Genomic DNA, 57671 nt, shown 5'->3' on the forward strand with positions numbered 1-57671 from the left:
ATATCGACCAGAATTTTGGGCTGGATGCTTTCCGTTTCCCGCAAGACCGATTCAAAAAATTCAAAAAAACCTTTATTATCCGTACTTTTCAGTTTATAAATTTCGGTACGGGAGAGATCAATAACACCGGTTTTGCCCTCCGGGAAAAAGTCTTCAAAATCTTTCAGCAACAGCAATATGCGCCGGCCTGCATGGACAGGAAAGTTCTGGTTGAGCTGAGACCATCTGGCATCGCCGGAATGGGCGAAAATGAAAACATCAAAGTTCTGTTTATCAATTTCCTGTGGAGTTATCTGCCGTGCATTAATAATTTCCATTTCCTGAACTTTCATACATTCAACCAAGGGTTCATTTGCCTGAACCGATCAGTTTACTCTTTATTGTACGTATATGTTCAGGATTTGTTCCACAGCAACCTCCTATTATTGATGCACCTGCGTCAAGGAGTTGAAAAACTCTGGAAGCCATCATTTGGGGTGATTCAGGATAGATGGTATTCCCTTCAGAAATAAGAGGAAGTCCTGCATTTGCCTGAACGATCAATGGTATTTCGGGCCAGGTTTCAGAAAATTCCTTCAGAATGGGGATCATGCCTTCCGATCCGTTTCCGCAGTTTGTTCCTAAAATGTCTATACCGGAATCTCTGAGCATCAATGCAATATCGGAAGGGCGGTACCCCATCATGGTCCGGTACAATCCATCCTTGTTTTTCTCAAAGGTGAAGGTGCAGACAATTTCACAGCTTGTATTTTCGCGGGCGGCACGAACAGCCATTATGGCTTCATCGGGATCGGACATGGTTTCGACAACAATTGCATCGGCGCCACCCTCTTCAAGCGCCATGGACTGTTCTCTGAATGCCTCATAGAGTTCATCGGGTGTAACATCCCCCGTAAGGAGCATTTTCCCTGTGGGGCCGATAGATCCCATGACAATAACCCGGCTTCCGGCTGCCGTGCGGGAAATTCTGGCGGCCTCTCTGTTGATGTCGTATGCTTTTTCGGATAATCCGTAATGTGCCAGTTTTATGCGGGAACCTCCAAAACTATTGGTTTCAATAATATCGGCACCGGCTTCCACATAAGCCGATGCAACCTTTAATACCAGATCCGGGTGAGAAAGGTTCCATTCCTCAGGGCAATCTCCCGGCTGCAGACCGAGCTGCTGCAAAAAAGTACCCCAGGCTCCGTCGCATACCGGAATTTTTCCTGAATGAATAAGTTCCTGAATTTTTCGCCTGCGTTCCATAAGGACATTCTGCTGTCTGCAAAACTAACCAATCAGAACAAATAACAAAGCCGTTATTCTAATTGATTTTTTCAGGTACCTTAGGCGAAATGGAGGTAAAAGGAGGAGGATTCAGCAGATCAAATGGTGGCCATGACTGAACAGAATCAATGGCCATATTCATGTGCCTTACAATTTCGCTGTGAAGGGTATTTCTTCTGGGAGAACTTGTATTAAGAATGACAATCCATACAATATTATCATTGCGCCGCATAACATGAGCCAATGTTCCGGTCATGGTTCCGGTTCTCCACCAGTTGTCCTCTTTATCCTTACCCATCCACCCCAGCAGGTCATCTTCGAAATAACCTGCGCTTGTCATAGCGGCTATTGATTCAGAACTAAGGATATCAGGTTTTTCAGGAAATCCGTCAATGCGAAGCATCAGCATGGCCAGCTCGGGAGAAGAGGCTATCCACCCGCCGGCAGGCCCAAGCAAAGGAATATCAATGCCACCGTTGGCACGTTCTACTTGCTCTTCGCTGCCATCAACGGCAGGAGAAAGCCTTGGTCCATATTGCTCGTAGTATTTTACCTCATTGGGATATCTCTGTGCAAAGAAGCTCTTCCCTATATGCATGTCGTATATACCAAGTGGGTAAAGAATCTGCGTCTGAACAAACTGTTCATAGGGCATTTGTGTAACCTTCTCGATCACCTCTCCCAAAATGATATACCCCAGGTTGGAATACGCATAACGATGCCCCGGGGACGAGGCAAGTGGATAATGCAGGGCAAAAACAATCAGATCAGACGATTTCAGGGGAAGATCCTTATGAAGAATTTTGGCAACAGCTACAGGATTAAAGGCCGGATCGCCATAACGCGTGCTAAAACCGGCAACATGGCGCAGGAGATGGTCAACGGTTATTTTTTCGTACCGTTTGTCTCTGTAAATTCGATAGATACTGTCATTCAGAATCCCGGAACTTCCAAAAACATGGTCATCGAGCCGCACCTTTCCCTGCTCAACCAGTTTCATGATTGCAACAGCTGTAATGAGTTTTGAAACACTGGCAATGCGAAAAAGATGAGCGGGGGAAACCGGCACCTGTTTTTCGGCATCAGCAAAACCCAGTCCTTTTGCATAAACAAGACGGCCTTTTACGGCAACGGCAACCGAAGCCCCCCTGACATTGTATTTGTGCATAATTTGCTGCACCGCTTCATCAATATAATGACAAGCAGGAAAGGAGGAATAGTCATTTGTAATTTTCCAGCTCACCGGTATACCCGCTGAAGAGGCACCTCCGGGTTCATTTCCGTCGGCAATGGCACTGCTGGAAAGACGAAAGTCGCCTGAACCTGCCAGCAACAAAAGTATAAGCAATATCCAAAAGCGTGCTACCCTACCCACAATGCATCAATTTAATCAAAATCATACAAAATTACTGCTGTCTGACTGGCCGCAAAAATAATCGAATTGATGAACAGTATGCAAAAAAATATCAACAGGTTACCCCTCAAGGATTTAGTTCTTGTGAAAAATGTATTTCTTTCTGTACGGAGGGAAGTTAATGGTAAAATAGAATTCATCGAGACTGGCCGCCATTTTTCCTTTGGTTGTCTCACTCAGGTAAGGGTTTTTGGACAAGCTTGCATAAAAAAACCTTCTGTTTTTATTGAAAAACCTGATGGTTTGAATCACTTCTTTACGGGAGGAATAGGTTCCTTTAAAATCCCTGGTTGGTTGCAGAATCGTATCATTTGTGGCAGAAGGGATTCGGTAGGGTACACCGAGAATACCGGCAAAATCAAAATCAAACGGAACTGCGACCGGCCTTTTACTGTACCCGGGTTCAAATATTTCAATATTATGAAGTATGGAAGCGGCCCAATCGTTGTTCATTATCATATACTGAAAAAAACAAAGCTTTTTATATTCTTCCTGATCGAGTTCAGCAAGATGTATTTCATTGGCGTTTCTGAATTTCCCCTGCATTCTTTTTTCAAACGAACCTTTTGTTTCGAGAAGGATAGCATATCTTACAAAAGCGGGAAATGAGCCTCCGAGATTGGAAAAAGTACAGCGGATGAGCCGCACATTAAAGGCATATCTTGAAATTTTCTGATACCATTTATATAACAAGTATTCTCCTATCACATACTGTTCAAACTGAACATTTTCGGGCCTGCACTGGACCACCATCTTAATGCTCCTTATACCTTCAAAGATGGTATTTTTTACACTGTCCGGTTCAAAATACAGTCGAAGGGAAGGAAAAGAACAGTTTTCGGGACGCTTGCGAAATTTGCCTCTGACACTAATCGATGCGCTCACCATGTGCACATTTCCGCATGCATCCAGGTATCTCAGCCTGGCCGGACGCCGGACAGGGTCTCCGTTACGATCATTCAGCACCGAATCATAATTGGCAAAAATGATAATGTTCAGGACCGAATCGGAATCAAAAATCCGGGGCAATGAACACGCTGAGGATATAAGTTCCTGGCCGCTTGACCCAAAAGGCAGGAGGAGAAACGTCATTAACAGCCCAAAAAAAGACTTTATCATAGGTCAAATATACAAACCCATATACAATTCAAAAACGCTTTTTGTTCAAACAATCATCAGTAAGCGAAATACGTCGCTATTTTAATCCTATATTCGTCAATTGAAAAACTCAATTAACGAATCGACTAACAAAATCTAATCCGATTTTACACGTCGGGATTACCTCGATAAGTCAACAGAAACAAGTTGTTTAAATGTTTTTTTGTTTCTATTGACTAATCTCAGTTAATGTTACCGGCAGGAAAAATATTGACATCCTTTGGATATGAGCACCAACCGGTTGATGGAAAGGATATTCTGCTTTCTTTGGATTCTTCTGAACAATGCGATGGTCTATTTCAAACGGTCTTTGAAAGGAAGAAATGTCATGAAATCGCAATGATGAACGATAGTGGCCTCCACACTTCTTTTAACAAGGTCTCCTTCTCCGGCATGGGCGGCTATAATATGTGTCACTTCGGCAGGTACACCGCAGGCTTCAGCTAATCCCACACCTGAGAATGGATGTCGGAGATACTTGCCATAGGCGCCCTGAACAATTTTTCCGTCCTTTTTTTCATATTCGAGAAGTTTGCCTACATCGGCCAGAATAGCTCCTGCAATAAGGGTATCCATATTAACGGGCAAATCCTTGCCGAAGAAACGGATGATTTCTTCGCCTGCCTTTTTTGCCAGGTGTACCACTGCCCTTTTGTGCGTCATGAACGATACACTGCAATCAGGCACCAGAAGAGTAAAAGGAATGGTTTCCAGGTCGTCGGGGGAAAGGGAGCTTCTGGAAAAAGCGAGAGCCCATGTCTCGGCTATTTTCTGCCGAAGTTCCCGATCGGATATCCATTCCAGTTCAGGCCAGAGATTATATACCACGGTTAAATCCATATTTCTAAAGATTATTGATGATAGCATCAGTCATTTGCACGGTAGAAGCGGCTCCCTGTGCAATCACGTCAGGCGAGCCTTTCATCATCAGCATATCGTAGGTGCGAACCTTCCCCTCGGCAATTACTTTGCTGACAGCATTCCGGATACGGAATGAAAGGTCTCTTTCATCCAGATGGTCCAGCATCAGGCATGCTGCTTCGATCATTGCAATCGGATTGACAATGGGGATCTTGTAGTTGGCATATTTGGGTGCCGAACCATGGGTAGGTTCAAAGACAGCCACTTCTGTTCCAAGATTTGCGCTGGCGGCGAATCCTAATCCCCCGATTAATCCGGCAAAACCATCCGAAACAATATCTCCGAACATATTTCCGGCAACAATAACCCCATAATCTTCGGGGTTTTTGGTCAGCCACATCATTTGTGCATCGATATTGGTATCCCACAACGCAATTTCAGGATATTCAGTTTTCTGGATTTGTTTGGCAATCCGCAGCATAAGTCCGGAGGTTTCCCTGATAACATTTGGTTTTTCACACACAGTAACCGAAGGATAATTGTACTTTCTTGCATGTTCGAATGCAGCCCGGACAATTCTTTCGGTTGCACGCCGGGTAAAGATTCTTACGGAGAGGGAAATTTCGTTTTTAGGCACATTCCCGAAATTCTCCCTGAATTTGGGATGCGTGCAGAGTGCCTGATATACCTGGTCGGGAGGATCGGTCCATTCAACACCCGAATAAAGACATTCCGTATTCTGCCTGAAAATGACGGCATTAACATAGGGTTCATAGACAGAGCCATCGGGGCGACGCCTCACAAAATTCAGGGGATTTCCTTTGTATGACCTGCAGGGGCGGATGCAGATATCGAGGTTAAATTTTTGCCTCAATCCGACAATGGGGCTCGAATAAACAAAGCCTTTATCGCGCAGTTCGGGTTTCAGCTCCGCAGCAGCCTCATCTTTGGGTTTTGAAGTAATGGCACCGAACAAAGCAATTTTATGTTCCCTGATCAGCTGAATTGTTCTATCAGGCAGAGGATTCCCCTCATTACACCAAAATTCCCAGCCGATGTCACCTGTTATGTATTCAGCATCAAATCCTGCGGCATCAAGAACACGGACAGCCTGTTCCATCACAATCTTTCCGATGCCATCACCCGGTAACAGAACGATTTTTTGTTTTGCCATATGCATCCGTTATTAAATGGTTCAGGTTATTACTGTAAAAATATATGAAAGCGTATTTGAGCAACAAAATTGATGGTTGTTATACAGCATAGAAATTCAATTTTCTGCTGAAGGTCGGAAGAATAATTGCTATAATTGCACCTTTGTTAGGAAGGAGGGATGAAAAATGTCAGATTTTGGAGCGATTCAACCGGAAGGCATCTGGAAATGGTTTTCGATACTCTGTAAAATACCAAGACCTTCAGGCCATGAAGCTGATGTTATTGCCATGATCCGGAATTACGCTGAAAAGAATGGATTCCCGTCAAGGACTGATCAGGCAGGAAATCTGGTAGTTTATAAAAAGGCTTCCGAGGGGTATTCGGTTTTTCCAACGGTAATCCTGCAGGCCCATGTTGATATGGTATGCGAAAAAAACAAGGGTACCGACCATGACTTTTACAAAGACCCGATTGAAACCTACATTGACGATGGATGGGTAAAAGCCAGAGGAACTACGCTGGGTGCCGACAACGGAATCGGTGTATCGGCTATGCTGGCCATTTTGGAAGACAGACAACTCCAGCATGGTCCGCTGGAATTGCTGTTTACAATTGACGAAGAACGGGGACTCACGGGTGCCAGAAATCTGGATGATACCCTGCTTTCGGGAAAGATACTCATTAATCTTGATTCGGAAGATGAAGGTGAATTGTTTATAGGATGTGCCGGCGGAATTGACACGATTGCAGAATTTGCCCCCTCATTCGATTCTGTTCCCGATGGATACTGTTGCTATACCATTTTTATTTCCGGACTGACGGGCGGCCATTCAGGGGATGAGATTGACAAGGGCCATGCCAATTCCATCAAACTGCTTGCCCGTCTGTTATGTGAGCTGGAACAAAGCCTGAATGCACGGATCAGCTCTTTTTCGGGTGGCCACCAGCATAATGCTATACCAAGGGAAGCTATGGCAAAAGTTTGCTTACCATCCGGTAAGAAAGACAAATTTGTGGAGGAAATTATAAAATGGAAAGATATATTCTTAAAGGAATTTAAGGATACTGATCCCAACCTGAACCTTTCATGGCAGGAAGAAGAGAATTGTCAGGTTGCCTTCGCAAAAGAATTTCAGGAGAAGCTGATTCATGCACTGAACGCATGTCCTCATGGAGTTCAGCGGATGAGCCGGAGCATGCCCGGGCTGGTGGAAACTTCAACCAATCTGGCGTCGGTTAAAGAAATCCGAAACAAGATTGTGGTAGCGACCAGTCAGCGAAGCTCGGTTGATTCAGCCAAATATAATATTGCAGGCCAGGTCAGAAGTGTTTTTTACCTGGCAGGAGCCAGAACAGAGCATTCGACAGGATATCCCGGATGGGAACCCAAACCGGATTCTCCGCTCGTTCAGCACGTATCATCAACGTATCGGAGCCTGTTCGGGAAGGAGCCTGTTGTAAGAGCTATTCATGCCGGTTTGGAATGCGGCCTTTTTCTCGAAAAATATCCCGGGCTGGATATGATATCCTTTGGCCCCACAATAAAAGGTGTGCATTCTCCCGACGAACGGGTCAACATAAACAGCGTAAAAAATTTCTGGGATTTGCTCCTGGAGATTCTGAAAACATTGCCAGTAAGATAGATTGTTCCGCGTGTGAGGGCGGAATGCAATTTCTGACTGAAACATTACATTTCAATCCATAGGAACAAAATCGGCTTTGGATACGCCGCAAACCGGGCAATGCCATGTGTCGGGTATTTCTTCGAACGGGGTACCGGGAAAAATTCCGCTATCCGGGTCTCCTTCCTCCGGATCATAAACATAGCCGCACACAGTACAACGATATTTTGTCATGGACTCCAGGTTAAAATCACCCTAAAAATGCAAAAAAATCTGAAATCATCTATTTCGGACTTCAGGCCGGGATTCAGCTCTATGAACCAAAACCTGATTCAATTTCAAAATAATCAGACAGATTGCCGGAGAAAAAACTTATTAATCGATTTTTGGCAGTCTTTATGAAACACCCATGATTTGTAAACACAAACTCCAATTAACAATATTCAAATCATGGGTGTTCCCCCGCTTTGGCGGGGCAGGCTATCCGACCTTTGAAAATCAATTTTGTTCGGATGAAATGTTAAGAAAAGATTATGTTATTTTTACCAAAATGTTTTAGATGTTTTGATTGCAATGACCGCATTTTTGCCCGAAAGTGTCCTGGAAGATTACCAAACCGTATCGCTTGAAGAGGTAATGAGGGCCTCCCTGGCAGAAAGGATGGAACGAAAGTATATTTTCCCGGCAAGACTTTTGCCTGAAATACTGTTTCTGTTAAAAGAAGATTTTGACCTTATGGTAGCCGGAAATCAGGCCGTTCAGTTATATGAATCGGTCTATTTTGATACCCCTGCCCTTTCCACTTACCTGGCCCATCACAATGGTGCCGGAGACAGATACAAAATCCGGCTTCGCAAATACCATTCCACGTCGGCCTGTTTTCTGGAAATAAAGCACAGAATTGTTACCGGGAAGGTAATAAAAAAGCGGGTCGAAATTCCTGACCTTGCGGCAGACCTTGCCTCGTATTCTGAATTTCTTTGCCATAATTCACCATACCATCCCGAAGAGCTTGAAGAAAAAATAAGGTCATACTATTACCGTATCACACTGGTTAACAAGGTACTGGAAGAGAGAGCTACGTTTGATTACGGGCTTTTTTTCACTAATGGAACCGAAAAAAAAGATTTTTCTCCTCTTGTAATCGCAGAATTCAAGTTCTCAAAGGAACTGCGCCGGCCAAGCTGTCAGAACCTCCTGCGGGGGTTTCATATACGAAGTACAAGTATTTCCAAATACTGTACAGGCATTGCCAGTTTATACCCTGATGTCAGAAAAAATCGTTTCAAGCAGAAGCTCAGAAAGATTAACCGTATAATTTTAACCCATTATGAGAATCCTGTCAGTTGAAATTTTTGGAATAGAACTGGTTGATTTGCCAGCTCTGCTTGAGCTTACGCTCAGGCTTTTACTGAACCTTGTGACGGTTGTCATCGTTGTCAGGTACATTTATTTCCCGGTCACCAGACGAAAAGATTACTTTTTTTCCTATCTGATTACGGCTGTTCTTGTATTTCTGATCTGTTTTCTTCTGGCCAACGTGAAACTGCAGATTGGTTTTGCCCTCGGATTGTTCGCGATTTTTGGCATTATCCGATACCGTACTACCACGGTACCCATAAAAGAAATGACCTATTTGTTTCTGGTCATCGGGGTCAGTGTAATCAATGCCCTGGCCAACAAGAAAGTAAGCTATGCCGAACTGTTTCTGACCAATTTAACCATCATTTTGATTGCCTTAATAGGAGAAAGGTTCTGGCTCAGAAAGAAAGAGGCCTTCAAGAACATTCTTTATGAAAAGCCTGATCTGATAAGGCCGGAAAAACGGCAGGAACTCTATGCGGATATTAAAAACCGCACCGGATTACCGATCATACGCATCGAAACCGGGGATGTGGATTATTTGCGCGATAGCGTTGAACTCCGCGTATGGTATGAAGATACGGAAGGGCTTGAAATGGATAAAACCGATTAAGCGGTCTCAGGAACCCACCTGAAATACAGTATCAAGCACAGTACCGTCAACCCATTTGACCACGGCCACCGGCCTGTCAGTCAATACAGGTTTTTGAGGTTTACCGCAGATTTTTTCAGCCTCCTCCTTAAGTTGTTCAATTGATTTTACGGGTAATCCGGCTTTCAGAGCATCGCGTTTAAGATCTTCGCGCAGAGGATTGACAGCAATGCCGCGTTCGGTAACAATGGCATCGATCAGTTCACCCGGGCCGCAGAGAGTTGTAACTTCATCCACAATGACAGGAATCCGGTCGCGGAAAAGTGGGACGGGAAGGATAACATTTTTTGAGAACAGACAATTTTGCCAGCCCCCTATTCCATGCAACAGGTAACCGTCGGAATGGGTAACCACATTGCCATTGAACTGCAGATCAACCTCCGTTGCACCCAGAATTACCACGTCAACCAATCCGGCAAAATTTCCCTTGCTGTGGTAGTTGTAGCTGGTAAACGGGCTGGTCCAGACATGCCTGGGATTCTGGGCCATGGACTTAACCCCGTCGAGGTCGAACGTCTGGCCATCGAGAATATAATCGACAAGGCCTTCCTGAAGCATTTCCACAAGGTATTTATTGCTTCCTCCCCGGGCAAAACGTGCCTTAATACCTTTTTCCCTCATGATTTTCCGGAAATATTCGCTGACAGCAAGAGCTGTTCCTCCGGCTCCTGCCTGAAAAGAAAATCCGGGATGAATGATTCCGGTGGCTTCACAAAAACGGGCCGTCAGTTCGGCGATATAAAGCCTGTCGGGACTCCTTGTAACCTGCGTTGTTCCGGAAACAATCTTCTCAGGAATCCCGATTCTGTCGGTGACAACAACATAATCGACATAGTTTCCCTGTATTTGCCATGGGATGCAGGGAAACTCCACCAGGTTGTCGGTTACCACAATTACCTTATCAGCATATTGTGAATCAGCGAGGGCAAATCCCAGCAGGCCGCAGGCAGAAGGGCCGTACAATCCGTTGGCGTTACCGAATGAATCAGCGGCAGGAGCTCCGATGACAGCAATATCGATATGCACTGCCCCGTCCTGAATTGCCTGATATCGGCCGCCATGGGACCGAAGAACACCAATTCCCTTCATCTTCCCTTCGGAGGTGAAACGTCCCAGAGGGCCATTCATACTGCCTTCGATATGATGGATGGTACCATCTTCCAGATAGGGAATCAGCGAACCGTGACAGGGGAATGAGGCTGAAGGAAACCAGCGAAGGTTCTTAACTCCCAGCTCCTTTGCTGCAGTGAAGACGGCATGAGCTATCAGGTCTCCGTCGCGGAAATGGTGATGCGTAGAAATCGTCATCCCGTCCTTAATACCGCTTTTCAACAGGGCTGATTTCAGATCAGCAACCAGCTTGTTCCCGTCTTCAGGATAATCAATATTGGTCGGAACCGGCGGGGCATATTTTCTGCCTTTGGGCCGGTGTTTGCCAACACCCTTGTAAGGGATCGTTTCTTCGCCATTAACCAGGAGGGGAACCTTTCTTCCGGCGGCATTTGTTACAAAATCTGTCATGGAATTACTTTTTTGAACGGTTGGTAAAGTATGGCAGTTGGTATCATTCCTTTCCGGAATGGGTTTCCACGTTATTGTTGTCAATCAAATGGAATTTCCGGGCCAGGTCAATGGTGCGGAGTGCGCGGTGAACCACCGGAGCATCGATCATTTTGCTACCCAGTGCCACCACTCCCAGTCCGCGTTCACGCGCCTGGTTATAGGCTTCAACAATCCGCAGGGCTTTTTCAATTTCATCCTGCCCGGGCAGGTATCCGCTACGGATGGTTTCAATCTGCCGGGGATGTATGCACCCCATTCCATCGAACCCCAATGCTTTCGATTTGCTCACATTCTCAACCAGTCCTTCCCTGTCGTCAATATCGGAAAAAACGGAATCGATGGCCTGGATACCGGCCGCTTTGCAGGCATTGACCAGTCGCTGACGCGCCCATACCGATTCGCTCCCCTCTTTGGTACGGACAACGCCCAGATCGGCGGTATAATCCTCAAGGCCTATTGCCATGGCAACCACCATACCGGAGGCAGAGGCTATGGAAAACGCGTTTTCTATACCAAGAGCTGTTTCAATGATGGGCATGAGGAAGGGTAATCTGCCGTCGGGTATCAATCCGGAGGCTTTAATAAATTCTTCCGTTTCCCTTACCTGATCGGCTGATTCTGTTTTGGGCAGCAGGATCAGATGAACATTATGGGGCAATATGGCTGCCAGGTCTTCACGTCCTGCCGGGTATTGATTAATGCGCACCATCCGCTCCGCACCAAAAAAGTCGACCTGACACAAGGCGTTTCGCACAAGAATGCGGGCTTCAAATTTCTTTTCGGGGGCAACGGAATCTTCCAGATCGAGAATCAAACCGTCAGGCTGGTGTATGCCGGCATTTATCATCAGTTTAGGAGTATTCCCCGGCACATAGAGGCGCGTCATCCGCATCCGGTCACGCATGGGGGGCTCCATGGCACTTTGTATTTTCGGGAGGATAAATTCCTTAGCACTTCCGGTGGCCATACGAATGGATGCTTCCGTCCTCGCCGCAATGACAAACGGCAACGCACCGCTGTCCTCAACAAGAATATTCCCCGAACGGATATCATAAAATGAAAGGATTTCCATGATCTGACCACGGATGGAATTTCCGTACATGGAAACAACTTTGCTGTTGATAGTCACCGAAAGAGGTTCATCTGAAGGGGTATAGGTAACCCGGCAGTCGGAACGAACCTCCGGCCCGGCATTACCAGCAGAGAATGATTGTTTTTCCATACTGAAAAAGAATTCGAACAAATGTAATGATTGTTGCCCAATGTAAGGATGCTGAAGAGCAAACCATAAAATATTCCGGATTTTTGTTGATTTTACATTTTCAGTACCTAAACCGGGTTAAAACGAATCAGCCGGCGGAAAGCGCATTCCAACCGGCTGATTTTTAATTCAATATTGCAATAAGATTCTGCCTATTGCTGAACTTTCACGTCCAGTGTAATCGAGCCGCTTGCTCCGGTAGTAATGGAAGCAACCTTGATAAGACCTTTCTTGCCGGAAGCAGTTTTGAACGCAATTACTTTACCCTGAGCAAGAGAAGTAACCTTGGATGAGGACGGATTGGCCAGTGCATTGATGGTGGCGGCAGTGGCTGCATCAAATTCGGCGGCTGTTAATGTTGTCAGGTCAAAACGGGTCTGATTCTTTGTCGTCCAGCTCTGGCACCATGTAAAATTGTTGGTTCCACCGTTCAGACTGGCATCATCAGGTGCGGCGAGGGTAGCCAGGTTAACATCTCCGTAATAATAGGCAAAATCGGCCTTGGCCTGATTGGATGTTGCCTGGTTAAGAGTCATTACTGTACCATCAACCGATGCAAAGAAACTGCCGGTACTACTTTCCTGAGCTCCAAGCGTTTTGCCGGTCCAGGTCTGGATCGCCGGGGCAGCAGGAATTTTAATGGTAAAACTGGCTGAATTGGTAATGTCATCTTTGTCGGTAGCCGTAACCTTCAGCTTCATTTCCTGGGTGATTCCCGTGACTTCATGCTGGAACTGATAATTGTTCTTGTCGGAGAAACTTGTTACAGCCTGACCATCCTGGGTTTCATTATCACCCATCACCTTAAAGAATTTAACTTCCTTAAGGCCGGCATCCGACGTCACAGTCCCGGCAACCGTATAACTGGTCTGGCCGGCACTGAGAGTAACCTCGGTCTGGTTATTCAGAAATGTGATCACAGGCCCTGTTCCCGTTGTATCGTTAGAACAGGAAGTAAAAGCAAAAGCGGCCATGCCTGCAAAGGCGGCAAAAAGAACTAAACTGTTTTTTCTCATAGGTATAAAATTTAGTTTAACAATGTCAGTCACATGCATTATGTTAACATAAAACGTTTACGAAAGTTCAGACTGAAGGTTGCAAAAAGTATACCAGAATACTTTCCGGCTATTTGCTGCAGAATTCGATGAGAACGCCTCCGGCAGAGCGAGGGTGAAGGAAACCGATATTCAGGTTTTCGGCTCCCTTTCGGGCAACTTTATCGATAAGTTCCGTACCGGAGGAAGCGGCCTCGGCAAGTGCTTCGCTGGCATTTTCAACTGCCAGGGCAATATGATGGAGGCCGGGGCCTTTCCGCGCAATAAATTTTGCGATGGGGCCCTCCGGGTCAGTGGATTCAAGCAGTTCGATTTTTGTATCGCCCAGGCGAAAAAAAGCTGTTTTAACTTTCTGGTCAGGAACTTCTTCCATTGCATAACACTCCAGGCCCAGAACCTGTTCATAGAATTTTCTGGCGGTTTCAATGCTTTCCACAGCTATACCGATGTGTTCGATATGAGTAGGTTTCATTTTTCGGAATTTTGAAATGCAAAAGTAGTGAAAAATAGCAGATCGTAATCTAAGACAGCCCTAGGATTAATGGTTAAACCCACATTGCGCAATTTAACCCACATTGCGCAATAAAAACTGCGCAATGTGCCCTAGGGGCCGCTTCCACTGCGTTCCAGCGGGGTTAACCCGGATGCCATCCCATAAGGCTAACCCACTGAGCATTAGCTCGCTTTGACTCCTAATGCTCAATCCGGGTTGAAAACTGCGCAATGTGCCACAAGGGCCGCCTTCACTGCGTTTCGGCGGGGTTAACCCGGATGCCTGAGCGAAAAGTCAACCCACTGAGCATTAGCTCGTTTAAACTCCTAATGCTCCATCCGGGTTAAAAGGAAGGAGGCGAAGCGTTCTTCAGAGCTCTGTAAAATTCAGAATGAATACGGGTCCGGTATCCCATGTCAATGAGTTTTCCATTGTCCATCGACGGATAAACACGGTTAGAAAGGAAAATATAGAGCATTCCGTTATCAGGTTCAACCCAGGTGTAAGTTCCGGTAAAACCGCTATGGCCAAAACTGCGGGGAGATGCTTCCGGGCAGGCCGGGCCACCATTTCCGTTCGGACGGATCAGTGGCTTGTCAAATCCCAGCCCCCGCCGGTTACCTGTTTTACAGAACACGCAGGAAGTGAACAAATCAACGGTTGTTGAATCCATGTAACGGATGCCGCCATAGGTTCCTCTGTTCAGGTACATCTGCATCAGCTTGGCCAGGTCATTGGAATTTCCAAAAAGACCGGCATGCCCGGCCACTCCTCCCAGCATGGCCGATGCCATATCATGAACATATCCGTGAACAAGCTGCCTTCGCCAGAATATGTCATTTTCGGTAGGAACTATCTGATCAGGTGGAAATTTTGTCAGAGGGTTGAATAATAATTTTGATGCTCCCAATGACCGGTAGAAATTCTCACGGACAATATTCTGTAATGGCTTTCCTGTAACCGATTCAACCATCCTGCCAAGAAGGATGAAACCGAGGTCACTGTAAACATAGGTTTTCTTTTTGCTTACGGGAGATTCATAGATGCGCCTGAAAATCGTATCTCTCCAGGAATTGTTGAGCCACAGATGGTCCGCAACCCTGATACCGTAGACACCGGAAGAATCGTGCCGGTAAATGCCTGGTTTATAACCAACATGCGAAAAGAGATAAACGTTTTTCTCAATCCGGAAAGGATAGTCTTCCGACCATGTTTTAGAAAACAGGGGTTTATGGGGTATCAAAGGCTGTAATGTAAAAGTATAGAAAGGAATCCATGCTTCCAGCCCTGCCTGGTGGGCGAGGATATCTTCAAGAACAAGCTTTTCCTTGTTGGTTCCCCTGACATCGGGAAGATAGTTTCCAAGGTACCTCTTAAGGCTGATGATGTTTCGGTCGGCAAGTTGCATTACAACCGGCAGGGTGGCAGAGATTTTTGTTACCGATGCCAGATCATACAAATCCTCATTGCTGACCTGCTTCACAGAATCATAAGTCTGAAAGCCGAAGGATTTCCGGTAGAAAACTTTCCCTTTTACGGCACAAAATATCTGACATCCGGGGGCTGCCTGCTGACGGATCATATCGTTTGCAAGGCTGTCGATACGTGCGAGGCTGTCGCGGGAAATCCCGATCTCTTCAGGGATTATATAGGAAAACCTTACCGGTTCGGGAGTATCAAGTCCGCAACCATACCTGAAAGAATCATTGATTGTAACAGGCAGCCGGCCGTTTATCCTTACCCCTCCAAAAATTGCCTGGGCCGACAGGTCCTGAATAAGAGGATCATCGTCGAATGCAAGCAGAACCGATTTTGCCCTGTCGATATTCCGGAACAACCTCAGGGCGTATGGATTTGCCGTAAACGAAACGAGACAGGGCTTCCGGATGAACAATGAATCGGCAAAACGGATCAGGAAACTGCTGAACCCAAAGTTGCGGGCCGGCCGGATATCGGTATTTGAAAAAGAAAGAACAACAAGGTTGCAGGGATTTAACTTCGCAAACAAAGAATCCATGCCGTGAACAGAATCATCTGGAGCAACCGAAATAAAATCGACCGGAGCATACAAGGCAAGTGTTTTCTGGAAGATTGATGTATCCTTTGCCCCAATATTAACGGCAGCTATCCGCAATGTATCCAGCACTCTGATAGGGAGAAGGGAATCTGCGTTTTTCAGCAGCACCATACCTTCGCGGATGAGTCGGCGGCAGAGGACTTCATAGAGTGGTTTGTTCAGGTCAGCAGTTAGATGCAATGTATCAACGGGGCGGAAGGTCTGCAGTCCAGCCCAGGCTTTTGCCATCAGAACGCGACGGCAGTGCTCGTTGATCTCCTTCTCTGTAATGAGGCTATCGGCTACAGCTTTCATTATGGCATTCAAAGCAACCTGCACATCCGAAGGCATTAGAAGGATATCGTTCCCTGCCATCAGAGCTTTCACTTCCAGTTCGCCCGGAGCATATTTATCTGCCACCCCTTTCATATTAAGGGCATCGGTAAAAACAAGGCCTTTGAATCCCAGTTCTTCCCGCAGAAGGTTGCCTGTTATCAAGGGAGATACACTGGCAGGTTTGCCTTTTGCTGTATCAAGGGCAGGCACGGAAAGATGGGCCGTCATGATACCTGATATTCCCGCCTGAATAAGATACCTGAAAGGGAACAGTTCTATACTATCGAGTCGCTGACGAGAACAGGAAATCACGGGAAGAGTCAGATGCGAATCAAGGAAGGTATCGCCGTGGCCCGGGAAGTGTTTTCCCACGGCCAGAATGCCTTCGGTCTGCATACCATAGGCATAGGCAATGCCTTTCATTGTTACCTTAAACGGATCTTCTCCGAAAGAGCGTATGCTGATAACAGAATTATCGGGATTGACATTGACATCAACCACAGGAGAAAAACTGATATGCACACCCAGGCGCCTGAGCTGGGAAGCAATCTGACGACCCATTTCATAAACCAAATGATCGTTTTCGACGGCACCCAGCATCAATTGGTAAGGGTATCGGACTGTGCCATCGAGGCGCATGGCCAGACCCCATTCGGCATCCATGGCAATAAGAAGAGGCACTGAAGCTGCTGCCTGGAACCTGTTAGTAAAAATTGCCTGTTTTTCAGGATTTCCCTGGAAAAATACTATGCCGCCCGGTTTGAATTTTCTGATAAGCTGTTCCACTCTGTCAGCCTCCGTTGAATCCCTGGCAGGATAAGCCGCAATCATGAACAACTGGGCAATTTTTTCCTCCAGCGACATGCGCAACATAAGGGAATCAACCCACGCCGATTTCGTTTCAAGAAAAGGAGGATCGTGCCGCTGGTACGGCATAAGAATATCGGAATTCCCGGTTCTGCCAAATGTTTTGAGGAAGAACAGAAACAAAATGAATACACTAACCAGAGAGCGCGCTGACGAATTCATACTTCTTTGCTCATTCCACAAATATAACAGAATGATTGAAAAATGGTTGATTGCAGAAAGAAGAACCTGCATTTTCTCCGCCAAACAACCTGCTTCCTGAACAAAGAAGTTTAAAATCCGTTAATAAGGACTTTCATCATATGCAGAAATGAAATTTCAATGTACTTTTAAAGCCAATAATTTCTAAACTTTGTTTTTATGAAACGTTTCTTGTTGTTTTTACTCCTGCTTCCGGGAGTTTTTATTTTTTCACTGCAGGCCCAGGATGAAGCAAGGTTACTTCGTTTTCCGGCCATTCATGGTGATCAGGTTGTTTTTTCAGCCGGAGGTGACCTCTATACGGTAGCCCGCACGGGTGGAATAGCCCGCAAGCTGACCAGCTACGTCGGGTATGAAATGTTTCCCCGCTTTTCCCCTGACGGAAAAACGATAGCTTTTACCGGTCAATACGACGGGAATACGGAAGTATTCGTCATACCATCCGTGGGAGGCATTCCGAAACGTCTCACCTTCACAGCAACGCTGGACCGCGATGATGTTTCCGACCGTATGGGCCCGAACAATATTGTTTTCGGGTGGACACCAGACGGAAAATATATAACCTACCGCTCCCGGAAACAATCCTTCAATTCTTTCCGAGGAGCTTTGTTCAATGTACCTGTCAACGGGGGATTATCGGAAGAATTGCCCCTGGTTAACGGCGGATTCTGCTCATGGTCTCCGGATGGCAAAAAACTTGCCCTGAACCGCGTATTCAGGGAATTTCGCACCTGGAAATATTACCAGGGAGGTATGGCCGATGATATCTGGATTTATGATACCGAAACCCACCAGATAGAAAATATCACCAACAATCCGCATCAGGACATCATTCCCATGTGGGCCGGACGGGAAATATTCTTCCTATCCGACAGGGACCGGACGATGAACCTTTTTGTATATAATCTTGACACAAAACAAACAACGAAAGTCACCAACTTTACCGACTATGATATTAAGTTTCCGAGCTTAGGAGGCAATTACATCGTATTTGAAAAGGGAGGCTATCTTTACACATTTGACATTAAAACCCGGAATACGGAAAAAATTCCGGTGATAATCGCCGATGATGACCTGTTTGCGAGAAATGAAATCAAAGACGCATCGCAGAGCATCCGTACAGCGGACCTCTCACCGGACGGTGAAAGGGTTCTTTTCGGAGCACGGGGAGAAGTATTCTCCGTACCTGCTAAAAAAGGAATTACCCGCAACCTTACGCAAACCCCCGGAGTGCATGAACGAAATCCAAACTGGTCGCCTGACGGGAAATATATTGCATGGATATCGGATGAAAGCGGAGAATTTGAGATTTACATCCGAAGGTCAGATGGTACGGAAAAACCGGTACAGCTCACCAAAGGCGCAGATACCTATTATTTTAACATTTCCTGGTCGCCCGACAGCAAAAAGATACTGTTCAACGACCGCAAACTCCGGCTTCGTTATGTGAATATTGATTCCCGTGAGGTAGTGCCTGTGCGGCAGGCTGTATACGGAACCATCTATCAGTTTGCCTGGTCGCCTGACAGCCGTTATATTACCTATACCGAGCAAACAGAAAATGACAACACGGTTATCCGGATATTCGATACGCAAACCAGCAAAACCTATGATGTTACTGATAACTGGTTCAGTTCTTCCTCGCCTGAATTTTCGAACGACGGAAAATATCTTGTGTTTACCTCAGCCCGCGACTTCAATCCAATCTATAGCCAGACCGAATGGAATCATGCCTATACCGACATGACCAGAGTGTATCTTGTGCTGCTATCGCGTGATACGCCCAATCCATTTGCCCCGAAGAATGACGAAGTAAAAATTCAGGAAACTCAGCCCTCAGCAGTTGCCAAAGAACCTGAAAAAGGGAAAGACAAAGGAAAAGGCAAAACCGAAGAAACCAGGGCTGGCGAAACAAAACCAGCTGTAACAGTCAAGATTGACTTTGACGGCATCGAAAAGCGCATCCTTTCCTTGCCGGTTGATCCCAGCAACTATGGCAATGTATCCTGTGTCGACGGAATTGTATATTATAATGAATATGGGGAAGGAAGAAGGCAGGACGGAATGAAACTGAAGATGTACGACCTGAAGGAGCAAAAAGAAACCGAACTTGGCAATTACCGTTACACAATTTCTTCTAACAATAAGAAAATGCTTGTAGCCCAGGGTAACAAATATGCAGTTATCGACCTTCCCAAAGGACCTATTACGTTAAAAGAAACCGTTGATTTGTCCAACATGAAGGTAATGACCGACTATGCCCGGGAATGGAAGCAGATCTTTGACGAAAGCTGGCGGCAGATGCGGGATTTCTTTTACGTAGAAAATATGCACGGGGTTGACTGGCCAAAAATGCATGATAAATATGCGGTTCTGGTTCCTTATGTGCGCCACAGGGCTGACCTTACTTACATCATCGGGGAAATGATCGGTGAACTGACAGTAGGACATTCCTATGTCAACAGCGGGGAAATGCCTAAACCTCCCCGCATTAAGACGGGTCTGCTGGGAGCAAAAATCAGCAAGGATGCTTCCGGTTATTTCCGGGTTGACCATATTCTGGAGGGAGCTAACTGGAGCAAAGAACTGCGCTCACCGCTTACAGAACCGGGAAATGAAGTAAAGGAAAATGAATTTATTCTTGCCGTTGATGGAAATGACGTCAGGAATGCAAATGACCTGTACTCCTTCCTTGTCGGCAAATCAGGCACAGTTGTTGAACTAACGGTGAACAGCAAACCTTCTGCCGAAGGAAGCAGAAAAGTTCTTGTGACACCCATCGATGATGAAGCCTCATTGTACTATTACAACTGGGTTCAGAGGAATATCAGGCTGGTGAATGAAAAAACCAACGGACAGGTGGGATATCTGCACATTCCCGATATGGGAGTTGAAGGACTGAATGAATTTGCCAAATATTTTTATCCCCAGCTTGCCAAAAAGGGTCTGATTATTGATGACCGCGGAAACGGCGGAGGAAATGTATCCCCCATGATCATAGACCGTCTGAGCCGGCAGGTTACCCGCTCGAATATGACACGCAATGTCACCGTACCTCGCTATACACCGGGAGAAGCCTTTCTGGGCCCCAAAGTCCTTCTGATCGATAATTATTCCGCTTCTGACGGCGATTTGTTCCCATATGCCTTCAGGAAACATAACCTGGGTACAATCATCGGTAAACGCACCTGGGGCGGCGTGGTCGGGATTACCGGACCTCTTCCGTTTATCGACGGAGCCGACCTGCGTATTCCGCAATTTGCCTCCTATTCAGCCGAAAAAAGCGAATGGATTATTGAAGGACATGGAGTTGATCCCGATATTGAAGTGGACAATGATCCCTATAAAGAATACATGGGCGAAGACGCCCAGTTGAACAAAGCCATCGAGGTAATTCTTGAACAGATAAAGAACTATAAGGGAATTCCCCCCATACCTCCGGCACCTGACAAAAGCAAATAGAGAATAGCGTTTGCAGAACTTAGGAAGGAATCAAAATCAGCCGGTTGACCAGTGCGTCAGCCGGCTGATTTATTTATTCCGGATTGCACATCAGGAGTGTAAACGAACCAATGTGCAGTGGACTGGCCTTTAGCGCAGTCCTCCGGCTTAACTTTCTGTAACCGACTTATGTTGTACAACATAATTCTTTGCTCTGGATTTTAACCTATTTAATTTAATTTTGAATAATTCTTTTTTAAGAATTTTTCTTATGAATATTCCGGATGTTTTAAAGAAAGCTGGCCTTAAATGCACTACACAGCGGCGCATTGTTCTGGAAGCCCTGATTCACCTGAACAATCACCCGACAGCTGATGAATTGACCGGATATATTCATAAAACCCACCCTGAGATTGCACAAGGCACAATTTATCATATTCTTGGGGTATTTCTGGAAAAAGGCCTGGCCAGAAACGTGATGAGTGATGGGTTACCGTTGCGTTACGAGTTTGCGGTGGAAAAGCATCATCATCTTCATTTTGTTGATTCGGGAGAAATAAAAGATTATCCTGATCCTGAACTGGACCGGATACTGCTGAGCTATTTCAGGGACAAGGGAATTTCTGATTTCCGGATCGATGACATCGAAGTGCACATTAAAGGGAGGAAAAAGAACAGCGATACTATCAGAAACAAAGAAAAAAATAAGTAAATTTTATTGTTTAATTTAAAACCAATGCATTATGGAAAACACAGAAGTTCGTGAATTTACGCCCATGCCCAGAATAGGCGATCCGGCACCTGAATTCAAGGCAGTGACCACACAGGGTGAGATTCATTTCCCCAATGATTATAAAGGGAAATGGGTCATTCTTTTCAGTCATCCTGCTGATTTTACACCGGTATGTACATCGGAATTTATCACCTTCGCTTCCATGGAAGAGGAGTTTAAAAAACTGAATTGCTCTCTGGTGGGGTTATCCGTTGACGGTTTATACAGCCACATTGCCTGGCTGAGGACCATCAAGGAAAAAATTGAGTACAAGGGAATGAAGAATGTGGAAGTGAATTTTCCACTGATTGAGGATATTACAATGGAAGTAGCGAAGAAATACGGAATGATTCAACCGGGGGAAAGCAATACAAAAGCAGTGCGGGCAGTATTTTTTGTCGATCCGAAAGGGATTATCCGTACCATTATATACTATCCTCTGTCCCTGGGCCGAAACTTTGATGAACTGAAACGGGTACTGATTGCTCTGCAGACAGCCGACAAATTTGGAATAGCTACACCCGCCGACTGGAGACCGGGAGACGACGTGATAGTTCCTCCTGCCGGCTCATGTGGTACAGCCAAGGAACGTATGGAAGCAAAATCAGAGGACATGAAATGCTATGACTGGTTCTTCTGCACCAAGAAGTTACCGAAAGAAAAAGTGTTTGAATCCTTGGGTAAATAAGAGTTTCCTTGTAAGATCTTATCAAACAAAAGAAAAAAGTTTTTTGCATGGTGGAATCCCGGTGTTTTCCCTCACCGGGATTTTTTTTAAAGTGCCTGAAAAGAGACTTCTCTTAATATTTATCCAACGCAACTTTCTCCCAAGACATACAGGCATCAAGCCATTAAATGCATAAATATACATTCTAAATAAACCTCTTGACTTTGAAATAATGATTTCATTCATTATTTTTGTTCGTTAAAGTGCATATTTATACAATTTAACACATTAAATAAAGGAGGGAATTATGTTTTACTGGCTAAAAAACATTGATTCCATCGGAACTGTCAACAGGGGAGTTCCGGGGGAATCGAGTCTGTGTACTCTATGTCTGGCTTCTTGCAAAGGAACCTGTGAAACGTGGACTTCATCCCTTGTCGGGAGGAAGCTTTTATATCCGCGCAATTTCGGCGACAGCACAGCAGGAGGAAATCATATTACCTCTCTGGGCATTGGTTATCATGCCATTCGTATTCAGGGATATGCATACGGAGCGAGGGGGATTGCCGATAAGAATCCTGATAAGTGTTTGTTTACACACGCCAGTGTGGAAACGAGTTTCGGGAATACAGTTATAACCAAATGCAAAATGCCGGTAATGACAGGAGCTCTTGGTTCCACCTTTGTAGCGGCCAAATACTGGAATTCCTTTGCTGTAGGTGCGGCACTATGCGGTATTCCCATTGTGGTTGGTGAGAATGTAGTAGGGGTTGATAAGGCATCAGAAATTGAAAACGGAAAAATTAAGAAGGCTCCGGAACTCGACAGAAGGATTGAAACCTACCTGAAATATTATGATGGTTACGGAGCCATTATTGTGCAGATGAACGTTGAAGACACACGGAACGGTGTTGCTGAGTATGTTATCAACAAATACGGTGATAAAGTAATCATTGAGCTGAAGTGGGGTCAGGGGGCAAAAGACATTGGAGGTGAAATTCAGGTTGACAGCATTGAATATGCCAAATTTCTGAAGGACCGGGGCTATCTGGTTGATCCCGATCCGTATGACCCTTCGGTTCAGGCGGCATTTGAAGCCAGGGCCATTACTTCGTTTGCCCGTCATAGCCGGTTGGGAGGCACAGATTTATCGACACCGGAAGAGGTACATGCTTCATTCATGAAGTCGGTTGACTATCTGCGGAAACTGGGTTACAAACGAATTACCCTGAAAACAGGAGCCTACGGAATGGAAGCCCTTGCCATGGCCATCCGTTTTTCGTCGGATGCCGGTCTGGATTTACTTACAGTTGACGGGGCCGGAGGTGGAACTGGTATGAGTCCATGGAATATGATGCAGCACTGGGGAATCCCTTCTCTCCCGCTTCATGCCAAGACATATGAATATTGCAAGGTTTTGGCCGACAGGGGGAAGAAGGTTCCGGACATTTCTCTGGCCGGAGGCTTTGCAAGAGAAGATCACATTTTCAAAGCGCTCGCCCTTGGTGCTCCCTTCACAAAACTGGTTTGTATGGGAAGGGCTCCCATGATCTGCGGGTTTGTAGGTAGTAATATCGAAGGGGTCTTTAAGCCCGACAAAAGAGCAGAACTGAGCGGCCACTGGACGGAATTACCACCTTCGGTTACTGCAATCGGAAAATATCCTGAAGAAATATTTGCCGGATGGGAAGAAGTAAAGAAAATTGTAGGAAACGAAGAAATGAAGGTCATCCCGTATGGTGCCATAGCTATGTATACCTACATGGACAAACTTAAATGCGGTTTGCAACAATTCATGGCCGGCGCCAGAAAGTTCAGAATTTCCGAAATTGCGCGCGATGACCTGATTGCCTCCAACAGGGAAACGGCCGAAGTAACCGGTATACCATTTATGACAGATGCGCTTGACGAACAAGCCAGGCGTATTCTTACTCATTAAACCTTCTGTTTTTTCATAGATCCAGTCTGCAGCAAAAGCGTAGAAATCAGTTTAGGATTTTTACGCTTTTTTTTTCTGTTTTCAATTCCACCATGCTCCTCTTTTCTGATAGAGTGATATGAAGCATTCGATGGAGCGGTCATAGGTCTTTTCAGCATCGGAAGGAAAATAACAGGCCGGCAGTTCGCCGTTCAGCCGGTGGTTTCTCAGGCACTCGCAGCAGATACCTTTGGAAGAGCAGGGATAGGTGCAATTGCACCATGATGCATTTCTGTTTTTGTTGCATTCCATATTCTATATGTTATTTTGTCAAATGGAGTTTGCGTTTTAGTTCATCGAGCATTGCTTCCTTCGGCATTAAAATGGAAATGGTTTTGGCCCTGAAATAGGGCCCGGATACCAGCAAATACCCATTAAATTTCGTTCCCCTCGTACCCCATGAGTTTTTTGTAATGTACCACACCCGGCCTGTCGAATCTTCAGCCATTCCGATTATGTGCATGGCATGGTCGTCGGTAGTTGCATACCTGTCAAATTCCTTCTGACGGAATAACTGATTTACAAAAGGTTCCTGAGAAGGAAGGGAAATTTTATCGCAGGACTCATCCTGAGCACCGGCACTTTGCCCGGCATACGCCGGAACCGGTTCTCCGGAAAGATAGGCCATCCCATTTTTCCAATCAAACCCGGGTTCTGAGATATCAGCTGCCCATGCGATCGTATAACCATATGACAGAGCATGGCGGACTGTCTGCTCCAGTTCATCCAGAGGCACATTCCAGGCACTGGCCCAGTTCCAGTTGTCGGGTACTTCAATAGGAAATTCGGAATACCAGGGATGATGAAGAAAAGAAGTTAATTCAATGTAGTGCGAAGGCTCTATTCCGAGGCTGTCTCTGAACGCAAACGGAGTAAAGTAATGCCTCTTCCAGGAAAAATGATCAGGAACCTCCCCCAGCCAGTCATCAAGAAGTGCGCTGAACCTGCCTTTCCATGCAGTATCGGTAAAGGCAACCTGATCATTTACCAACGTTTCCATAAAGCTTTTAACCGTTTTATCCAGCAGGGTATGGTCCTGAAGGGAACCCCCTGTCCTGCCGGCAGGATAGGCCTGTTCGGGAACAACTCCGACCGCAGGAACGGCATCCATAACATCGTTCAGAACACCTCCACCTGACAGACTTATTGTTCCATGCATCCTGAAGTACTTTTCTGCTTTTTTTTCATACACATTCCGCACAAAGTACATTTCGGAGAGGTCGAAGGTGTCCTTCAGCTTTCTTAACAATTCCGATTCAAGAAAAGAGACAACGGAAAAACTCCAGCAGGTATTGGTTTTATACTGGTCTTTTACCGGTGTGGACGGATTAAGACAAACAACCCGGAATGGTCCAAAATGATCTGGCTTCTGGGGAAATGCACTAACGGCCGCATGCAGAATAAAGACGAGCCATAGAATTTCTTTTCTCATACAGAATACTCAATAAAAAATCCATATACCCGGCATGAATCAGCAAAATACAAACATGCACTTTCATTTTCCGAGGATTCTGAATTCGGTACGTCGGTTAAGGGCTCTTCCCTCTTCGGTGTCGTTTCCTGCCACCGGCTGTTTTTCTCCATATCCTCTGGCAACAATGCGGGAAGGATCCATTCCGTTCTTAATCAGATAATCGGCAACCACCTTTGCCCGGTTAAGGGAAAGTTTAAGGTTGTATTCCGGAGAACCGGTATTATCGGTATGGCCACTCACCTCGATCCGCACCTCAGGATTTTCACGCATAAAGGAAAGGAGTTTGTTGAGTTCGGCGAAGGATTCCGGCTGAAGTTCCGCCGAATTCCATGCGAAGAATATGTTTTTCAGAACCGCTTTTTCACCCGGTTTGACAGGATGCAGGGCTATTCTCATCAGGAAAGGTTTTGCTTCGGTGAACGTATCGGCCAGGGCAAAATGATCGGAATAAAAAAGGTAGCCCTGTTTTGAAACATTCAGCATATAGTTAAAGCCAGGAGGCAAGGCGACAAGGAAAGTTCCCGTAACCGGATCTGATTTTGCCGTAACCAAAGAAAGCGAAGTTTTCAGGTTGATCAGCTCAAAGCTGGCCTCCAGTGGTGCACCGGTTACTGCATCCGTAACCACCCCTTTTATGTAAGAGACCGGGACAGGCCGTGCCTGAGGATACAGGTCAAAGTAATAAATATCCTGTCCCCGGGCCGTTTCGCGGTTGGTGGCGAAATAGGCTCTGTTACCTGAAGCATTGACGATCAGTCCAATTTCGTCGCGGCAGGTATTGATGGGATATCCGAGATTCACCGGTGCAGACCAGGTACTATCCTTTCTGCGGCGTGTCATATAAATATCAAATCCTCCCATACCAATATGTCCGTTGGAAGAGAAATACAAAGTAGTATTGTCGGCATGAATAAAAGGCGATTGTTCATCCTTCGGGGTATTGATGCTGTCGCCCATGTTCACGGGATTTTGCCAGGAACCATCTTCATTTTTTGTACTGAACCAGATGTCGAGCCCGCCTTTACTGCCCGGCCGGTTGGATGCAAAGAACAGGGTTTTCCCGTCGGGCGAAATGGATGGTTGTTTTTCACTGGCTGAGGTGTTAACGGGACTTCCGAGATTTTCCGGCTCGGTCCATTTTTCACCCTGATGGTAGGATACATAAATATCGCACTGGCCTTTTCCATCGGGCCTGTTGCAAGCTGTAAAATACATGGTGCGGCCATCAGGGGTAAGCGTCTGGGCACCTTCATTATCAAGGGTATTCAGGGGAGGCCCCATATCAACACCCTTGCTCCAGAAACCGTTTCTGAAGTAGCTCACATAAAAATCCTCCTGCCTGCTTCGCTGTTTTCCCTGTATTCTCATATTCACCGGAAGCAGAACCGTATAAACAAGAATCTGCTCATCAACGGAAAGGCTTGGCCAGTATTCATCGTATGCCGTATTAATACTGTCACCCAGGTTGACCGGCACAAACGGTACCGGATTTTCCACGGCCTGCAGGGCAAAATCGCAGGAACGCAGATAAAACTTCGCCTGCTGAACCAGCGATTCATTCTGTCCTTTGTACTGAAGAAAACGGAGAAAAGCACTTTTCGCCTCCTGGTATCCGCCTTCAGAAAAATGCGCCTTGCCCAGATTGTACCAGGCGGCCGGAAACAGATCGGGTTTTTCTTCCAGAATGTGTTTCAGGGTACTGATGATACCCTGATTATTGTTCATCTCGGCATAAATATCAGCCATCAGAAACCAGGCTTCGGCAAACGACCTGTCAATATCAACCGCCTGCTTAATATAATCGAGAGCAACGGAATAGTTTCGTGACTGATACTCCTGAAGAGCTATATTGAAAGCATGAACGGCTTTTTTTGACGTTGTAGTGTACTGGTTCTGAGAGAATGCTGAAGATACTGACAGGCAGATGATGACTGCAAGGAATGTGGTTATACGGAAACATCTGAAAAAATACTGCATAGGAGCATTTCTATCAGGGAATGTGCATAAACTTATGGGCCTGGAGGGAAATATTCCACTCAGGGTGAGATTTGGCATACGCAACAATTTCCGGTATATTTTTCTCATATCTACTCCATTCCGGCTGAAGATAAAGATAGCAGTTTTTTTTGACCCTGCGGGCATTTTTTTCGGCCCAGGCAAAATCGGCGGTATCCCTGATTATTACTTTCAGTTCGCTGGCTTTTTCATAGATTTCTTCCAGAGGAGGCATATTTTCCTTGGGAGAAAGGCAAATCCAGTCCCAATGCCCTGTTAAAGGATAGGCACCCGATGTTTCAAGGAACAGGGAGATACCTCTCGCCCTGAGTGCAGTTGTAAGAGGTTCCATGTTATACATAAGAGGCTCGCCTCCTGTTACTACAACTGCCCTGGCAGGACAGGCCACAGCCTTTTCCACAATATTTTCTATGGGAACCAGAGGATGCAGGGCCGGATTCCATGAAAATTTGGTGTCACACCATTCGCATCCCACATCACAACCGCCAATACGGATAAAATAGGCCGGCTTTCCTGTATGGAAACCTTCGCCCTGGATGGTATAGAATTCCTCTACCAAAGGAAGTTTCCATCCGTTCTCCGGCTGAAAAAGCGCATCATGTTTGCCCCTGATCATAAAAAAAAATTCAGGCAAAAGTACAGTGTTTTATTGAATCCAAATTCGTCAATTGAAAAACTCAATTAACGAATCGACGAACAAAATCTCATCAGATTTTATACGGCGGGATTACCTCGATAAGTCAATAGAAACAATGTTTTTTGTGTTTCTATTGACTAATCTCCTCTAAAAGTAATTTTGCTATAGCCTGGTTGAATTTGTTAATTCATGGTACTTCGGTTGAACCAACCGATACTTATTGCCTGAAGAATATTTTGCCCATTAACTGCTTAATGAAGCCTGCCAGGGGTTTTTGCCGGACAGTTTGAAAATACGGAATAATCAGAATTTCCAAATTACTCTGCCTTATTTTTCCAGTTTTAACAGGTGCATCATTTTATGGAACACATCGGTGTTGTCATAGATTCCTGTAAAGAGGGATGCACCGGGCCCGAAAGCATAAACCGGCACCATGATTCCGGTATGATCATGAGCGGAAAAGCGGATGCTGACAGTATGATTTTTAAGATCTCCGGCAGGCAGGCTCACTCCGCCAGTTTCATGGTCTGCCAGTACAATAACTGTTGTGTTTTTGCTGTTAGCGGCAAACTTCAACCCCTCTCCCACTGCCTTATCGAAATCCAGCACTTCTTTCACCAGCCATAAGGAATCATTTGAATGGCATGCCCAGTCAATCTGAGATCCTTCGACCATCAGAAAAAAACCTTTCTTATTGTTGGAAAGGATATTGAGTGCAAGCCGAACTGATTCAGCGAGGGCCTCCCCTCTTCCGTTCAAGGCGCCGGGCATATGGCCGGAAGCTCTGAACCAGGCCAGTTTCCCGGGAAGGGATGATGGAATCTGCCAAACCGAATCAGGAACGGTATATCCTCTGGATGTGAGATCAGCTATCAGATTCCTTCCATCGGATCGAGTTTCGAAATATTTTCTTCCGCCTCCAATGAGAACATCAACATCGGTCTTGACGATATCAGCTGCGATGGCCTCATTGTTCTCCCTGCCTGTCTGGTGTGCAATAAAAGCTGCCGGGGTAGCGTGTGTAACTGCACAGGTAACTACCAGACCCGTTGAGAGGTCTGCATCTTCAGCAAACTCGAGAATGGTTTTAAGGGGATTCCCGGTAGAATCCACTGCCAGATATGAGTTCCTGGTTTTGTGTCCTGTTGAAAATGCTGTTGCTCCTGCGGCTGAATCGGTAATGTAATTATCCAGCGACTGGGTCTTCATCAGACCAACATGTGAACACCGCTCTATATTCAGTGCGTCGGCCACAGAACCGCTTGCTGCGCAGAGCTGCGCCAGGCCCATTCCGTCACCAATGAATAGTATGACATTTTGCCTTTCTTCCTCCCTTGCCGGTTTGTTACACGAAAACACGATCAGCCCTGCAAAGGCAAACACCAAAATCCGAAATAAAGTTTTCATAGAATGAAATTTTTGAATTATTTATTTGCATTACTGTAATGAACGTTTTCATCAGCTACGGGGACGTTTCAGAATGTACCTGACAATCCACCAGATAATCCGAGCAATCCACACAAGGGCATACAGAAAACCTGTGACGGCCAGTACCCATAACTGTGCGGTAAAGAGCTCCTTCCATGGTGTATGGAATCTGAGAATTCCCCATACATTAAAAAGATTTGCCAGTGCATAACAAATCAATACTATCCGCAGTTCGTTAATTTTCTGACGGGCCGTAATCACTGTATCTTTCATGGCAATGTTAATCAGTTAGTATTAAATGCATCTTATCTTACTTTTAAATTTCTGCAGTCTTTTTTATGGCTTCCACTTCCAGTTCGGAAGGCCAGTAAATAGTTTTTCCGGTGAGGGTAGCCTCATCACCCAGGAGGGTTGCCACTCCGGCCAGGTAGCCCTGTTCGGCCAGACCGGGGACGATTTTATTTTGTCTTACCGCTTCGGCAAAAGCAACAAGCTGCATATCAGAGCCGTCACTATAAAGAATTTTATTGATAAAATAAGTTCCTTTGTCTTCTGATGGATTTTCAGGTACCCAACTGGGACCTCCAACCGGAACCACCTCAAATAAATCTTTTTCGATTGAGTTGATGAGTTGAACGATTCCCGGGGCTGGGGGCGGGTTCTCAAGGAAATATTTCCCGGCTTCCATCTCTACGGTTCCCAGGGGTCCCATAACCTGCACCTCGAGACCATATTTTTTGTTACTGATCACAGAATCGTATATAAACTGCACGCCACCGGGATAGGTATATATAACAGCAACATTATCAAACACTTCTCTGCCATCCTTCCAGTAATTTATACTGCCTGTTCCGGTAACCGAAACGGGATGTGCATCCAGCACCCAATTGGCTACCTGAAGGTGATGGCTGGCCAGCTCTGTCATGAGCCCGCAGGAGTATTCCCTGTATAGCCGCCAGTTTGTCCTTCGTTCAGTGGATGGAGGAATTACCTCTCTCCTCCAGTCATTATTCCTGTGCCACCATGCCCTGATCTGGGTAACCGGCCCGATGTGTCCGTCCCTGATCCATTGAACACCCCTGACAAACCGGATATCGAAAACCCGCTGATGTCCTATCTGAAGGATTTTGCCTGTCTGGTAATGCACTTTGAGCATGGAAGCACATTCATCCGTTGTCTTTGCCATGCTTTTTTCAGAAAAAACATGCTTTCCGGCCTTCATGGCATCAATTGCAATCGCGGCATGAAGATGCAAGGGAACAGCAATGATAACCCCTTCAACATCCTTTCGCTCCAGCAACCTTCTGTAATCTGAGTAGGGCGATGCTTTGCCTCCGGTAAGGGCAACCGCCTGATCAAGGTGGGGTTTAAAGTCGTCACATACCGCCACAATTGCGGTATCGGGAACGTTCTGAAGCATTTGCATAAGATACTGGCCCCGTGAACCGGTGCCGATAACACCCAGTCGGACAACCGGTTGCGAAGGGGATTTATTAACAGAAGATGCATATAGCTTCGCCATTGAAGGAAATGTTGACAGCAATGCTGTTCCGCCTGCCATCAGCGAAAATGTCTTCAGAAATTCCCTTCGTCCGGATTCTGGTAAATCTCTGCTCATTGATCTGAATTTTTAAAAGAATATTTGGTAATCTTTCCTGCCTTATCCGGCATAAGCCGATACACCAGAGAACAATCAAAAGCCTTCATGATGGATTGATAGTCATCAGGATCAGCAAGAAACAGAGCTGTGGACAATGCTTCTGCTTCCAGACCTGATTTTGCCACCACAGCAACCACACCGGTGGTATTTACTGCCTTTCCTGTCCGGGGGTCGATAATATGGACCTTCTGCTCAGGGGGTGATTCCGCAAATTTCGGAACATTACCTGATACTGAAACAAATGCATCTGAAAGAGATATTTCGCATTCTGCATCATTTCCCGGCACATTCAGACGAATCTTCCAGGCATTTCCTGAAGGATGAAGCCCCATACCCAGCAAGGAACTTTCGCCGAAGCTTAAAAAAGCATTTGCAATGCCTTCTTCCGACAGAATGCTCCGGATACGGTCCAGGGCATAACCTTTTCCGAAAGCCCCCGTGTCAATCTGAACATCGGGCGAAAGAAAGCGGATGGTATTCTTTTCTTCGTTCAAAATGACGGAGGTTATTGCTGATACCTGCTGACGCCCAGAAGCATAATCATCAGGATAGGCATATTCCTTCAGCCTTTGTTTGGTTCTGAGCATTGATATATCGAATAGTCCGCTGGTAAATTGAACATACCGGATGCACCGGTGCAGCAGATGAATCAGTTCGCTTCCTGTTTCCACTTCATGATGATAAGCAAAACGGTTCACTCTGGCAATGATGCTATCGCTGAGGTATGGATTAAGCAGATTTTCCAGCCGGTTAAGTTCACTCCGTATTTTTAAGGCCACATTATCTCCCTGTTTTCCGGCAATTCCCGGAATGACAAGATCGAGACGGGATGCCATAGCCCCGATGGTAGTATGAAAGACTGCTGCCAAGCCTTACTTTTTCTATGGAAAAGACAAAGATATTGTTTCGCACCAAAAACCATTAAGCACACGGAATTTTTTGATTTTTTTTGGGAGTTTTGGGCAGTTACAGTATTTTAGTGAAAATTATGGATACTATGGAAGAAACGATTAAGGTTGGACTGGCCTCCTATGGCATGTCGGGTGAAGTATTTCATGCTCCGCTGCTGCATGTGCATGAAGGGTTTGAACTAAGGGCAGTTTGCGAAAGAAGCCGTAAGAAAGCAGCAGAGAAATATCCGTATATTCATTCCTATTCTACCTATGAAGACCTTCTCAACGACAGGGAAATCGAACTGGTTGTTGTCAACACGCCTGATTACCTGCATTTCGAAATGGCAAAAGCTGCCCTGGAGGCCGGCAAGCATGTGGTTGTAGAAAAGCCATTTACGATAACTTCGGGAGAAGCCGATAAATTGATCAGAATTTCAAGAGAGAGAGGGAAACTCCTCAGTGTATTTCATAACCGCCGCTGGGACAACGGGTCTCTGACCGTGCGGCAGGTTCTTGCTGAAAAGCTCCTGGGCAGGCTGGTTCTTTTTGAATCCCATTTTGACCGGTTCAGAAATTATCTGCAGGACTCGTGGAAAGAAAAAGCTGGCATTGGTACCGGCACAGTCTATAATCTGGGATCACACCTGATCTATGAAGCGCTTGATTTTTTCGGGGAACCAAAGACTGTATTTGCTGATATCAGGGCAGAGAGGACCGGAAGTTGCGTTGATGACACGTTCGACATTTTTCTGGGGTATCCTGAGCTTAAGGTACTGCTTCGCAGCAGTTATCTGGTAAAGGAACCCGGACCACGGTACATACTGCATGGAACAGAAGGTTCCTATCTGAAGTGGGGCCAGGATCCGCAGGAAGAGGCCATGAAAGCGGGAAAATGGCCCGGCACTCCCGGTTGGGGTACTGAACCGCCTGAATTTTGGGGAACTCTAAATACCACCATTAACGGAACGCATTTCCGGGGCAAAATTGAAACCCTTCCAGGCAATTATCTTGCCTTTTACGATAACATTTTCAATGCCATTAGAAAGGGAGAAGAACTGATCATAACTCCGGAAAAGGCAGCAAAAGTAATCCGGATTATTGAAATGGCGTATCAGAGCAACAAGGAGCAAAAAGTAATAGCTTATTCATGAACAAAGTCTTGTGGTAAATGTTTATCAGAAAAACCAGACTATGAACCGGAGGAAATTCATCCGCAATTCAGCGTTGTCAGCAGGTGTTATTTCTCTTCCGTCATTTACTGCCTCCACCCTTCCGTCCCTGTTTGGGAAAAAAGCTTCTGATGAGATAATTTTAGGAAATACAGGCCTTAAAGTTACCCGCATGGCAATGGGAACAGGCACATCGGGCTGGAACAAGCAGTCAAATCAAACCCGTACGCTTGGTATTCAGGGACTGGCCTCTCTGCTTCACTATGCCTATGATCAGGGCATTCGTTTCTGGGATTCTGCTGATCAATACGGAACCCATCCCCATCTCAGAGAAGCTTTAAAATACGTGCCGCGCGAAAAGATTGTCATCCTCACAAAAACCCATGCTTCAACGCGGGAGGAAATGAAGGCTGATCTTGACAGATTTCGTTCCGAAATCGGCACAGATTATATTGACATCGTTCTTCTTCACTGCATGCTTGATGGAAACTGGCCGGAAAAGAAAAAAGGTGCAATGGAATATCTTTCAGAAGCAAGGGAAAAAGGAATCATTAAGGCCCACGGTGTATCCTGTCATACCCTGAAGGCTCTGAAGGCCGCTGCCGAAAGCGACTGGGTTCAGGTTGACCTGGCCAGAATCAATCCCACCGGAGACAATATGGATGCTGATGTTCCAACCGTAATTCCTCTTCTCAAAAAGATGAAATCAGACGGCAAAGGAATCATCGGAATGAAGATTTTTGGCGGAGGTACCCTCACAAACCGCGTGGATGAATGCCTTCGGTTTATCCTGAATCAGAACTATGTTGACAGCTTTACTATTGGAATTGAAAGCAAGGAACAGCTGCAGGAGATTCTGAGAAAAATACCGGAACTCAGCTGAATTCTGCGTGAGCCTCCGGTATATTTCAGCAACCTTCCTGTAAAAAATCTTTTTATCCCGGAGTATGCATCAAAACTACAAACCCCAGTATGCCGGCCTTATGTGCAGGCATTCGGATTGATCCGGCTGAAACAATGTGAAAGCGGCCATTTGGGCACATGCAGGTTTATTTGCCCGGTTGTTCCCGGGAAAAACCTGAAAACAGCTTGTCGGCTTTTTCCCGAGAAAGCCATTTTCCGGAACAAATGACGATCATATGGTTAAAAACCATTTCCTGGCCCGGTTTCAGAGTAAAAATCTGTTTTTCTTCCTTTGGATTAAACACCTGCTGTCCGAGGTTATTGACTGCGAAAAGACCATAGCCTCTGGCATGAAAGTGCGCCGGATACCCCGGATTGGAAGGATGGTCAAACAAGGTGACGGAGACTTTTCTGCCCTGGTTTTCCCCGCACAAGGTAACCCAATTATTGCGTGTGCCCCATACTGCATCACCTTCTTTCCCTGAACTGCCGATATAATTTCCCGTAACTCCCGAATTGTCGGCTACAGGAACAGAAGTAATCTTTCCATGCGAATCAGTCAGCACAACAGGTTCAGTGGAAGGCATTTCCAGAAAACGGGCTACTCTTAAACCCAGCATTCCTTCTTTGTTGTCAGTAAATACCACCGTTTCATTCAGTGCACGCAAACGGGTATTGCGTTTAATGATGCGCACTGAATCGCCGGCATCGAATACATACCGGGTTGATTCGTACAGAAGGTCCTTGCCTGTTTCTGTGCGCCACACTGCACTGTATGAAAGTGAGGAAGGTTTTCCGTTGCCTGAGGAAACAGCTGGTATTCCCTGAACTACAATTCGCCCGTACTTCGGTTTTTCTTTCGGTGGTATGGCGTACGAATTATTCCAGAAATCAAATCCATTGACATCTCCATAGTTAAACCAAACCCCTACATGGTGCGGATGATCGGTTCGTTCGCCGGCCACCTTTTCAAGCGGAAACGCCCGTGTTATTCTTTGCCCCGACGCATCCAGCACCGGATAAAGAAACGGTTTCTCGAGCGTGTCAGAGTACCAGAAAGCAGAAAAAAGGTTTTGTCCGCAATAAATTAAAATCTTTGCCTGTGTGGTATCATTGACAAAAGAATACCCCCGATCCTTTAACTTTCCTCCAGAGTTCTGGCATGCTGTCATGACCGGAAAAACCATGGTTACGATTAACAAAACTGTTAAAAAGAATATATTGTTTTTCATATGGGTTAATGTTACACACCATCGTTAGGTGTATCATCTGATGGCTGAATGTTTGGCATTACAGTATAAATTGACAAGGTAAAATCACCGGAAATCAGATCACATGGTGAATACCCTGCCACCGGCCAGCACTTCCTGCCGTTCCTCGTCGAAGGTGACTTTTTCTCCGGTATGAAGGGCAGCCGTAACCATGATATTGGCAATTGAATGGTTGTAGGCGGCTACCACATCTCCGTTGCACTTCCTGCGGCTTCGCAGGCATTCCATCCAGTTGCGCATATGAGCATTTGTCATCGGATCAGCGCCGGTATTGGCACCGGTGACCACTTTCATCTGCGGCAGAGATTGTTCTTTCAGCAGATTGGCTTTCATGCCCATAGCCCTGGCTTCACTTTCCTGCAGTCCGCCGTCGGACGTAATTTTGTTCAGATCAAGGTTCAGCATTCCTCCATTGGAGAAATACAGTTCCTTGGTGCCGCCATAGGAATTGGTAAAACGGGAGGAGTATACCACCTGGAATCCGCGGGAAGGATCATCCAGTGGGCCATAATCGAATACGGCCGTCATGGTATCGGCATTGGCTCTGCCATCTTTCCAGAGGTAAACTCCGCCGTTTGCTGCCACCGAGCGGGGATGGGGAAGGCCGGTAAACCAGTGCACCGTATCAATCTGGTGCGACATCCACTGGCCGGGAATCCCTGATGAATAGGGCCAGAACAGCCGGTACTCAAGATAGTACCTTGGATTCCATGGAACATAAGGACGATTGATGAGAAAACGTTTCCAGTCGGTGTCTTCTTCCTTAATGGAGGCTACCAGGTCGGGTCTTCTCCACCGCCCCGGCTGATTGACATTCCAGGTCATTTCCACCATGACGATATCACCAAACTTACCTGATTGAATAAATTCGGCTGCAGCAATATAATTGTCAGCCGATCTTCTCTGGGAACCAATCTGGAAGACCCTGTCCGATTCCTGCACGACCTTCAGGGCATTTCTGTTATCTTCCATCGTTTCGGCAAAGGGTTTTTCCACATAAACATCCCTTCCTGCCTGAACTGCCTCGATGGTATGCATGGCATGCTGGAAATCGGCCGTACTGATAATAACAGCATCCACATCCTTTCTTTCGTATAACTCCTCATTGTTGCGGGCCAGGGCTACTTTAATCCCCTGTCTGCCAAAGTAGGCCTGCGCTTCTTCTCTCCGGCGACTCCATATGTCAGAAACCGCTACAATCTCCATATTCAGGTCTTTGGCCGAAGCAAGAAAGGCCGGTATTAGGGATGATCTTGCACGATCAGAGAAGCCAACAATACCAACACGGATACGGTCGTTTGCACCTGTAATGCGCTGGTAGGCGCTGGCAGGAAGACTGATGCCCCCCAGGGCGACCCCGGCTGTTCCGGCCGCCATAACTTTTACAAACTTCCTTCTGTCTGTTTTCATATTGTATTTGATTAGCAGGTTATTACTTGATAGAACCCAAAATATAGATTTTTCAGTTACAGTTGTTTTATCTTGATGCTGCGGAAGGAGACCTCATCCCCATGATCCTGGAGTAAAATATGCCCCTCGGGTGCTTCGCCGAAGTTTTTCCAGACCTTGTACTTGCTTTCGCTAACCAGTTTTCTGAATTCAGCTGAACCGCGCTCATATTCAAGAACTTTAAAGCCGTTCAGCCAGTGCTCAACGTGGTTTCCTCTGGAAACAATGCGTGCCTGGTTCCATTCACCAGGCGCATTGACCCGTTTGTTAGTGGCCTTGATCAGATCATAAAGGGAGGCAAGAGTTCTGCTTCCTTCATGGTTTCCCAGTTTGGCGTCAGGATGGTTTTCATCATCCAGAATCTGGTATTCCAGCCCAATAGCAGAACCTTTGTTGTGTTCCGATTCGGTAACAAAGTATTTTATGCCGCTGTTGGCTCCCCTGGTAATTTTGAATTCCAGGGTCAGATCAAAGTCAGAATATTTGTCCACGGTAACAATATCGCCTCCATTGGCAGATTCAGCGCCCCCGGAAGGAAGAACTGTCAGCATGCCATCAGCAATTTTCCATCCTTTTTCAGGGAACTTATCCTTATATGCTCCCCTCCATCCATTGGACGTCTTTCCGTCGAAAAGAAGTTTCCAGCCATGATTTTTTTCCCAATCGCTCAGCGTATTGGGAATCATGTTCACCTGGCGGATGCCTGGGTCTCCATGAAATCCGTAGAAATCAAGACTGTCGGTACGTATTCTGATGTTCCTGAAACGAACCTGAAGCCCAACCTTTGACGCATCATCTCCCACCGAATGTACCTGCAGAGCAATCAATCCTTTGGGAGTGAGGTTATCCAGCAACCAGGAAGCAGGGACGTCGTTGATCCATGTGCGGATGGTATCACCTATGGCTTCAATCCTGAATTTATTCCATTCTCCCTGCCGGAATGCGTTACGGGCAGGTTCATTGTCGGCAAGAGTATACAACCAGCCTCTGCGGGATTCATCATATATTCCGCCGGTCCATGCCCTGGGAGAAGGGTCAATCTCCACCTGGTAACCATGTACCCGGCCGTTCATAACGAGAGGAGAACTGATGCTCCGGATTTGCACGCCGGAATTAAGCTGTGAATCAACTTTGAACTCAAGTTCAAGAATAAAGTTGTCAAATTCCTTTTCGGTACAAAGAAAACTGTTGGGACTTTTCAGCACGGTGGTTCCCACAATCTCACCGTTTTCAACTTTATATTCAGCGGTTCCGTTTTTCTGAACCCATCCGCTGAGGTCTTTTCCGTTAAAAAGCTGATACCAGCCAGTTTTTTCAACCGAAGGAGCAGACGAACAGGAAGCGGCCAGGACAAAGACAACCATTCCGGTTGCTACGACTGTTAATTTCTTGATATTTATAAAGTGCTTCATAGAAAATTATTAAGATGTTGTTTGCTTCGCAATATATTTTTTGAGCCATTCAAGGAATTCGACGCCAAATTCGGGATGTTTTACACCGTAAATAACATTTGTTTTCAGGAAGTCAATTTTACTGCCAATATCATATCGCTGTCCGGCAAAACGGAGTCCGTAGGCAGGCCTGGTCCGAACCATAAGGCGAAGGGCATCGGTGAGCTGAATTTCATTGTTTACGCCCGGAGGAATGGTGTCAAGGTAATCAAAAATATCAGGTGTAAGAATGTAGCGGCTGGCAATGGCCAGGTTGGAGGGTGCCTTATCGGCCGGTGGTTTTTCGACAAAGTCGTTGATGAGATAAACATCCCGGTCAATTTCGGTTCCGCTGATAACTCCGTACCGGCTCACAACAGCAGGATCGACCTCTTCCAGAGCAACGACCGGATGTTGGTATTTGTCATAAAGTGCTCCAAGCTGGCGGGTTACAGGGCCCTGATCAGAATCAATCAGCGTATCGCCGAGAAGTACGGCAAACGGCTGGCCATTAACGTGATCGCGGGCATACCGGATCGCATCACCAAGTCCGTTAAGTTCTTTCTGCCACACAAAATGGATATTGGCCATCGAGGTAATTGCGCGGATGGTAGCAAGCTCATCCGTTTTTCCTTTTTCCATGAGCTGGTTTTCGAGTTCGAAACTCCGGTCAAAATGCTCTTCAATGGCTCGCTTTCCTTTACCGATGATCATGAGGATATCGGTAATACCGGATGTAACAGCTTCTTCAACCACATACTGGATTACCGGTGTATCGACCACCGGAAGCATTTCTTTTGGCTGTGATTTTGTAGCCGGAAGAAACCGGGTACCGAAACCGGCCGCGGGTATTACTGCTTTGGTTATCATATTATTACATTTTCCGTGTACGTACACGGAATCAATTGCAATATATAAAAAACTTCAGATATTATAAACAATGGCGGGTTTTATTACCTGTATTCTGTGCGGTGCCATTGTTTCGACGAGCTGATGGAACATGGAATCTCCCTCGTAGGTACCAATGACAGCGCCTCCTGAACCGGTAAATTTGGCGGTAGCCCCCACGGAACGGGCCAGTTCAACCATGAGAATATTGCCTTTGCTGATAGGCATCACCTTTCTTCGAAGGTCGAAATTTTCATTCAGAAGCTGACCGAGGCGGCTTTTCTGGCCGCGCAGGAGGAATTCATAAGCTTTTTCGGTTAGCTCGCTCCACTGCCTGATGGCATCCAATACCTGAGGATCGCCGGCATGGTATCTTTCCCGGAAGGTATTGTGCACCACTTCAGAACCTTCTGAAAGGTCGGTGCGATAAGCAATATAGAGATCGGGAAGAAGGGCGGGGTCGAAAGGTTCATATTTTCCGTACCCCTGTTGATCCATGTATTTTTTGTTGAAATCCATATACACAGGGCATTCATAGGCCTGAGCCACACGATCCTGAAGTCCTGCTGCTATTTTCAGTTCATCGTTTTCCACACTGAGCACGAGGTTGGCCAGAATGGGCTTTGGGATAGATACCTCGTAAAAACTCATCAGGGCTTTCATACAGGCTGTAATAATAGCACTTGACCCGGCCAGGCCCAGACCGTATGGAATGTCGGACTGATAGCGGACAGTAAAATTCTTTTCCGGCAGTTGAATGCCTTTTGTCAGGCAATAATTGTAGAACACTTTAATGGTGGCTTTGATAAGTCGAATGCCCCCGTAATAACCATATGCCTTTACGTCATCGTTCAGTTTCTGGATGTTGCTGTACACGAGTGAATCGTACACAGAAGGCACAATCTCTATCTCAGGCGATTCGTAGAGCAATACTTCTGCCCTGAAGTTACTGAAAACAAAAGCGATCGTTTTACCAAAGTAACCGTCGGAGGGATTTCCGATGAGAGCAGCACGCGGATAGCTTGTGGTCTTAATGATCATGACAACGGAATAAGATACTGATATTTTTTCAGGCCTGTTTTATGCAGAAAATATTGAAAACTGACCCTGAGTACGCCCAGACCATAGACAACACTTCTGCGGAAATTAATGGATGAAGCTTCCTTAAAATATTTTGTAGGACATGTAATTTCAGCAATTTCAAAACCTGCCATAAAAATCTGGGCTATCATCTGGTTATCGAACACAAAATCATCTGAATTGGCATTATAGTTGACCTTTTCGAGCACACGGCGCGAAAAGGCCCTGTAGCCGGTATGGTATTCGGAAAGCTTCTGATTCAAAAGGACATTCTGCGCCAACGTAAGAATACGGTTAGCAACGTATTTGTAAAGAGGCATTCCGCCCCTGAGGGCACCTCGGCCCAGAATGCGCGAACCGAAGACGACATCGTATACTTCGTTGGCAATCAGATAGCACATTGACTGAATCAGGCGGGGTGTGTACTGGTAATCGGGGTGCAGCATAACAACGATATCGGAATTCAGCTCAAGAGCCTTGTTGTAACAGGTTTTCTGATTTCCGCCGTACCCTTTGTTTTTTTCGTGGCGAATGATATGACGGATTCCAAGGCGTTCCGCTTCCTGTATTGTATTGTCGGTACTATGGTCATCAACCAGAATAACATGATCCACTATATCAAACGGAATCTCCCTGTAGGTTTGTTCCAGGGTTTTTTCTGCATTATAAGCCGGTAAAACTACGGTAATGACTTTGTTGTTTATCATGAAGCATTTAATTAATCCGTTGAATTTTGGGAAACAACCTGCATAAAAACAAACCCGTTTTTTTCGTACAATACGCGCAACAAAGGGTATAATTTAAGGTATTTTTCCTTTTTGCTGATTTTGGTAACGGCATAAACCGGAATTCCTGCTTTCCCTTTGTACAATTCCTCCCCGAGTGTGGTAAAATTGCTTTCTTCCGGCATTCTTGCGGCATAGAACAAATTGGCATAGCTTTTAAAGCCCAGGGTCATAACAAGGCATTTTTCCTTCTGTTTGCTTTTATAAAAATCAATAGCCGCTCTCTGGGAAAAAGCTTCAATGCGGGAAGTGAAGAAGGTCATTGAAAACCAGGTAAAAGCCAACGTGCCCGCAAGAAGGAGCAATGTTCCCCGCAGGTATTGACGTGTTTTGAGGTGCAGCGAAGCCCATGCTGCACAAACAAGCAAAACTGCACCTCCTGCCCATTCGATTCCGGAAAACGTGACATCAGCCTGAAGATTTCCCGCTGCAAAAGGATCTTTTATCCACCCTGTTGCCAGGAGCCGGGAACGGTTTTGTATCACCAGCATGGCAAGTGCCGGAATCATGGCAAGAATGAGTGACTGTATCCAGAGCCATGTGTGCTGCCAGTGAGGATAATTTCTTCTGTTTTCAATGAGGGTATTGACATAATAAGCTGCCAGGAAGGTAAGCGGAAAATAGCAAAGGGAGGAATAATGCACGATTTTTGTTTTTACGATGCTAAAAAGAACCAATACAATCCAGAATAAAATCTGCAACCATAAAACAGATTGTTTCTGAAGGGAATTGTCGGTTTCCTGTTTTCCGAACAGCACGGGAACGGCAAGAACCGATGCCGGAAAAACTCCGAAAAGAAGCACTACCACGTGGTAAAGGAAAAAACCTCCATGTCCGGCATCCTGTGTCGAAAACAATCTGATCTGATAGCGGATAAATTCCAGAACAAGATTCATATTTCCGTTCACAATCTGCAGGAGAAACCAGAATCCTCCCGTTAAGGCTACAAGAATGAAGTAAAGAACCACATGCCAGACGGAGGCATTAAGGCGGAACTTATTAAAAGCCAACCACATGATAAAGGTCAGCATCAGAATCAGAACCGCCACCGGGCCTTTGGTAAGAATAGCGAGGCCTATGGATAAAGCGGAGAAAATCAACATGGGGATACCCTTTTCTTCCTTTCTGCGCTCAAGGAAGAAGATAAGAAACAGAATGCCTGCGAAAATGAACAAATTGAACCAGGGGTCGATAATACCTGACCTGAAATAAAAAAAAGGCAGCATAGAACCAAGGTACAGAGCGATCCAGAGGATGGCAAAGCGGGTTGAAAAAATCCGTCGGCCGGCAAACCAGAGGAGAAAGATGGTGCAAACTCCTGCTACGGCATTGGGAAAGCGGGCGGCAAATTCATTTATCCCGAACAGATGCATAGATAACACCTGCATCCAGATAAACAAAGGGGGTTTTTCCCAGAAAGGCTGATAATTGATGCGTACTGTCAGATAATCGCCCGAAACAATCATTTCACGGGCTGATTCGGCAAAATTCACTTCATCCCAGTCGAACAGGTTTACCCGCCCAAGAAACGGGAGAAACAAAGTGAGGGCGAAAAGAGAGATCAGAACAGGATACAGGGCGTTCCTGCCCTTAAAAAAGTCAGTCAGCATGCTTGAGCAAGTTTCGAAGGTTATTGTCGAACCAGGGTTTTTCAATCCGTTTTAAAATCATCAACGAAAAAACAACGGAAATGATTCCAAGGAAAGAACCGGCCAGAATATCGATCAGGAAATGCTGCGACAGATATACTCTGGAGTAAGCCACCGCAAAAGCCATTAAGAGAAAGAAAATCTCCCAATGCCAGCGCCTTGTGATGTGTGCCAGAGCGAAAAACAGAGCAAAAGCGCTGGCACTATGGCCGGAAGGAAACGAATGACTCCGGAGCATTTTAACCCCGTGAACGATATGGAGGTTGTAAATACCATCAAAAAAGGCAACCGGACGCATGGCCCCGGGGAAAGCAAAGTTTTTAAGAATCTGTGCGAGCAATCCTGAAATTATGAATGACAGCAGGATCAGAAAAAACCATCGCAACCTGATGAAACTAACCAGGAAGGAAAGCATGACAATGAACAATCCATTACCCAACAGGGTTAAATACTTAAAAAGCTCATCAGTTAACTGGACATGAAAGGAGGTGGCATAAATATGCGACTGTGCTTTACCGTATATGAGCAAAAAAGAAAGTGCCACCAATGCAATGAATAGCCAGCCTATGAGGAAAAGTTTCCGGGCAAACAGCAATTTCAGCATACGGATGGTTTATGTGAACAGCACAAAAATAGTATATTCCGCGCAAAACAGGAGGTGTCTCAACCTCCTGTGAAATTTTATTTTGGCACAAAACCTATTTGTTCATTGAATAGCCGGCAGTTATTTTCCAGCAGAAAAAACGTATTCAATCGTTTCGTGGAATTTTTCTCCCGGATTCAGTACAACGGACGGAAAGTTTTTCTGATTGGGCGAATCGGGGAAATGGTGAGGTTCAAGAGCAAGTCCATTCCGAAAGGCATAGATTCCACCGGACTTTCCTTTAGCAGTTCCGTCCATAAAATTTCCGCTATAGAACTGAATACCGGGTTGGGTTGTCCAGATTTCAAGAATCCTGCCCGTTACCGGCGAATGAAGGCGTGCGGCCAGGCCAAATGATCCGGGAGCTTTCGACAGAACCCAGTTATGGTCATATCCCTTTCCGTAAAGCAATTGCTGATGCGATTCGTTTATGCGGGCACCAATAGTTTGTGGTTTTCTGAAATCGAATGGGGTATTGTCAACCGGCATCAACTCACCGGTAGGGATCAGCGTTGAATCAACGGGAGTAATGGCATCGGCAACCAATGTCAGATCATGGCCGAGAATGTCTCCTGTTCCTTCTCCATTCAGATTAAAATAGGCATGGTTTGTGAGATTGATAATGGTTTTTTTGTCCGTTTCGGCCTGCATATCAAGCACCAAGCGGTTGTCGTCCGTAAGTGTATAAAAAACATTCACCGTAAGATTGCCAGGATAGCCTTCCTCCCCGTCTTTTGAAAGGTAAGAAAAGAAAACAGTGTCCCCGTTCTGCCGGCTATCCCATACATGTTTGTCAAATCCCTTCAGGCCTCCGTGCAGGGTATTTGGACCATTATTGAGGTAAAGGTTATAGGTAACTCCATCGAGGGCAAATTTCCCTTTGGCAATTCTGTTGGCATAGCGTCCCACAATGCAACCAAGGTACATGTTATCATTGAGGTATTCGTCGAATGTATGGTAGCCCAGCGTTATATCAGCACGATTTCCGGCTGAATCAGGCGTAATAACCGACAATATCCTGGCGCCGTAATTGGTGAGCCATACTTCCGTTCCCTTGCTGTTTTTCAGGGTATACAGCTTAATCTCCTTACCGTCAACCAAACGGTGAAATGTTGCTGTATCAAGTGCCGGCAAAGTTGCATTCTGCTTCTGAGAATTGCGGGAGCAACTTCCCGATACAAGTGCTAATACCAATAGCGAAAGAAAAAATGCAGGTTGTGATTTCATAGTTATCTGATTATTTATACCATTGCAAATTAAAGGAATTTCCTTAAAAATATGCGACTGATATTGTTGAATTATTATTCAGTATGGATATTAACCCAAGATTATTCTTTCCTATCAGGTAATTTATTGAGAAAAACCAAAAAATGCGTTCTTTTGTAGAGGGTCGAAATACGGCATTTTTTAATTAAAAAAATTATCTGCTATTTTAGCGCTTCGTTGCAGAAAGAAAATTGTTGAATAATTAACCTGCTTTTGTTATGGATACCAGAACGCTGCTGCAGAATTTCCAATCAGTTTATCCCGACAACCATCATGAGGTGCGCATATATTTCAGTCCGGGGAGAGTCAATCTCATCGGAGAGCATACAGACTATAACGGGGGGTATGTTTTCCCGTGCGCATTAAGTTTTGGCACGTATCTGGTAATGGCACCGAACGATACCAACAAAGTGCAGTTTGCCACCGGCAATTTTGATGTCCGGCACGAGCAAAACGTCAATGCCCTCAACAAAAAAATTGATCAATTATGGATTAACTATCCCATGGGTGTGATGTATGAATTTATTACGCGGGGTTATGCTATTCCGGGAATTGACCTGTTTTTTTACGGCAATGTTCCCAATGGTGCCGGATTGTCCTCTTCCGCCTCTATCGAAGTTGTTACTGCCACTGCCTTGAATGACTTCCTTCATGCAAAGATTGGTGGTGTTGATATAGCCTTGTTATGCCAGCACGCTGAAAATCATTTTGTTGGGGTTAACTGCGGAATCATGGATCAGTTTGCCTCGGCCATGGGTAAAAAGGACCATGCTATTTATCTGGATTGCAATACGCTGGATTACCAGCTGGTACCGCTGGTTCTGAAAGGGTACAAATTGGTGATTGCCAACACCAATAAGCGTCGCGGGCTGGCTGATTCGAAGTACAACGAACGGCGCAGGGAATGCGACCAGGCAGTGGCCGAAATCAGCCGTGTTAAACCCATCAAATACCTGTGCGAACTAACGGTGGAAGAATTCAATCAGGTGCAGGGAGCCATAAGCGACGATACGGTAAGGCGCAGGGCACGACATGCCATTTCAGAAAATGAGCGGACAGGAAAAGCTGTTCAATTGCTCCGCGAAGGGGATCTTGCAGGATTTGGGCAATTGATGAATGCTTCCCATGATTCACTCCGGTATGATTATGAAGTTACCGGCGTTGAACTCGATACGCTTGTTGAAGAAGCAAGAAAAATTCCCGGAGTGATCGGTTCAAGAATGACCGGAGCCGGATTCGGAGGATGCACTGTGAGCCTGGTTAAAGAAGAAGCGGTAAATGAATTGATTGAAAAGGTTGGAAAAGGATACCATGCAGTAACCGGTCTGAAGGCTGATTTTTATGTAGCGGAAGTCGGAGACGGTGCAAGGAGAATTCTCTGAAGGCCTTCTTTCAGGGTATTACAAAGCGTGCTGCATAACGAATTTTATTTTCCGTAATCATCAGAACATATACACCGGGTGTCCACTGACTGACATCCAGTTCCAGATGGGATTCGCTGCTGTCAAATTTCCGGACTATCTGACCCGACAGATTGATTACACTAATTGTACGCCTGGCGTCTTTCAAATAAAAATCCAATGTTACCTTGCCGGCGGCCGGATTTGGGTATAAAAGCAGATACTTGCCCGAAGTATCCATTGGAACTACGGTAATTCTGGCCAGCACATCAGATTCTGTATCGGCAGCGATGCCGGTTATACGATGGGGAAAATTCATTGCCAGACTCTGTTCTGCCTGATCGATCCTTATCATGATGGTTGAATCACCCCCGGGATAGTAGATTGTGAGAGGAAGCGAAAAGCGAAAGACAGGAGTCTTTGGTGATGATCCCTGCTGTTGCAAATTCAGCAGTAAATGGTTGCCGATTTGCTGCCATTCAACCTGAACAACCGGATAACCAAATCCATAATACCACTGATCAAAGAATCCCTGCCAGTCCCTGCCGGTTACCTGCTGAAAGGCATTCATGAAATCGCTTACCGAAGCAACGGAATATTTATTCTGCTGCAAATAATACCTCAATGCTTCAAAGAAAAGTGAATCATTGCCTGTCTCTTTCCGGAGCATATGCAAAACGGCTGCCCCTTTTTTGTAACTGAGATTGTAATTAAAGATGCGGTATACATTGGTCGCTTCTTCCGGCGGGACGTACAGGCTACCTTCGGGCATGGCAAAGGCAAAAGAATGTGCCTGGCTCATCCATGCGTTAGCTGATTCTTTTCCTTCAAAATGATCCAGGGCGAGGTATTCACCGTAGGAAGCAAAGCCCTCGTTGAGCCAGATATCGGACCAGGAAGCACAGGTCACCATATCGCCAAACCACATATGGAAAAGCTCATGGGAAACAAGAAGAAATCCGAAATTGCTGAGGGTGGTCATAGTCTGATGTTCCATACCTCCACCCATCGGGGCCAGGCAGTGTCCGTATTTTTCTTCCGGGAAAGGAAAGCCCTTCATCAGAGCAGAAAAATATTCGATAAAATCTTTTGTTCTGTCGATCTCTGTTTTGAAATTTTCAAGAATGGAAGGAACATTATAAATGAAATTCACAACCGGCAGTGAATCAGCCATCCCATAGGGCCGGGCAAATATTGTGTAATTCTGATAGTTTGCCACCGCTATGGAAATCAGATAATAAGCAATCGGGTAACGGGATTTCCAGTGAAAGCGCAGTCTTTTATCGGGCAGGGTATCGACACCGGCAAGGGTACCGTTGGAACCGGCCATGCACCAGGGAGGAACGGTTACCACGACATCTGACGAATCAATTTTGTCAGAAAGAACCTGCTTTGCAGGAAACCAGTCACTTGCAGCAAAAGGTTCCGATAGCGTCCAGGTAACAGGAACATTCCATTGCGTATCTTTCCTGTTGGTTATGCCGGAGAAAAAACCGCTTCCTCCAGCATTTCCGGAATAATGAATTTCAGATTCAGCCAGGGTATTGGCAGGAAAAGGGCCGGAAACGAACAGAAGGTTGTTCTGATGAGACCAGGCAACCGGAACATGATCTACCAGAACAGAATCGACATGGTATTTTTCCGAAAGCTCAAAGCAGATCCTCTGAACATCCTGGCTGACAATAAAACGGCAGATTGCCTTGCCTTTGATGAAGGCTGAAGTATCGGAAGCTTCCAGTTCAAGGCGAAGGTATTTGACATCATAACCGGAAGAGTCGGATGCCGGCTCGGCATGAGCTCTGAATGTAAACAGGAAAGGAGCAAGAATGCATACAAGAAGCCGTACGTCCATATCCTATGGGTTTCTGGTTGTTCCTGCCGGCAACGGCAAGGCATCCTTAACGCATCTGAATCCGACGGTGGCTGAACGGTCAAAACCCGGAGCCACCCTGATGAGGATCTGTCGCTTGTTCACCGGCTGCGGACCACCCTTAATATACCATTCGCTTGCATCGGGCCGGAAATAAGAACCGCCCCTGATGACAGAAAAAAGATAGGATCCGTTATCATATTCATCCTCTGTCATCTGCCATACATTGCCCACCAGATCCTCGACCTTGAAAGGAGATTTACCTTTCGGGAAAGCGTCAACCGGTGTAGTTACGCCAAAGGCGCTGTTGCATTTGGTGGCGTGAAATTCATTCCCCCATGGCCAGGCTCTTCCGTCGGTTCCCTGGGCAGCATACTGCCATTCATGTTCGGTCGGCAGACGTTTTCCTGCCCATCTGGCATAGGCCCTGGCATCCTCCATACTAACCCATACAACAGGATGATTTTCCATCCCTCTTGGATACATTCCGTTTGTCCAGTGCCGGAGGTAGCCGGTTGTGTCGGCAGGACGGTAGCCTGTTTCCTGAATGAACTGGTAAAACTGCTTATTGGTTACAGGGTACCGATCCATGAAAAAGCGGTTCATATCGATCCATACGCTATCAGGTTCCGGCGGATACGGAATGAATGACTCGTCATGCCATGCTGTATAAAGAAATTTTCCGGCAGGTATCTCAACCATGTCGTTCGGACAGGCAGAAACAGGCTCAGTTGGTGAAAGCCGGTTAATTTTCCGAATCCATCCCTGAGGAAATTCATACACCATTTCATCAATAAGTTCCTTGTTGTTGAAAAGCTGGAAAATTAACCTTCCCTGGTAATGCCCGTACTTTTCACAGAAATTGATGTGTAACTGGCCGGCAGGGTATTCATCCGGAGTATTCTGATAGGAAGGCTCATTTTTCCAGATCAGAAGCCGGTTACCCCGGTCTGCCCTAATGTAAAGAGAATCTCCCGTCCATTCTATTTTTATGGTACGCGGAAAAGAGGCCACACATTCAATACTTCCTTCGAGGCGGGTATGAAGATTTTCTTTGGGGAAAGGAAGAACCGGCACCGGCAGGTAAAACTGATCGCCAATACGGACAGGTGTCAGTTCCGTATGACTCCACAGGCTGACAAAGTGAGTGCCTTCGGTATTCCTTACCGGAAAAAGTGCGCCAGCGTGTCCTCCGGGGATCAATGAAAAGATGGTGAACAAGGTTTTATCCTCGTTTTCCCAGCGGTTAATGTAAATGCTGTCTCTCAGGGATGCGATAAGGGGAGTGAAGTTTCCCTGCTGAAAGACCTGGCTGTTTTCGCGCAGTATGCGGGTAGTTTTTCCCAGAAAAAGAAACTCCTCCCCTATCCATTGCGGACGTCCGGGGGCCATGGTGTTGATTTCGGTTCCGTATCCGTTAAAGAAAGAAATGGCTATTTCGCGACGGATGTGTCCTTCGCTGAGCTGGCATACCCGAAAGATCGCAAAGTCAGGTCTGATGAGCTTGTTCAGGTTCAGTGGCGGCTGATAATAGATGGCATCGTGCACTCTTCCCGCAAGAATTCCCTGCATATCCCTTGGCACAGCCATTCCTTCGCTGTACATAATAACGCCGTCACGCACACTGTCGGCGGCAGCCTGCAGTTCATGGCTTGAACTTCCCCTGGTGTCCAGCACCACCCCGTCGGCTCCAATTGATTTAATCAGGTACGACATTCCCGCGAGCTGATCACCATCGCGGGTGCTTTTATCCCAGGGATTATATGAAATAAAAAAACGGGTGCCATTTTGCCTTGCATAATTTGCCAGTTCCTGCAATTTAGGCAACCCGAACGGCAAATCAGCATAAAGATCCCACTGATTTCTCTGGTCCAGTCCGAGCCGCGGCCAGGTAGGCCAGAGAGCATAAATATCATACCCTCCGAAATACTTCTTGCCTTCTTCGAGAAATCCATAAAACGTATACTTTCTGGTCCGGGAATCATAAAAACGCTGGTCCCAGGCAAACTGAACCGTAGCAACATAGGCTGAACGAACCCACTGAAGATCTGCCCGTTTATAAAGAGCCTCATCAAACTGCGCCACATCAAAAAGATAGCGGTCATGAAATGCTTTTTTAAGGCCATTTTGCCATTCTCCTTCAAAAGGCTCAATAAACAGGGTGTATTCGACGGAAGAACCCGGCGCCAGGATAGTGGAATACCGGCGCAGGACAGCTTCCTCTCCGGAAGTTCTTCGGGCAAGACCATAGGCAGAGGTTTTTCCGTTCAGATCAATGGAGGAATATCCTAATTCCCAGACATTGTCAGGAAGGGTAACATCGACCGGTCCGCATCCCGGACGGAATATTTTGGCCCGGGCCAGAGCCGGAGGTCCGGATGCTGTAAGATACAGCCTGTCAGAAGCCGTTCCGAAAGGTACTACATTGGAAATCTGAACTGTGTCTGATGAAATATTTTCTATGATCAGAACAGTTTTGTATACCAACCCTCCGGAAGAATCAGATTTCAGGGTAAATTTCAGACTGTGGTTGTATTCTATGCCCAGATCAGGAGGCAGATTGCTTTTTACCACTGAAGGATCGATGTTTTTGCCATTGAGCAGGCAGGTAAATAACGGCAGGGGCGTTTTTAACGTATACCGCACGTTGTCAGAGGTTCTGAATTCAGTTATCCGGAAAGGAAAAACATTATCAAAAACCGGAGTGAGGGCGGGTTGCGCCGGCAATAAAGCATATTTCAGCCAAACCAACACCAGAAAAAGCAAAATTCTTCTGTGCATAGATTCTGTTATTGCACCTGATAAAAACGATAAATTGTTGTCTGCTTATAGGTATCTCCGGGCTGAAGCACCACAGAAGGAAATTCCGGATGATTGGGAGAATCGGGATAATGCTGGGCCTCAAGGCAAAGTCCCCAGAACTGATTGTACCGGACATTCTTTTTTCCGACCTGTGATCCGTCAAAGTGATTGGCTGTATATAGCTGAACAGCAGGTTCGGTAGTTTTCATTTCAAGAGCAAGGCCGGTTTCGGGATTTATCACTACCGCCGAAGGCTTTGACAAGCCAGGTTCATCCAAAATGAAATTGTTGTCATATCCTTTGAAAGGAAAATCCTCCCGCTTCACCTTTACCGGTTTTCTAAAGTCAAATTCCGTACCGGTCACGGGCAGAATTCTGCCTGTTGGTATTAGCTCGCTATCGGTTTCGGTAATGGACGAGGCGTTTATCCATAAAAGATGGTTGACAACATTTTCTTTAGCTCCGGTAAGGTTAAAATAAGAATGGTTTGTTAAATTAACCACCGTCATCCTGTCGGTTTCTGCCTTATAATCGAACACAATCTCATTTCGTTCCGTAACACTCACACGCACAGCCACCTTCAGGTTTCCGGGAAAGCCTTCTTCTCCATCCGGACTAAGGTATGTAAAGACGACGGCCTCCTGACCCGGTTCAGGATGTGCTTCCCATATTTTTCTGTTAAATCCTTTATAACCACCGTGCAGGCAATGCTTTCCGCTGTTGGGAGTAACTTTGTACTCATGATTTCCCAGCCTGAAAGAGGCATTACTGATCCGATTGGCATACCGGCCGCAAATTACTCCAATGTATGAAGCATCCTGAGCATAGGATTCAGGTGTATCAAATCCAAGCACAACATCGGTCAGGTTTCCCTTCTGATCCGGCACCATAACCTTATGAAGGGCTATTCCAAGATTAAGAATCTCAATGAAAAACCCATCCCTGCCATGCATACGAAACAGGATAACCTGTTGTCCGTCATACGATCCAAACGACATGCTTTCCATGATAGAATCAGTTTTTTTCCGAGTCAAAGCTATTAAAATGATATATTTAAAAAAACTAAACGGACTGAAATTTTATTTCATACCTTAGCAGAAATTTAATTCCTGCCTATGAAACACCCATGTATTGCAAACACAAACATCTATGAACAAAATTCAAATCATGGGTGTTCCCCGCTTTGGCGGGGCAGGCTATCCTACCTTTAAAAATCAATTTTGTCCAGATGAAAAAAACGATAAATTTCCTCACTGTTCTGTTATTTACAATTCTTCTCCTGGCAGGGGGTTGTAAAGGCCGGACACCTGCCACAGGAGCTTCTGAAAACAGAGATTCCGTGGTTTCAAAAGATGTACTCATAAAGGAAGTATTTGAATATCCTTTACCTACGGCATTTGAGGTAACGAACATGCTCGTAAATGCCAAGGCACCCTGTATCATTGATTTATGCAATCCGGTTTCCAATGCTGAGAAATATATCAGTCAAACCCGGAAAGCAATCAATCTTGGAGTTTACGGGGCTGATCTGTGTTATACGGTCGCCTACAATCAGAACCAGGAGACCATGAACTACATGAATGTGACACGAAAGCTGGCTGATGAACTGAACATTGGCACAACCTTCAATGCTTCCGTTGCAGAACAGATTGAAGCCAATCTTCAGAACAAGGATACATTGATCCGGATCATTTCCGATGCGTTTTATAAAACGTACAACAGCCTGATGCAAAACAAACAAGACAAGCTAAGCGCGTTTGTAATGGCCGGTTCCTGGGTAGAAGCCTTTTACATTACTTCCCAGATTTATCTTACAGCCCGCGACAAAGATGCAATAGCCTCCATTCTTATAGCCCATGGGAATTCTCTGAATAAGCTGCTGGAAATAATGCAGCCACTTTCAGAGGAAGGTGATGCAGCCTCGTTGTACAATGATCTTCTGTCAGTAAAAAAAGAATACGCAAAGCTGGAAAAGGAAAAGAAAGCCAAGCCGGATTACTCAGGTCTGGTGCGCCTTGCAGAAAAAATCAGAACGCAGATAACCGTATAATACGGTGATTGCATTTGCTGCTCCGCCTGCTTCAGATGGTAAGATCATACAGCGTTATTATTAATGTTCAGAAGATCTGTTCCACAGTGTTTAAGAGATGCGTGAGCCTGTTCTTGTAGCTTTGATGCATTTGTTCGCTCTGGCTGAAAGTTTGCATTTAAAGGCGTTTTCAGCCAAAGGAAGAGCTATTGCTGCATCGTTTGTAAAAAACATTGCCCGTTCGGGAGAATTTATTAAGCTTTACGACGACTATCTTGATTTTTACAAACGTGAGCTGAAAGAAAACGAATCGCCCGGCATCCGCGAACTTATGGTCAAACGCCTGGGGAAAAAGCTATGCAGGGAACTGATTCTGCAGGAAAGGCTGGTTGTTCTTATCCGTCTTACTGAATCATTTTTGCAGCACGAAAAGCTTTCAAAAACCGAACTTGCTTTTCTTGAGAGTATTGCAACTGAATTTCACATCAGCGTTGAAGACAGAAACGCATTATTTGATTTTGCGCAAGGTTTAACCGCTGAATGGAAAGACACATCCTCCCTGCTGGTGATTGAAAAACCGGGAGCAGAATCATCCGATGAACTGGAAGGTGCATGGATTGAGCAGAACAAACCCCTCACCGGCACTACAGAACGGGTTATTGCCAGGGCAGGGCTAAATGGGAAAATTGAGATCCTTCATCTTTCAGATGCCAGAGCAATTCTGTTTAAATATATCGGAACCTCTGAATTGTTCATCAACCAGCAAAAAGTAGAATCCGGTTTGTTGTATCTGTTGACGGATGGTTCCATCATCAGAGGGAACAATATTTCTCCGGTTTATTTCAGTGAAATCATCAGCCGGTTTTATCAGACCGACAAACCAAAAATTGTTTTGCAAGGGAAGAATGTTTCCTATTCGTTCGGGCCAAACGGGAAAGGCATTGCTCCCTTTTCATTCTATGAAGAATCAGGGCATCTGGTAGGAATTATTGGCGGAAGCGGCGTTGGTAAATCCACTCTGTTGCGTCTCCTCAGCGGGCAATTGCCATTGAAAAGCGGTACCATCACCATAAACGGGTATGACCTCCACCGTGACAAATTCAGGTTACAGGGAATGATAGGCTATGTTCCGCAGGATGACCTTTTGTTTGAGGAACTGACCGTATATCAGAATCTGTTCTACAATGCCTGCCTTTGTTTTGGAAGCATGAGCAAGGGGGAAATAACTGCGATTACCCGCAAAATGCTCCGCGAACTGGATCTTGAAGAAATTAAAGACCTGAAAGTTGGTTCTCCGCTGAACAACATTATAAGCGGAGGTCAGCGGAAACGGTTGAACATAGGACTGGAACTGATGCGAGAACCTTCCATTCTGCTGGTGGATGAACCTACTTCAGGTTTATCATCAACTGATGCGGAAAAGGTGATGCTCCTGCTTCGGGAACTAGCCAACAAGGGAAAACTTGTCATTGTCAATATACACCAGCCATCGTCAAATATTTTCAGGCTATTTGACAACATCTGGGTACTTGATCAGGGTGGATTTCCTGTATACTCCGGGAATCCGATCGAAGCGGTGCATTACTTTAAAAGCATAGCTTTTCATGCCAATGCGCTTGAAAACGAGTGCCCGGTCTGCGGAAATATTGACACAGACCAGATCCTGCGGATTCTTGAAGCCCGGGAAATTGATGAACAGGGAAGACTTCTGGGTAAGCGGCGAAGACAACCTGAAGAATGGTACCGGTTGTACAAGGAAAATATTCCGCAGAACCATGATCTGAAAGCAGAAAAATCCCTTCTGCCCCGCCATGCATCAGGTATTCCTGATGAGACCCGGCAACTTGTTGTATTCAGCAAACGAAATTTTCTCAGTAAGATCGGAAATATTCAGTATCTGATTGTTGCCTTTCTTGAAGCACCTCTGCTGGCATTGATACTGGCCTGGTTTACACGTTACGAAACCGATGCCGGTTATTTTTTCAGTGAAAACAAGAATGTTCCGCAATATTTATTTATGGCCGTGGTTGTTGCGCTGTTCATAGGTCTCACCATCAGTGCCGAAGAAATAATCAAGGATCGCAGGATTCTCCTCAGAGAGAGCTATCTGAATCTAAGCTGGTTCAGTTATATCAATTCCAAGGTTTTTTACCTTTTTGGACTGTCAGCCATTCAGACTATGCTGTTTGTCCTGGTCGGAAATATTGTGCTTGGTAATCCTGAAATGATTCCGGCTTACTGGATTGTGTTGTTCTCAACCGCCTGTTTTGCCAACCTTCTGGGCCTAAACCTCTCATCGGGACTTAAATCGGTAATAGCCGTCTATATCTCCATACCCTTACTCCTGGTACCTCAGCTTTTGTTCAGCGGGGTTATCGTATCATTCGATGACCTGCATAAAAGCCTGACGCGCAGAACTGTTGTCCCCGTTATAGGTGAAATCATGGCTTCTCGATGGGCCTATGAAGCACTTGCCGTCGAACAGTTCAGCCACAATTCGTTTCAGAAGCACTTTTTCAAAGCAGAACAAGAAATAAGTGATGCCGGATTCAAAGTCAATTTTCTCATTCCCCGCCTGGAAAATGTAGCTCAGGCAACGATAAGAAAACTCAATGATTCTGCGGCATTCCATGAACGGCAAAACAACCTGAAGCTTCTGTACAATGAAATAAAAAAATTCCCTGAAAATAACGGGCTTTATCCTTTCGAATATATTGACAGCCTCAAAATACAGTCTTTTAACGAAACCATCGGAGAGGAATTACTTGACTACCTGACGTATGTGCGGTTGCAGTTTCTGGGAAGACTGGAAGAAGGCAACCGGCAGAAGGACTCCATTTACAATTCCTTACTTACCCGGTTGGGAGAAGATGGTGTTTATCGCCTGAAATCCAGGTCGCATAACAGCAGGCTTGCCGACATTGTGCAGAATAAAAATGAACTTGTCAAATTTATTGAAGTTAATAACCATATAATTCCCAAAAAGGACCCGATTTACGTATTGCCTGAATCGGATTACGGAAGGGCCCATTTTTATGCGGCATACAAAAGGCTGAACGGACAGTATATTGACACCCTGTGGTTCAATCTTGTGGTATTATGGCTGATGACCTTTATTCTTTACGCAATCCTTCTCACAAATGGCCTGGCCGGGACTCTTGATTATTTCAGCAGGGAAATAAAGAATATAAGCCGAATCCGCCGATAAATTCTATCAAACCGGTTTGCCAGAAAGTTTGTATTTTTTATTTTTACCAAAACCAAACAACTTGATGCAAGTATGAAAAAGAAAGAATTTGAAAAAAAGGTATCCCAGCTCTTTTCTGAGTACAACAAATTGATTAACAGGACAAACAAACCCCTTAAACAGGGTAACGGAATTTTTACCCGGTACAAACACCCCATACTCACGGCCGATCATACGCCGGTTTTCTGGAGGTATGATCTCAATCAGAAAACGAATCCCCATCTGATGACCCGTCTCGGTATCAATTCGGTTTTTAATTCCGGGGCAATACTGTTTAAGGGGAAATATACTCTGGTGGCAAGAGTTGAAGGATGGGACCGAAAATCATTTTTTGCTGTTGCCCAAAGTCCCAACGGAATTGATCATTGGGAATTCTGGGATTATCCTGTCACCCTGCCGGAAACGAAGGAACCCGATACCAACGTATATGACATGCGGCTTACCCAGCATGAAGACGGCTGGATTTACGGGCTTTTCTGTGCGGAAAGAAAGGATCCCAATGCACCTCCGGGAGACACATCTTCGGCAGTTGCCGCATGCGGTATTGCCCGTACCAAAGACCTGGTGACCTGGGAACGACTCCCTGATCTCAGAAGCAATTCGGGTCAGCAAAGGAACTGCGTTCTTCACCCCGAATTCGTCAATGGTAAATATGCCATTTATACACGGCCGCAGGAAGGTTTTATTGAAGTCGGTTCCGGTGGCGGCATCGGATTTGGTCTCACTGACAGCATGGAAAATGCTGTGCTCGAAACGGAAGTCATTATTGAGAATAAAGAATACCATACCATCAAGGAATTGAAAAACGGTTTGGGTCCGGCCCCGATAAAAACAAAGGAAGGCTGGCTTCACCTGGCCCATGGTGTAAGAAATACGGCGGCCGGCCTGCGTTACGTGCTATATATGTTCCTGGCCGACCTGAACGATCCCTCCAAAGTAATCCGGCAACCCGGAGGGTATTTCCTTGCACCGGAAGGAGAAGAAAGAGTGGGTGATGTTTCCAATGTTACTTTCTCCAATGGCTGGATTGTGAACGACAAAGAGGAAGTATTTATTTACTATGGATCTTCCGATACACGCATGCACGTAGCCACATCTACGGTTGAAAAATTGCTTGACTACGTTCTTCACACCCCGGAAGATGGCTTTCGCTCAGCAGTATCGGTAATGCAGCGCAAGGAGCTTATTGAAAAAAATCTGAAAATTCTGGGTAAAAAGAAAAGATTATGAAATTCGGATATTTTGACGATGCGCACCGGGAGTATGTAATTCAAAATCCCAGAACTCCCTACCCCTGGATTAACTACCTCGGAGCCGAGGCATTCTTTTCACTGATTTCCAATACAGGCGGAGGGTATAGCTTCTTCAGGGATGCGCGCCTGCGCCGCATTACAAGGTTCAGATACAATAATATCCCTCTCGACTCAAACGGAAAATACTTTTATATAAAGGAAGGAAATGAATTCTGGAATCCGGGATGGCAACCTTCGCGTACTCCC

At 45.7% G+C, this 57671-nt stretch carries 46 protein-coding genes (1 of these 46 running past the window's edge); 14 read left to right on the forward strand and 32 right to left on the reverse strand.

Annotated elements, in window-relative coordinates:
• The 6 genes from GX419_07925 to GX419_07950 form a co-directional block, all read right to left on the reverse strand.
• Positions 1-332, reverse strand: a 332-nt coding sequence (locus GX419_07925) for a hypothetical protein (protein ID NLI24614.1), incomplete at its 3' end; no start/stop codon positions are given.
• A 16-nt stretch (positions 333-348) separates the two neighbouring features.
• A complete protein-coding gene (locus GX419_07930) occupies positions 349-1248 on the reverse strand; it encodes a methionine synthase (GenBank protein NLI24615.1) in 900 nt (299 codons plus the stop codon).
• A 58-nt stretch (positions 1249-1306) separates the two neighbouring features.
• Positions 1307-2644: a beta-lactamase family protein gene (locus tag GX419_07935; GenBank protein NLI24616.1), complete on the reverse strand. Its 1338-nt coding sequence runs from the start codon at positions 2642-2644 to the stop codon at positions 1307-1309.
• A 114-nt stretch (positions 2645-2758) separates the two neighbouring features.
• The gene (locus tag GX419_07940; GenBank protein ID NLI24617.1) at positions 2759-3802 is read right to left on the reverse strand and encodes a hypothetical protein; all 1044 of its coding nucleotides are present in this window, start codon (positions 3800-3802) and stop codon (positions 2759-2761) included.
• Positions 3803-4135: 333 nt separating this feature from the next.
• A complete protein-coding gene (locus tag GX419_07945; protein ID NLI24618.1) occupies positions 4136-4681 on the reverse strand; it encodes an HDIG domain-containing protein in 546 nt (181 codons plus the stop codon).
• Between the two features lie 4 nt (positions 4682-4685).
• A complete protein-coding gene (locus GX419_07950; GenBank protein NLI24619.1) occupies positions 4686-5876 on the reverse strand; it encodes an isocitrate/isopropylmalate dehydrogenase family protein in 1191 nt (396 codons plus the stop codon).
• Between the two features lie 166 nt (positions 5877-6042).
• Between GX419_07950 and GX419_07955 the strand changes: the two genes are divergently transcribed.
• Positions 6043-7500, forward strand: a complete 1458-nt coding sequence (locus GX419_07955) for an aminoacyl-histidine dipeptidase (protein ID NLI24620.1) — start codon at positions 6043-6045, stop codon at positions 7498-7500.
• A gap of 51 nt (positions 7501-7551) precedes the next feature.
• Here the strand turns inward: GX419_07955 and GX419_07960 are convergent, their stop codons facing one another.
• On the reverse strand, positions 7552-7713 hold the full coding sequence (locus GX419_07960; protein ID NLI24621.1) for a rubredoxin: 162 nt from the start codon (positions 7711-7713) through the stop codon (positions 7552-7554).
• Positions 7714-8064: 351 nt separating this feature from the next.
• Between GX419_07960 and GX419_07965 the strand changes: the two genes are divergently transcribed.
• Positions 8065-8829 carry a polyphosphate polymerase domain-containing protein gene (locus tag GX419_07965; protein ID NLI24622.1) on the forward strand — a complete coding sequence of 255 codons (765 nt, stop codon included), beginning with the start codon at positions 8065-8067 and terminating at the stop codon, positions 8827-8829.
• Positions 8810-9454: a DUF4956 domain-containing protein gene (locus GX419_07970; GenBank protein NLI24623.1), complete on the forward strand. Its 645-nt coding sequence runs from the start codon at positions 8810-8812 to the stop codon at positions 9452-9454. The genes GX419_07965 and GX419_07970 overlap by 20 nt, the downstream gene beginning before the upstream one ends.
• 6 nt (positions 9455-9460) lie before the next feature.
• Here the strand turns inward: GX419_07970 and GX419_07975 are convergent, their stop codons facing one another.
• The 5 genes from GX419_07975 to GX419_07995 form a co-directional block, all read right to left on the reverse strand.
• Complete coding sequence (locus GX419_07975; GenBank protein ID NLI24624.1) at positions 9461-11014, reverse strand: citrate lyase subunit alpha; 1554 nt, start codon at positions 11012-11014, stop codon at positions 9461-9463.
• Positions 11015-11057: 43 nt separating this feature from the next.
• Entirely contained in the window at positions 11058-12278 is a 1221-nt protein-coding gene (locus GX419_07980) for an HpcH/HpaI aldolase/citrate lyase family protein (protein NLI24625.1), read from the reverse strand.
• 191 nt (positions 12279-12469) lie between these two features.
• Positions 12470-13333: a hypothetical protein gene (locus GX419_07985; protein NLI24626.1), complete on the reverse strand. Its 864-nt coding sequence runs from the start codon at positions 13331-13333 to the stop codon at positions 12470-12472.
• A gap of 109 nt (positions 13334-13442) precedes the next feature.
• Positions 13443-13844 (reverse strand): methylmalonyl-CoA epimerase, encoded by a 402-nt coding sequence (gene mce / locus GX419_07990; GenBank protein ID NLI24627.1) that lies wholly within the window; start codon positions 13842-13844, stop codon positions 13443-13445.
• A 364-nt stretch (positions 13845-14208) separates the two neighbouring features.
• Positions 14209-17286 carry a serine hydrolase gene (locus GX419_07995; protein NLI24628.1) on the reverse strand — a complete coding sequence of 1026 codons (3078 nt, stop codon included), beginning with the start codon at positions 17284-17286 and terminating at the stop codon, positions 14209-14211.
• A gap of 198 nt (positions 17287-17484) precedes the next feature.
• Between GX419_07995 and GX419_08000 the strand changes: the two genes are divergently transcribed.
• The 4 genes from GX419_08000 to GX419_08015 all read left to right on the forward strand — a co-directional run bounded on the left by GX419_08000 (position 17485) and on the right by GX419_08015 (position 24144).
• Entirely contained in the window at positions 17485-20787 is a 3303-nt protein-coding gene (locus GX419_08000) for a protease (protein ID NLI24629.1), read from the forward strand.
• A 250-nt stretch (positions 20788-21037) separates the two neighbouring features.
• Positions 21038-21478 carry a transcriptional repressor gene (locus GX419_08005; protein ID NLI24630.1) on the forward strand — a complete coding sequence of 147 codons (441 nt, stop codon included), beginning with the start codon at positions 21038-21040 and terminating at the stop codon, positions 21476-21478.
• A gap of 31 nt (positions 21479-21509) precedes the next feature.
• Positions 21510-22226: a peroxiredoxin gene (locus GX419_08010; GenBank protein NLI24631.1), complete on the forward strand. Its 717-nt coding sequence runs from the start codon at positions 21510-21512 to the stop codon at positions 22224-22226.
• 286 nt (positions 22227-22512) lie between these two features.
• Entirely contained in the window at positions 22513-24144 is a 1632-nt protein-coding gene (locus tag GX419_08015) for an FMN-binding glutamate synthase family protein (protein NLI24632.1), read from the forward strand.
• 81 nt (positions 24145-24225) lie between these two features.
• Here the strand turns inward: GX419_08015 and GX419_08020 are convergent, their stop codons facing one another.
• From GX419_08020 to GX419_08055, 8 genes are all read right to left on the reverse strand, one after another.
• Positions 24226-24435, reverse strand: coding sequence for a hypothetical protein (locus GX419_08020; GenBank protein ID NLI24633.1), 210 nt, complete (start codon positions 24433-24435; stop codon positions 24226-24228).
• A gap of 10 nt (positions 24436-24445) precedes the next feature.
• Positions 24446-25615 (reverse strand): aminopeptidase, encoded by a 1170-nt coding sequence (locus tag GX419_08025; GenBank protein NLI24634.1) that lies wholly within the window; start codon positions 25613-25615, stop codon positions 24446-24448.
• 63 nt (positions 25616-25678) lie between these two features.
• Positions 25679-27634 carry an OmpA family protein gene (locus GX419_08030; GenBank protein ID NLI24635.1) on the reverse strand — a complete coding sequence of 652 codons (1956 nt, stop codon included), beginning with the start codon at positions 27632-27634 and terminating at the stop codon, positions 25679-25681.
• 13 nt (positions 27635-27647) lie between these two features.
• Complete coding sequence (locus tag GX419_08035) at positions 27648-28289, reverse strand: 7-carboxy-7-deazaguanine synthase QueE (protein NLI24636.1); 642 nt, start codon at positions 28287-28289, stop codon at positions 27648-27650.
• 348 nt (positions 28290-28637) lie between these two features.
• Complete coding sequence (locus GX419_08040; GenBank protein ID NLI24637.1) at positions 28638-29717, reverse strand: alkaline phosphatase; 1080 nt, start codon at positions 29715-29717, stop codon at positions 28638-28640.
• Positions 29718-29768: 51 nt separating this feature from the next.
• Complete coding sequence (locus GX419_08045) at positions 29769-30011, reverse strand: hypothetical protein (GenBank protein ID NLI24638.1); 243 nt, start codon at positions 30009-30011, stop codon at positions 29769-29771.
• Between the two features lie 43 nt (positions 30012-30054).
• Positions 30055-31356, reverse strand: coding sequence for a Gfo/Idh/MocA family oxidoreductase (locus GX419_08050; GenBank protein ID NLI24639.1), 1302 nt, complete (start codon positions 31354-31356; stop codon positions 30055-30057).
• Positions 31353-32267 (reverse strand): FAD:protein FMN transferase, encoded by a 915-nt coding sequence (locus GX419_08055; GenBank protein NLI24640.1) that lies wholly within the window; start codon positions 32265-32267, stop codon positions 31353-31355. The genes GX419_08050 and GX419_08055 overlap by 4 nt, the downstream gene beginning before the upstream one ends.
• A gap of 128 nt (positions 32268-32395) precedes the next feature.
• Between GX419_08055 and GX419_08060 the strand changes: the two genes are divergently transcribed.
• On the forward strand, positions 32396-33442 hold the full coding sequence (locus GX419_08060; GenBank protein ID NLI24641.1) for an oxidoreductase: 1047 nt from the start codon (positions 32396-32398) through the stop codon (positions 33440-33442).
• 40 nt (positions 33443-33482) lie between these two features.
• Positions 33483-34343: an aldo/keto reductase gene (locus GX419_08065; protein ID NLI24642.1), complete on the forward strand. Its 861-nt coding sequence runs from the start codon at positions 33483-33485 to the stop codon at positions 34341-34343.
• A gap of 166 nt (positions 34344-34509) precedes the next feature.
• On the opposite strand, the gene GX419_08070 is transcribed toward GX419_08065, so the two are convergent.
• From GX419_08070 to GX419_08110, 9 genes are all read right to left on the reverse strand, one after another.
• A complete protein-coding gene (locus tag GX419_08070) occupies positions 34510-35595 on the reverse strand; it encodes a hypothetical protein (protein ID NLI24643.1) in 1086 nt (361 codons plus the stop codon).
• 99 nt (positions 35596-35694) lie between these two features.
• Positions 35695-37044 carry a Gfo/Idh/MocA family oxidoreductase gene (locus GX419_08075; protein ID NLI24644.1) on the reverse strand — a complete coding sequence of 450 codons (1350 nt, stop codon included), beginning with the start codon at positions 37042-37044 and terminating at the stop codon, positions 35695-35697.
• A 56-nt stretch (positions 37045-37100) separates the two neighbouring features.
• Entirely contained in the window at positions 37101-38495 is a 1395-nt protein-coding gene (locus tag GX419_08080) for a DUF1080 domain-containing protein (GenBank protein NLI24645.1), read from the reverse strand.
• Positions 38496-38504: 9 nt separating this feature from the next.
• Positions 38505-39383 (reverse strand): UTP--glucose-1-phosphate uridylyltransferase GalU, encoded by an 879-nt coding sequence (gene galU, locus GX419_08085; protein ID NLI24646.1) that lies wholly within the window; start codon positions 39381-39383, stop codon positions 38505-38507.
• A 54-nt stretch (positions 39384-39437) separates the two neighbouring features.
• Positions 39438-40442, reverse strand: a complete 1005-nt coding sequence (locus GX419_08090; protein NLI24647.1) for a GHMP kinase — start codon at positions 40440-40442, stop codon at positions 39438-39440.
• Entirely contained in the window at positions 40439-41188 is a 750-nt protein-coding gene (locus GX419_08095; GenBank protein NLI24648.1) for a glycosyltransferase family 2 protein, read from the reverse strand. The genes GX419_08090 and GX419_08095 overlap by 4 nt, the downstream gene beginning before the upstream one ends.
• Positions 41189-41199: 11 nt before the next feature.
• Positions 41200-42876 (reverse strand): glycosyltransferase family 39 protein, encoded by a 1677-nt coding sequence (locus GX419_08100; protein NLI24649.1) that lies wholly within the window; start codon positions 42874-42876, stop codon positions 41200-41202.
• Positions 42866-43519, reverse strand: coding sequence for a phosphatase PAP2 family protein (locus tag GX419_08105; protein NLI24650.1), 654 nt, complete (start codon positions 43517-43519; stop codon positions 42866-42868). The genes GX419_08100 and GX419_08105 overlap by 11 nt, the downstream gene beginning before the upstream one ends.
• A 120-nt stretch (positions 43520-43639) precedes the next feature.
• Complete coding sequence (locus tag GX419_08110) at positions 43640-44785, reverse strand: galactose mutarotase (GenBank protein ID NLI24651.1); 1146 nt, start codon at positions 44783-44785, stop codon at positions 43640-43642.
• Between the two features lie 257 nt (positions 44786-45042).
• Between GX419_08110 and GX419_08115 the strand changes: the two genes are divergently transcribed.
• A complete protein-coding gene (locus tag GX419_08115; protein NLI24652.1) occupies positions 45043-46206 on the forward strand; it encodes a galactokinase in 1164 nt (387 codons plus the stop codon).
• A gap of 10 nt (positions 46207-46216) precedes the next feature.
• Here GX419_08115 and GX419_08120 read toward each other — a convergent pair whose 3' ends face one another.
• From GX419_08120 to GX419_08130, 3 genes are read right to left on the reverse strand one after another with little or no spacing between them, the layout of a single operon-like run.
• A complete protein-coding gene (locus GX419_08120) occupies positions 46217-48076 on the reverse strand; it encodes a T9SS type A sorting domain-containing protein (GenBank protein NLI24653.1) in 1860 nt (619 codons plus the stop codon).
• A gap of 3 nt (positions 48077-48079) precedes the next feature.
• On the reverse strand, positions 48080-50875 hold the full coding sequence (locus GX419_08125; GenBank protein NLI24654.1) for a formylglycine-generating enzyme family protein: 2796 nt from the start codon (positions 50873-50875) through the stop codon (positions 48080-48082).
• Between the two features lie 8 nt (positions 50876-50883).
• The gene (locus GX419_08130) at positions 50884-51903 is read right to left on the reverse strand and encodes a galactose mutarotase (GenBank protein ID NLI24655.1); all 1020 of its coding nucleotides are present in this window, start codon (positions 51901-51903) and stop codon (positions 50884-50886) included.
• Between the two features lie 221 nt (positions 51904-52124).
• Here GX419_08130 and GX419_08135 point away from each other — a divergent pair, with 221 nt between their 5' ends.
• From GX419_08135 to GX419_08150, 4 genes are all read left to right on the forward strand, one after another.
• A complete protein-coding gene (locus GX419_08135; protein NLI24656.1) occupies positions 52125-52946 on the forward strand; it encodes a hypothetical protein in 822 nt (273 codons plus the stop codon).
• Positions 52947-53043: 97 nt separating this feature from the next.
• Positions 53044-56133 carry an ATP-binding cassette domain-containing protein gene (locus tag GX419_08140; protein NLI24657.1) on the forward strand — a complete coding sequence of 1030 codons (3090 nt, stop codon included), beginning with the start codon at positions 53044-53046 and terminating at the stop codon, positions 56131-56133.
• Between the two features lie 72 nt (positions 56134-56205).
• Positions 56206-57402 (forward strand): glycosidase, encoded by a 1197-nt coding sequence (locus tag GX419_08145; protein NLI24658.1) that lies wholly within the window; start codon positions 56206-56208, stop codon positions 57400-57402.
• On the forward strand, positions 57399-57671 hold the beginning of the coding sequence (locus tag GX419_08150; protein NLI24659.1) for a glycosyl transferase. 2163 nt of this gene lie beyond the right edge of the window; 273 of the gene's 2436 nt are visible here — the first part of the coding sequence; its start codon is at positions 57399-57401; its stop codon lies beyond the right edge, outside the window. The genes GX419_08145 and GX419_08150 overlap by 4 nt, the downstream gene beginning before the upstream one ends.

The organism is Bacteroidales bacterium, from assembly GCA_012517825.1.
Classification (GTDB): domain Bacteria; phylum Bacteroidota; class Bacteroidia; order Bacteroidales; family JAAYUG01; genus JAAYUG01.

Excerpts from the sequence above, each read along its gene's own strand:
- GX419_07930 (NLI24615.1), bottom strand. The coding sequence starts at position 1,248 with ATGGAACGCAGGCGAAAAATTCAGGAACTTATTCATTCAGGAAAAATT.
- GX419_07940 (NLI24617.1), bottom strand. The coding sequence starts at position 3,802 with ATGATAAAGTCTTTTTTTGGGCTGTTAATGACGTTTCTCCTCCTGCCT.
- GX419_07945 (NLI24618.1), bottom strand. The coding sequence starts at position 4,681 with ATGGATTTAACCGTGGTATATAATCTCTGGCCTGAACTGGAATGGATA.
- GX419_07950 (NLI24619.1), bottom strand. The coding sequence starts at position 5,876 with ATGGCAAAACAAAAAATCGTTCTGTTACCGGGTGATGGCATCGGAAAG.
- GX419_07955 (NLI24620.1), top strand. The coding sequence starts at position 6,043 with ATGTCAGATTTTGGAGCGATTCAACCGGAAGGCATCTGGAAATGGTTT.
- GX419_07960 (NLI24621.1), bottom strand. The coding sequence starts at position 7,713 with ATGACAAAATATCGTTGTACTGTGTGCGGCTATGTTTATGATCCGGAG.
- GX419_07970 (NLI24623.1), top strand. The coding sequence starts at position 8,810 with ATGAGAATCCTGTCAGTTGAAATTTTTGGAATAGAACTGGTTGATTTG.
- GX419_07975 (NLI24624.1), bottom strand. The coding sequence starts at position 11,014 with ATGACAGATTTTGTAACAAATGCCGCCGGAAGAAAGGTTCCCCTCCTG.
- GX419_07980 (NLI24625.1), bottom strand. The coding sequence starts at position 12,278 with ATGGAAAAACAATCATTCTCTGCTGGTAATGCCGGGCCGGAGGTTCGT.
- GX419_07985 (NLI24626.1), bottom strand. The coding sequence starts at position 13,333 with ATGAGAAAAAACAGTTTAGTTCTTTTTGCCGCCTTTGCAGGCATGGCC.
- mce (NLI24627.1), bottom strand. The coding sequence starts at position 13,844 with ATGAAACCTACTCATATCGAACACATCGGTATAGCTGTGGAAAGCATT.
- GX419_07995 (NLI24628.1), bottom strand. The coding sequence starts at position 17,286 with ATGAATTCGTCAGCGCGCTCTCTGGTTAGTGTATTCATTTTGTTTCTG.
- GX419_08000 (NLI24629.1), top strand. The coding sequence starts at position 17,485 with ATGAAACGTTTCTTGTTGTTTTTACTCCTGCTTCCGGGAGTTTTTATT.
- GX419_08005 (NLI24630.1), top strand. The coding sequence starts at position 21,038 with ATGAATATTCCGGATGTTTTAAAGAAAGCTGGCCTTAAATGCACTACA.
- GX419_08010 (NLI24631.1), top strand. The coding sequence starts at position 21,510 with ATGGAAAACACAGAAGTTCGTGAATTTACGCCCATGCCCAGAATAGGC.
- GX419_08015 (NLI24632.1), top strand. The coding sequence starts at position 22,513 with ATGTTTTACTGGCTAAAAAACATTGATTCCATCGGAACTGTCAACAGG.
- GX419_08020 (NLI24633.1), bottom strand. The coding sequence starts at position 24,435 with ATGGAATGCAACAAAAACAGAAATGCATCATGGTGCAATTGCACCTAT.
- GX419_08025 (NLI24634.1), bottom strand. The coding sequence starts at position 25,615 with ATGAGAAAAGAAATTCTATGGCTCGTCTTTATTCTGCATGCGGCCGTT.
- GX419_08030 (NLI24635.1), bottom strand. The coding sequence starts at position 27,634 with ATGCAGTATTTTTTCAGATGTTTCCGTATAACCACATTCCTTGCAGTC.
- GX419_08035 (NLI24636.1), bottom strand. The coding sequence starts at position 28,289 with ATGATCAGGGGCAAACATGATGCGCTTTTTCAGCCGGAGAACGGATGG.
- GX419_08040 (NLI24637.1), bottom strand. The coding sequence starts at position 29,717 with ATGAAAACTTTATTTCGGATTTTGGTGTTTGCCTTTGCAGGGCTGATC.
- GX419_08045 (NLI24638.1), bottom strand. The coding sequence starts at position 30,011 with ATGAAAGATACAGTGATTACGGCCCGTCAGAAAATTAACGAACTGCGG.
- GX419_08050 (NLI24639.1), bottom strand. The coding sequence starts at position 31,356 with ATGAGCAGAGATTTACCAGAATCCGGACGAAGGGAATTTCTGAAGACA.
- GX419_08060 (NLI24641.1), top strand. The coding sequence starts at position 32,396 with ATGGAAGAAACGATTAAGGTTGGACTGGCCTCCTATGGCATGTCGGGT.
- GX419_08065 (NLI24642.1), top strand. The coding sequence starts at position 33,483 with ATGAACCGGAGGAAATTCATCCGCAATTCAGCGTTGTCAGCAGGTGTT.
- GX419_08070 (NLI24643.1), bottom strand. The coding sequence starts at position 35,595 with ATGAAAAACAATATATTCTTTTTAACAGTTTTGTTAATCGTAACCATG.
- GX419_08075 (NLI24644.1), bottom strand. The coding sequence starts at position 37,044 with ATGAAAACAGACAGAAGGAAGTTTGTAAAAGTTATGGCGGCCGGAACA.
- GX419_08080 (NLI24645.1), bottom strand. The coding sequence starts at position 38,495 with ATGAAGCACTTTATAAATATCAAGAAATTAACAGTCGTAGCAACCGGA.
- galU (NLI24646.1), bottom strand. The coding sequence starts at position 39,383 with ATGATAACCAAAGCAGTAATACCCGCGGCCGGTTTCGGTACCCGGTTT.
- GX419_08090 (NLI24647.1), bottom strand. The coding sequence starts at position 40,442 with ATGATCATTAAGACCACAAGCTATCCGCGTGCTGCTCTCATCGGAAAT.
- GX419_08095 (NLI24648.1), bottom strand. The coding sequence starts at position 41,188 with ATGATAAACAACAAAGTCATTACCGTAGTTTTACCGGCTTATAATGCA.
- GX419_08100 (NLI24649.1), bottom strand. The coding sequence starts at position 42,876 with ATGCTGACTGACTTTTTTAAGGGCAGGAACGCCCTGTATCCTGTTCTG.
- GX419_08105 (NLI24650.1), bottom strand. The coding sequence starts at position 43,519 with ATGCTGAAATTGCTGTTTGCCCGGAAACTTTTCCTCATAGGCTGGCTA.
- GX419_08110 (NLI24651.1), bottom strand. The coding sequence starts at position 44,785 with ATGAAATCACAACCTGCATTTTTTCTTTCGCTATTGGTATTAGCACTT.
- GX419_08115 (NLI24652.1), top strand. The coding sequence starts at position 45,043 with ATGGATACCAGAACGCTGCTGCAGAATTTCCAATCAGTTTATCCCGAC.
- GX419_08120 (NLI24653.1), bottom strand. The coding sequence starts at position 48,076 with ATGGACGTACGGCTTCTTGTATGCATTCTTGCTCCTTTCCTGTTTACA.
- GX419_08125 (NLI24654.1), bottom strand. The coding sequence starts at position 50,875 with ATGCACAGAAGAATTTTGCTTTTTCTGGTGTTGGTTTGGCTGAAATAT.
- GX419_08130 (NLI24655.1), bottom strand. The coding sequence starts at position 51,903 with ATGGAAAGCATGTCGTTTGGATCGTATGACGGACAACAGGTTATCCTG.
- GX419_08135 (NLI24656.1), top strand. The coding sequence starts at position 52,125 with ATGAAAAAAACGATAAATTTCCTCACTGTTCTGTTATTTACAATTCTT.
- GX419_08140 (NLI24657.1), top strand. The coding sequence starts at position 53,044 with ATGCGTGAGCCTGTTCTTGTAGCTTTGATGCATTTGTTCGCTCTGGCT.
- GX419_08145 (NLI24658.1), top strand. The coding sequence starts at position 56,206 with ATGAAAAAGAAAGAATTTGAAAAAAAGGTATCCCAGCTCTTTTCTGAG.